We start from the raw sequence: 57,671 nt of genomic DNA on the forward strand, positions 1-57,671 counted from the left end.
ATATAATAGTCTTGCTTATAAGTTTTAAGTAAATTTTTATTATAGTAATATACCTTTAATGTCAGGAATAATTTTTAAAAATAAATTATATTAATAGATTTATACATTTTTGGTAATTTAAATAGTTTGTAAAAGGCTGTTTTATTCTTTTATTAAATAATTTTATTCATAGCATTAACTTTGTTTCTGAGTTGCAAGAGGGTTTCTGAGTTGCAAGAGGTATAGTTATGAGGACGTGATATAAAAAGGGTCGAAATGAAAAAATCTTATGGTATTTTGGTTTCTCAATTGAAATAAAAAATGATAAAAACATTACAAATCAATATGTTATTGAAGTAATATTGTCGGTCATAGAAAATATTCGATGGCTGTCCATTATTGAGAGTAAGATAATGAAATGGGTTTCATAAATAAAAATTAAGTTTTTGTGTAAATAATTAAAAAAAGCCTACTTTCTTAGGCTTTTTTATCCGAAAAATAAGTTTAATGAAATTTATCGTCTTTATCGAGATATCCTCCTTTATCTATATCGGGCATAAGGAGAATAGAGATGAGTGCAATGATCATCATACCAACTATGTAAGAAAAGAAAACAGATTCGTATCCCATATTTTTTAATCCAAGCGCTACATATTCAGCAGAACCGCCAAATAGTGCATTCCCAATGGCAAAAGCAAATCCAACACCAATTGCGCGGATTGAGGCTGGGAACAATTCTGCTTTTATGATACCAGCAATGGACGTATAAAAACTCATAACACAGAGTATTCCAATGATGATTAAAAGTGCTGCCCATGCATTATGGGCATTCCCAATCATTTTAAGTACAGGAATGGTGCAGATAATGGATAAGGTACTCCAACTAATGAGTGAAGCTCTTGCTCCAATTTTATCAGCTATAGAACCAAAAAGGGGTTGGAGTAGTACAAAAATAAAGAGGGCGGCAGTCATTATCGTTGTTGCGGTTTGTTTATCAAAACCAGTGGTTGTGATCAGATATTTTTGCATATAAGTGGTGTATGTATAAAATGTGAGTGATCCACCAGCTGTAAAGCCAACAACCAAAAAGAAAGCTTTTTTATGATTGCGAAAAAGTTCTCTAAGACTACCAGCATGTTGTTCAGAGCGGCTTTTGTGGGTTGTTGTTTCATGAAGTAGACTACGCAGATAAATTGCAACAATTGCTCCAAAGCCACCAATGACAAAAGGAATACGCCATCCCCACGCTTTTAACTGATCTTCAGTAAGGTAAAGGGATAAAATAAATATTATAAAACTTGCGAGAAGTTGACCTGTGATCGTTGTTGCATATTGAAAAGAAGCAAAGAGCCCACGACGATTTTTGGGTGCAACTTCGCTCATATAAGTTGCTGCTGTACCATATTCACCGCCAACGGAAAGTCCTTGAAACATGCGAACTAAGAGGAGGAGAAATGCTGCTGTTATTCCCAAGGTTTTATAAGTGGGAAGTATGGCAATGAGAAAAGAGCCCCCACACATCATAAAAACAGAAATAAGCATTGAGCGTTTACGTCCATAACGATCCGCAATGAATCCAAAGAGCCATGCTCCAATTGGACGCATAAGAAAGCCAATAAAAAAGATTCCTGCAGTTTTTAAAAGTTGTGTAACAATATCTTCATCTTCAGGAAAAAATTGTGATGCAAAATAAACCGATGCAAAGGAGTAAGCATAAAAGTCGTACCATTCTACCAGATTTCCTGATGCACTGGATATGATAGCAAAAATACGTTTCCTTGTATCATGTGGATCTAAAGTTGTTTGATTATTCATGAAGTATTCCCCTTTTAGATTTATAACTTTTCTTCTCTTTAAAGTTGTTTACAGTTTAAGCCATAAAAATTCAATTATATTGCGATGTTTCTAAAAAAAGGGGGGGGGTGGAAGCCGCTTATTTCCATGATGTTTGCAATTTTTATTTTTGTCATAGAACAAAAACGGTGCTCATATTTATAGGAAGGTATGTTTTGATTTTTATTGCATCTTTAACGGTGGTATTGATCATTCAGATCAGAAAGGGTTGTTGAGAAAGGATTAATTGGTGATAATAGATGCGGTTTAATTTCTATTATTAGACAAATAAGGAAACGATGTTTTGCTTATTTTTGATAAAGAAAAGAGGACTTTAATTAAAACAGATCTGATGTTTTAAAGCTAAGTATACTGGATTTATTGGTATCATGAAAAATATACGGTCATGACATAGGATAATTTATTCATCATGGTTCATATCAAAGAAGAGGATATCGCTCCTTTATGATACGAGAGATGTTTATGATATGAAAGGCGTGTCTATAATAGGTTGTAAATATTGATTTTACAATATTATCATAATCAAGAAGCCCGAAAAATCGGGATTCTTGATTTAGTTTAGAAAATTTAATGGATACTATCACCTTGAAGATAGCCCTTTTTCCGGGCATCGGGCATTAAGAGAACAGAAATGAATGCAATAATCATCATGCCGGTTATATAAAAATAGAAGACAGATTCATATCCAAGATCTTTTAATCCAAGCGCAATATATTCAGCAGAACCGCCAAACAGTGCGTTGGCAATAGCATAAGAGAGCCCAACTCCTATTGCTCGTACTGAAGCGGGAAACATTTCTGATTTTACAATGCCAGAGATGGATGTGTAAAAGCTCATAATGCAGAGCATTCCAATAATAACTGATAAAGCAATCCATGTATTATCAGTACGACCAATCACATTAAGTCCAGGAATGGTAAAGATAATAGATAAGACACTCCAAATAAGGAGTGAAGTTCTTGTTCCAATTTTATCAGCCATAAAACCAAATGCAGGTTGAAGTAACATGAAAACAAAGAGTGCAGCAGTCATCACAGTTGTGGCTGTATGTTTATCAAAGCCGGTGGTTGTGATCAGATATTTTTGCATGTAAGTTGTATAGGTGTAGAAGGTGAGCGATCCTCCAGCGGTAAATCCGATAACTAGAAAAAAAGCTTTTCGGTGGTTGCTCAGAAGTCCCCTAATACTACCAGCTTGTGTACTAGAACGACTTTCTTTGGTTGTTGTCTCATGGAGTGTGCGGCGTAGATAAATCGCAACAATTGCTCCTAGTCCACCAATGGCAAATGGAATACGCCAGCCCCATGCTTTTAGCTGATCTTCAGTGAGATAAAGCGCTAAAATGAATATAACGAGACTAGCTAGAAGTTGACCACCAATCAGTGTGGTGTATTGGAAAGAGCTAAAAAATCCTCGGCGATTTTTGAGGGCGATTTCGCTCATATAAGTTGCTGTTGTACCATATTCACCACCGACAGAAAGCCCCTGAAGCATTCTGAGTAAAAGTAAAAGAATTCCTGCTGCTACTCCAATGGTTTCATAGGTAGGAAGTAGGGCGATTAAGAACGAACCACCACACATCATAAAAACAGAGATAAGCATTGAGCGTTTGCGTCCGTAACGATCGGCAATGAAGCCAAAAAGCCATCCGCCGATTGGGCGCATAAGAAAACCAATAGCAAAGACACCAGCAGCCATTAAAAGTTGTGTAACGACATTACCTTCTGAGGGAAAAAACTGTGATGCAAAGTAAATGGACGTAAAGGAATAAACGTAAAAGTCATACCATTCTACTAGATTACCTGACGCACTGGACACGATAGCCCAGATACGTTTTCTTGTATCATGTAGTGCCAGAGTTGCTTCATTCTCCATAAGTTTATCCCTTTTTATTTCCGTTCACGTATTATTTCCCCCTGTATTCATTCCTCTTGGGATTGTCTTATAGTATTTTATCTTTTGCGTCAAAAATTTAATCAGAACATAATAATTTCTTGTGCAAAATGTTTTAGGAGAGAGATTTAAATTGTATTTTTATGCGTTTTACAGTTTTAATTTTCTCTAATCAGTAGAATCGGCCATAATATTTGCATGAAAACTTATCTTGATCTTTTATCTCATGTTTTAAATCAGGGCATTGATCGTGCAGATCGAACCGGTGTTGGGACACGATCAGTTTTTGGTTATCAGATGCGGTTTGATTTACAGGATGGATTTCCATTACTGACAACGAAGAAATTGCATTTGCGTTCAATCATTTATGAGCTTTTGTGGTTTCTTAGAGGTGATACAAATATTGCGTGGTTGAAGGAGAACGGTGTATCAATTTGGGATGAATGGGCTGATAAAGAAGGAAATCTTGGTCCTATTTATGGTTATCAATGGCGTTCTTGGCCTGCTCCTGATGGACGACATATTGATCAAATCAGTAATCTTTTGACTATGATTAAGGAAACACCAGATTCTCGTCGCTTAATTGTCTCTGCGTGGAACCCTGCATTGATAGAGGAAATGGCTCTTCCTCCTTGTCATTGTCTTTTTCAATTTTATGTTGCTGATGGTAAATTATCCTGCCAACTTTATCAGCGTTCAGCCGATATTTTCTTAGGTGTTCCATTCAATATTGCTTCTTATGCGCTGTTAACAATGATGATCGCACAAGTATGCGGTCTTAAAGTAGGTGATTTTATTCATACTCTTGGGGATGCTCACCTTTATTCTAATCATTTTGAACAGGCTCGATGTCAATTGTCTCGTATACCAAATGCTTTACCATCTATGCATATGAATCCAGCGGTAACGGATCTTTTTTCTTTTAAATTTGAGGATTTTGAATTGCTTAATTATGAAGCACACTCACATATCAAGGCATCGGTAGCAATATGACTGTTCCAATTTGTTTAATTGCAGCTGTTGCAGAAAATGGTGTTATCGGTCGTGAAGGTGCGATGCCTTGGCGCTTGTCAACGGATTTGCAACGCTTTAAGGCTTTGACTTTTGGTAAACCCATTATTATGGGGCGGAAAACTTGGGATTCTCTTGGGAAGCCTTTGCCAGGACGCTTGAATATTGTCATTACGCGCAATCATGACTTTAACGCTAAAGGGGCTATTATTACCCACTCTTTATCTCAGGCTTGTTCTGTTGCAAAAAGGGAAGTTTCTCAAAATGGTGCAGATGCGATTTTTATTATTGGTGGTGGTGAAATTTTTCAACAAGGTTTCAGTATTGCTGATAAAATCTTCCTCACAGAAGTCTTAGCTTCCATTAACGGTGATAGTTTTTTTCCTGTTTTTGACAAAGAAAAGTGGACTATTGTGCAAACACAATATATTCCAGAAGGAGATAAAGACAGTCATCCAACACGTTTTGTGGTTTATGAACGAAAATAATCATTTGTATGGAAGTAGAATCAGATAAGAACCATCTTATGAGATTTAAGTGAATGGTTGGTATTTGATGAATGGTATTCAGTAAAAGAGGTAAAAATGCCCTGGACAAATCAAAATGGTGGCGGCCCTTGGAGTGGCGATCACAATAAACCTAGTGGTGACAAAAAAACACCAACGAAGAACTTTTTTGGTTCTGGTAGTAATAATGGTGGTGATAATGGTCCCCATCTTGATGATATTTTGCGTAAAGGGCAGGAGCAACTTAAACAATTTGGTGGGGGTGGACTTTGGGGACTTTTGTTTTTGCTCGCCGTATTTTTTTGGCTTTATCAGTCTCTTTACATTGTTCAACAAAATGAACAAGCAGTGGAGTTACGTTTTGGGGTGCCTAAGGGAGAAGCTATCGGTGATGGCTTGCATTTTCACTTTTGGCCAATTGAGACTTATATGAAAGTGCCTTTAACGGAAAAAACAATAGCGATTGGTGGCCAGTCCGGACAAACACAACAAAGTGACGGCTTGATGCTTTCGAGTGATCAGAATATTGTGAACGTTAATTTTTCTGTTTACTATCGGATTTCGCATCCTAGTCAGTTTTTGTTTAATGTAAATGATCAAGAAGGGACAGTGCGTCAGGTTGCGGAGAGTGCAATGCGTGAAGTCATTGGTTCGAGGCCCGTTGATGATGTTTTACGTGATAAGAAAGAAGAAGTTGCTGATGATGTCAGAAAAATTATCCAGTTGACTGTGGATAAATATCAACTGGGTGTTGAGATAAATCGTGTATCGATTAGTGAGGCTGCTCCTCCTACAAAAGTTGCGGCGGCGTTTAATTCCGTTCAACAGGCAGAGCAGGAACGTGGGCGAATGGTTGAAGAAGGAAATCGTGTGCGTTTTACTAAGATTGGTTTAGCGAATGGTGAAGCTTCACGTACACGGGAAATCGCAAAAGGTGAAAAGGCACAAATGGTTGAAGAAGCAAGAGGACGTGCTGAGCGTTTTCAGGCTATAGCGCATGAGGCTAAAATTTCACCAGAGGCTACACGGTATCGTCTTTATATGGAGACGATGGGGCGTATTCTTTCTTCACCAAACAAGTTGGTTCTTGATCAAATCAATTCTCCGGTGGTGCCTTATTTACCTCTGAATGAATTGCTACGCAGCAATTCTTCAGAAAGTGCGAAAAAAACATCAGCACGTTCTGTATCGCTATTGAATTCTCGCATTTCTGGAGGACGCTAATTATGCAGCAATCTCGTTTTTTGTTTATATTGAGTCCTATAGTGCTTCTTTTGATGGCTTTATGGATGTCTCTTTTTATTGTCTATCCGCGTCAACAAGTAGCAATTAAGCGTTTTGGACAAATTGTTAAGGTAGAATCTGATCCTGGGATCTATTTGAAAGTGCCCTTTGTGGATAAGATGATTGTGGTTGATAATCGATTATTACGTTACGATGTTCCTACACAATCTGTACAGGTGAGGGGTGGTGCTTATTATGAAGTGGATGCGTTTTTTATTTATCGTATCATGGATCCTAAGTTGTTTTTACAGCGTATTGCTTCGGGGCGTCCACAAGTTGCTGCGCGTGAAAATCTTGCACCGCGTTTTATTGATGCTTTGCGAGCTGTTTATGGTAAGCGGGAATTTAGAGCAGCTTTATCAGATGAACGGGGGGCAATGATGGCTGAGGTGCAGCGGCAGTTTTCTGTAGATGCAGGTTCGTTGGGTATTAAAATTGTTGATGTGCGTATTCGCAAAACTGATTTAACAGATGCTGTTTCAGAAGATGTTTATCGGCAAATGGCAGCTGAACGTGAGGCTGTAGCGGAAAATATTCGTGCTCGTGGTCAGCAGGAGAAAGATCGTATTGTGGCGGAAGCTAATCGTGAATATGAAGAAATTGTAGCAGCTGCAAAACGTGATGCGGAAATTACCCGGGGTGAAGGTCAGGCTGAAAGTATTCGCCTTTTATTGAATGCGAGGAAGGTTAATCCGTCTTTCTACGATTTTTGGTTAGCGATGGAACAGTATAAGAATTTGGAGCCTGTACCGATGGTGATTTCACCAAACGAAGATTTCTTTTTCTATTTTCGCAATCCGCAGCTGGAAAAGAGAAAATTTCCATCAACAATGAATACTGGGTCCAGTAAAGCTGATACAAAACTTGGAGAAGAGTAGAGATAAAAATGGACTGTGGACACAATTTTTTGCATGGGAAGTGTGTTCTGTAGTTGCTTTCTTTTGTGATGAAGATGGTAGAGTGTTAAGCCATACTCATTTTGCATAGATAAATTTAGTTTGCATAGATAAATTTAGTCAGTTTTTTGCAGTATTTTGTTAAAGGCATGTCATGGTTAGAAATGTCGTAGGTGGGATTACATCTTTGAAGTTCTTTGTCACAAAAGTTGTTGTCTGTGTGATTTTGTTTTTATCAGGATCAATCAGTTTGTCTTGGGGAGACGAGACAGAAAATACACTACCTTCTGTTCCTGATTTGGCTGCTGAACTTTTAGAGACAGTTGTAAATATTTCCACAGCACAGACCGTTGATGGTACAGAACAAGACGAAAATACTTCTGTGCCCATTATACCGAAAGATTCATTGCTGCAAGAATATTTTGATGATTTTTTTACACCTAAAGATGGTCAAAAAGGGAGTCCGTTTCAAAAGGTGCGTTCTTTGGGATCTGGTTTTGTGATTGATGCGGAAAGGGGGCTTATCGTTACAAATTACCACGTTATTGTTGATGCCGATGATATTGAAGTGAATTTTACGGATGGTACAAAACTAAAAGCAAAGTTGCTTGGAAAGGATAGCAAGACGGATTTAGCGCTGCTTCAAGTTAATGCAGGAAGCAAAAAATTAAAAGCTGTACGTTTTGGTGATTCAGAAAAGGCGCGCATTGGTGATTGGGTTATGGCGATCGGCAATCCCTATGGTTTTGGTGGAAGTGTAACGGTTGGTATTATTTCTGCACGTAATCGTGATCTTAATGCGGGTCCTTATGATAATTTTATTCAGACAGATGCGGCGATTAATCGAGGCAATTCTGGGGGGCCATTATTTGATAGAAATGGTGAGGTGATTGGAATTAATACAGCAATTATTTCGCCTTCCGGTGGATCTATTGGTATTGGTTTTGCTATACCATCAGATATGGCACTTTCTGTTATCAATCAGTTGCGTGATTTTGGAGAAATAAGGCGTGGCTGGTTGGCTATTCGTATTCAGCCAATAACGGAAGATATTGCAAAAAGTTTGAAATTAGAAAGCGCTGTAGGAGCGTTGGTTGCAGGTAAAATAGAAGATTCCAATGTAGATAATAGCCAGCTTCAAACAGGGGATATCATTCTTTATTTTGGGAATGCAAAAATTAAACATGCGCGCGATTTGCCGCGTTTGGTGGCGGAAAGCCCAGAAGGAAAAGTGATGGATGTTACTGTTTTGCGGAACGGACAGAAAAAAACAGTAAAGGTTAAACTTGGCCGTTTGATTGAAACAGATGCGAATGAAAATACAGCGGAAGAATCTGGTGATGAAAAGGGCAATGCTATATCGAAAAGTGTGACAATGCACTTTATGGGAATGACATTATCTGAGCTTACAGCAGATTTGCGTCATCGCTATTCAATTACGGATAAACTTCGGGGGGTGGTGGTGACATCTGTTGCACAAAATAGCACGGCGGATAAAAAGCGTATTCGCATTGGTGAAGTCATCGTTGATATCAATCAAAGTTCTATCACAACGATTGATGAGGTCAAAAAACGTCTTCATAAATTACGTGAGGCAGGGCGTAAAAATGCTCTGTTCATCGTTGCACGTCCAGATGGAGAGTTGCGGGTCGTAACAATTCCAATGGATTAATGCTTGGGGGCTAATGTTTGGGAGATTGATGTTTTAAAGGCTGTGTTTTGTTATTGAATAATGATAACAGGAAGAAATCCCGTGAGGCTTTTTTTGTATTGTTCTTGGGTTCATTTTTTTCAAGGAAGTAGAACATCATAGTATTTTCATTGTGTTCGTTATAATAAAGTTCTGCTTGTATTTTTGTTTAAAGAGTTCACTGTATGACAATGAAGATGAAATACAAGTTTTGCGTGGCTGGTTATGCGTGTTGCAAGAGATTGTTGTTTGATGGAAGTAGAGATTTCCATTTATGAAACAGAGAACGATTACATTGATAGCGGGACCAACTGCAAGTGGAAAATCAGCGCTTGCCTTACAGATGGCACAAGAAAAAAATGCTTTCATCATTAATACGGATTCAATGCAAGTTTATGATGTTTTAAATATTTTAACGGCACGTCCGACAGAGGCTGATACTACAATTGTTCCACATTATCTCTATGGTTATGTAAGCCCTACGGTGAATTATTCAGTAGGGCATTGGTTGCGCGATGTTGAGAAGTTATTGACGGTATTTTCGTCTCAATCACTTATTTTTGTTGGTGGAACAGGGCTTTATTTTCGTACTCTTTTAGAAGGAATTTCAAAAATTCCTCATGTTCCAGATGTTGTACGCCAGAAATGGCGACTTCGGCTTGATCAGGAAGGCTCTGAAAGCCTTTATCGCCAGTTGTTGCAGGTTGATGCTGTTCTTGCTGAGAAAATTTCTTCACAAGATGGACAGCGTATTGTACGGGCTTTAGAAGTTTATGATGCAACTGATAAAAAACTCAGTTGGTGGCAGGAGCAAAAAACAGCACCTCTCATTACTTCAAATTGTTTAGAAAAAATTCTTCTTCTTCCACCACGTCAATTGCTTTATGAGCGTATTCATAAAAGGTTAGATTCTATGATTGAAAGAGGAGCTTTAGAAGAAGTACTTGCAGTGAGAAAACTTATGCTTTCCCCTTCGTTATCCGTGATGAAGGCTATTGGTGTCTCTGAATTTATAGCTTATTTGGATGGATATAGAAGCTTTGAGAATGCTCTTGAAGCGGTGAAAACACAAACGAGGCGGTATGCAAAAAGGCAAATGACATGGTTTCGTAATCAATTTGATAAAGAATGGATGCTTATTTCTTGATAAAAGAGCAGAGAATCTTGAAGAGCAATGTAAGAAAGAATTGTAAATTGATTTTGGGGGGGGGGCGTATAATTTTTTATTGACGAATGGTGTTAATGGAATTAGAAATCTTTTTATAAGAATTTTTTTCTTATTATATTTGTGCATTGAAAGAAGGAGGGGGATCATACAATAGGTGTTTTTGTGTGTCATGGGCTCCCCCTCGGAGCCTTTTTTTATGCGCTCCTCTAGGAGCTTTTTTATTGTGCCATCAAGTAGGCGAGTGGGAAAAATGACAAATCATCCAAGAATGCAAGAGAGTGCGGACGGAAAAAGAATGTCGGGCGCTGAAATGGTGGTTCAAGCTCTTATTGATCAAGGGGTTGAACATCTCTTTGGTTATCCTGGTGGGGCTGTTCTTCCTATTTTTGATGTTATTTATCAACAAGATGTCGTTCGACATATTTTGGTGCGTCATGAACAAGCTGCGGGGCATGCTGCTGAAGGTTATGCACGCAGTACTGGAAAGGTAGGCGTTATGCTTGTGACTTCTGGTCCAGGTGCAACGAATGCTGTGACACCTTTGCAAGATGCATTAATGGATTCTATACCTCTTGTTTGTTTTTCTGGTCAGGTAGCGACAACGATCATTGGAACAAATGGCTTTCAAGAAGCTGATACGGTTGGTATTACAAAGCCCTGTACGAAGCGTAATTGGCTGGTTAAAAACGTCAATGATCTTGCGGCTATTATTCATGAAGCTTTTTCTCTTGCTCAATCAGGTCGCCCTGGACCGGTTTTGATTGATATTCCTAAGGATGTTCAATTTGCTTCAGGAATTTATAGAGCACCTCAAGCGCCGACATTTATGCGTTCTTATTCAAAGCTGAAAGGGAATGCGCAGGCTATTGAAGAGGCTGTTTCTCTCTTAGTAGAAGCAAAGCGTCCTGTTATTTATTCTGGTGGTGGTGTTATTTCATCGGGACCAAAAGCTGTACAGCTTTTGCGTGAGTTGGTTCAATTAGGAGATTTTCCAATTACTTCAACACTTATGGGGCTTGGTGCTTATCCTGCTTCTGGAAAAAATTGGCTTGGAATGCTTGGAATGCATGGAACCTATGAAGCTAATATGGCCATGCATGATTGTGATGTTATGCTCGCTGTTGGTGCACGCTTTGATGATCGTATCACTGGGCGGCTTGATGCTTTTGCACCTCATGCGCGCATTATCCATATTGATATTGACCCTTCTTCTATCAATAAGATCGTAAAAGTGAAAGTTCCACTTATTGGTGATGTCGCGCATATTTTAGGAGATATCAATCGACGTTTACATATGCAGCAACCAATCTTTAAAAGTGAAAGTCGTGAGGCGTGGTGGGCGCAAATTAATTGCTGGAAAGCACGTAATTCTTTAGCATATGCCGAGAGAAAAGATGCCATTATGCCACAATATGCTCTTGAACGGCTTTATGTGCTTACCAAAGATGCGTGTGCTTATATCACAACGGATGTTGGACAGCATCAAATGTGGGCTGCGCAGTATTATCGTTTTGATGAGCCAAAACATTGGATGACATCTGGTGGTCTTGGAACGATGGGGTATGGTCTTCCTGCTGCTATTGGTGTTCAAATTGCACATCCTGATGCACTTGTTTTATGTATTTCTGGTGATGCTTCAATTCAGATGAATATACAAGAACTTGCAACAGCAATACAGCATAATACGCCAGTGAAAGTTTTTATTTTAAATAATCAGTATATGGGTATGGTCCGACAGTGGCAGCAGTTGTTGCATGGCAATCGGCTTTCTCACTCTTATACGGAAGCGATGCCTGATTTCGTGAAATTAGCAGAATCTTATGGTGCCGTCGGTATTCGTTGTTCAAAACCGGATGAACTTGATGATAAAATTCAACAAATGATTGATTGTGACAAACCAGTTCTCTTTGATTGTCGTGTTCATAATTTAGAAAATTGTTTTCCCATGATTCCATCGGGATGTGCCCATAATGAGATGTTATTACCCGATGAGGCAAGCGAGGAAGCTGTTGCAAATGCTGTTTCTTCCGAGGGAAAGATTCTTGTATAAAATGAATATATTAACAAAATAGTGAAGGATGGTGCTGATGAAGTTTTTGGAGACTTCATCTCTGTCTCTTCTTTGTAGAGAATTCCTATTATCCTTAGAGCGCATTTTATGATTTTCATTCTTTGTTTAAAGATATGGGGTGTATTATTATTTGTTCATCTAAAAAATGTTATAAGTCGTGTGCCCAATTATGTTTGAATTTATTTGTACGCGATGTTCGTTTTTTAAATTCATATTTTAGATAATACATTGAATTATCTGTTATAAATTAATTATGTTGTTTCATATATGAAAGATTCCATCGGGTAAGAAAAAAAGCTACCGTGCTTGAAGGGGGCAACCATGCAAACCGTCATGCCTATGAAAACAATAGAAAAGTTTGTCACTATGTTTTGGTTTCGCATTATGAAATTGCTCCAAATCGCTCTTCCAAGGGCTTGATAGGAGAATCCCCCTAGCGGTTTGAAAGGAAAGGGCAAAAATAACAAAGCTCAAATGCAGCTATAGAAAATTAATTGACCACTATAGCTTAAATCAGGTAGTAATCTCACCTGATTATGCGGGAGAAATCTATATATATGAGATGTGTAGTCAATATATATAAACCAGAATAGTACTCTCAACATCATATCATTATCAGGACATTAGCATTGAAAATCAAATACTCTTTCTTTTATTTGTTCTACATATCTATGATTCCATAAATCTGCAGACACAAACACTCTTTGAATCCACCGCATTGGATTTTCATAACTATTAAATGATCCAGAAAATTTATCTCTAGAGTGTAGAGCCATTTTGTTATCGATGTATAATAATCTTCCTGGTTGTACATCAATTCCAAAAGATACAGCCTTAATAGCTTCATAAAAATGATCTAAAGCTTTCTTGGCTTTTTTTGACTGTGGTTCTAACATGCCTGGATAAAAAACAGCGCTGATATCTGGGAATTCACCGTCCCCTTGAACTAGGGGCACTTTACTTGTAGAGGTTACCCCGTTTTTCTCCATCTATAGGGAACATTAATTATATATAAATTATCCTTTAAGCTACTCAAATCTTCCTCACTTAAAAGTTTTAAAGCTAGACGTGCATCAGATATTCTCGTTAACGGGCCATCAACATCATTGCAAACACCAGTTAAAAGTATCCCTTTAGGAGATAAATTTAAACCCCTTATAAATTTTAGTGCAGAATTTTCTATATGAAAATCTAACTCAACTTCAGATCCTAACCCTGTATAATCTTTTTTATTATCCTCTAAAGGAACCAGGTTATTTACTATATGTTCGCCTTCAAACTTAATTGAATAAGGTTCTTCGATTAATAAAGAAAACATCATAATTAAATTTTCGCTAATATAGCCACTTTTACAAGACGCATCTAAATTATAAGGATTAGGTGACGTATTAATTTTTCTATCAATTGGAAGGTTTTCAAAGATTAAATATGGTCTAGGGGTAATAGACATCTTTTGATTCATAAGAATTGTCAATATTCTATGTGGTAGCAGTGAAAATGCTATTTTTTTAGCTTAATCGAATATTCAATACCACCGTATGGATCATAAATAACATGGTCTAAAGCCTCCCGAACTTTGTCTCTTTCGCCATTGCTCAATTTAAAAGTATTTTCATTTATCATTATAATTTTCTCCCCAATTATATTTTCCTACTTTTTTATTAAGAAAAGTGAAAAAACAATCATTAAAATTAAAATCAGCCATGTTAATAAATAAGTGTCTGTAAAATCTTGGATTAATCCAAATAATGGTGGAGCAGTAATAATTGCGATTTGATTTACAGACATTGCTAAACCCAGAGAAAATCCAATGTTTTCTTTCGGCGAAGAGTCTACAATATAAGCAACCCAAGGGCCATACCATCCTAATCCAAAAAAAACTAACCAAGCAGATAAAATAGTTAAATAAATTATGGATCCACTCATGCCCAAAATTAATGTTAAAAATCCAAAAACTACTGCAATCATGCAAACCAAGACAGGAAAAAATCGTCCTTTTCTACAATGATCACTCCACGCTGCTAAAATAATTCTTCCTAAGGCACCAGAAGCCTGTAAAACAAAAAACAAATAAGCACTTTCATCTAGAGACAGGTGATAGATTCTATGAAAATAAATCGTTATAAAAATGGTTAAAACATATTGAACTATCACAAGTGAAACGCCTGAAAAAATAATATTCTTCATATGCGGCGCAGCCAACATCGCAAGACGAGATCTTACATTTGCGTAGAACGAAATTCTTGCCTTGCTTTTGGGAACGATAGCTACAACTTTTGCTGGTGAGTGATAAAAAATAATAAATATACATCCCCCTAAAAAGGAAACTATGGCACTAACCAAAAACGCACCTTGTATGCCATAGACAAACGCACTAGCAGGAAGAACTATTCCAGCCAATGCCCCACCTAATGGTAGCCCCGCCTGCCTTATTCCCATTGCAAATCCGCGCTGCGATTGTGGAAACCATGAAGAAACAGATTTAGCGCCACCGGGTTGAGCAGAACTGTAAAATCCTCCTACAATTAGCAAACAAACCAAAAGGGAAATATAGTTATCTGCGATTGCTCCCAACAAAAGAGCGACAGAAACGCCGACCGCGCCAACTCCAACAATATAGCGCTCGTTAAACTTGTCTAGTAATTCGCCAGCTACAAGTAACCCAATAATAGGTAGGAACTGCGCTGCTGAAGACAGCAAACCTATCTGAGAGTTACTAAGCGAGAAATCCTTCTTAAAAATTCAGCTAAAGGACCAATTCCTTGAACAAAGAAGCAGGCTGATGCTTGAGCGATAGTGGCAACAAGCAATACAATCCATTTATAATAATTTTTTTCTATAAATTTATTATTGCTCACCATGCCCCCTCCAATGAAAGTATATTCCAATGGAGTAGCCTTTTTTAAATAATGATTACAACAATAAATGAGGCATTTTATGCTGATTACATAAAAATCTGTCGATACGCTTGATATTAATATGAACGCTAAAGAATATGCTTAATTTAAGGAAATAAGCTATTATGTGTCGTGCAAATTTGATACGCTAGCGGTATAAGATAAATTTTACAAACATTGGCTCAGTCGTCATTAAGCGCTCTTCATAAAAGACGCTATATTTTGGCAAGCTTTTTCAATATAATTCTCAAAGCTTTCTCCAGTCACATAGCCCAGATGCGGTGTGCAAAGAACTCTATCTGATTGCAATAATTTGCTCTCATATACTGGCTCGTTGTCATAAACATCCAGTGCAAAGTAAATTGAATTTTCCAAATTTAGTATTTTTTCTATCGCCCCTTTTTCAACCAAAGCTGAACGCGCTGTGTTGACAAAAATAGCATGAGGTTTCATGCGCAATAGATCATCTAATTGAATGATTTCTCTGGTTTTATCACTTAAACGTAAATGTACGGATATAATGTCAGGACGTGTAAAAAATTCATCTTTTGAATGCGTAAAATGATAACCTAAATTTTTTGCTTCTTGCGTTGAACGCTCACTCCCATAAACCAAAATGGACATGCCAAAAGCTTGAGCATATTGAGCAACTATTTTACCAATACGTCCAAACCCGAATATTCCAAGAGTAGCCCCTTTCATTTGGTTGCCAAATGTTGTTTGCCATCGCCCTTTTTTCATATCAGACACAGATTTACAGAGTTTTCTACGCGCAGACATCATTAAGAGCCACGCAAATTCAGCTGCAGAAGTTGGATCTCCACCACCGTCTAATATTTCAATCCCTAAGTCTCTGCAAGCTTCTATATCAATATGTGAACCTATAGGGCCTGTTTGACAGATCAATTTTAAATTTGGCAGTTTCAGGAGAAGATTTCTATCAACTATAGTCCGCTCTCTGATTAAGATAAGAATATCTATCTCTTTGAGCTTATCTTCTAAATCACATTCTTTAGCTAAATTATTTATAACCAGCACTTCATGCGATTTCATTAATTTTGTAATAGACTGTAATGTTAGGGTGGCTTTTTGATAGTCATCTGGAATTAATATTTTCAATTTAAATCTCCCGTTTCATTTATCAATATTTGAGCCCATTATTTCATTTCTAAAACAACCAAAAAGCAATTTCCCGTTGATATTTTGACATAACGCCAAGCCTATTAACAAATTATACCCCTTGATTTCATTATTATTTCTAGCAATAAGAATAGCATTAATCAGTTAGTTTTTATAAACTTTAAAACATTGTGACAAAAAGAAAAAGTTTGATTCAGTATATGGGGAGTTGCGCTTTTCTCATATTCTAGAGGACGAACCTGAAGTGCTACGCTGGATTGAAACCCATGTCCCAGTTTTCTTATAATAGACTACCAAGAAGACCATACTTACGAACCAGATTTTATTGTCGGAACAGAAAAAGCTACATATTTGTGCGAGATAAAGCGTGCCTCATATAAGCGTGATGTCTCTCTTTATTCGTTGATATATAACTTATTTGTAGCATGAAGAGTAAATTGATTAAAATCATGCTGAGAGGGAGATAGGAACTTTATAGGTGTATCATCGTAAGGTTAAGTAGTTTTGTTGAGAGCTATTTCTATTTCTGCCAAAAGGTTTTTGATATATTTAATTATTATTTCGTGGATGTAATTTATTTTTATATACAAGAAAGCTGATTGATTGTGTAAAATAGTATTCATAAAATTACATTATTTTTATCCTGTTAAGGACATTTTTTCTAGCGAGGGTTTTGCAATTGCAATGCTCTTTTTCTCATTCTAAATTTTGGTTAGAAAAAGCGTATATAGGTGTTATTTTGAATTTAAGATATGTATATTCCATTGTTGGTGTTACTGTTGTAAAAAATGATATTTTATTTGATAAGTATAAGGTGTTACCGAGAAGACCGGTGTATAGATAAAATTTAGATTGTTACAGTATCTTGAAAAAGTAATGGGTAAATAATTGGTAAATTTTGCTACGAAAGTTGTTAGATGGGCGTGTGTCAGCAATTCTTAATAAAAAAGTTTTTCTTGATAGTTGGTTTTTTTCAAAATACTGCTCTTTTTATACAAATCTTATGTTGGTAAGCTATGCAATTTTCACCGGAACAGGATAATGCATTGAAGGCTGTTGCTGCTTGGTTGAAAGAGGGGCGTTCTCCACTTTTTCGCCTCTTTGGCTATGCGGGAACAGGGAAAACAACGCTTGCGCGCTATTTTGCAGAGACAGTTGATGGGGCTGTTCAGTTTGCTGCTTTTACAGGGAAGGCGGCGCAGGTTTTACGTTCTAAAGGTGCCAGTAATGCTTGTACTATTCACTCACTGATTTATTGCCCGCGTGGAGAAGAAGAAGTTTCCGATGAAGTTACGGGAAAGAAGTCTATTGCGCCGACATTTGCCTTAAATCGAAGAAGTGCTGCTGCACAAGCTAAGCTTATTATTGTTGATGAATGTTCGATGGTAGACGAACAATTAGCGCGTGATTTAATGAGCTTTCGGACGCCAATTCTTGTTCTGGGTGATCCAGGTCAATTGCCTCCTATATCAGGTGGAGGATTTTTTTCTAATGCTGCACCAGATTTTCTTCTCTCTGAAATTCACCGACAAGCGCGTGATAATCCAATTGTTCGTTTAGCTATGGATGTGCGTGAAGGACGAGACATTGTTTATGGTGATTATGGAGCGGCGCGCGTTATTCCACGTAAAGAGGTGGATCAGAAATTGGTTTTAGATGCTGATCAGGTGCTGGTAGGGGTGAATCGAACTCGGCATCTTTATAATAGGCGGTTGCGTGCTTTGAAGGAGTTTACAGCAGATTATCCACAAGCGGGAGATAAACTGGTGTGTTTGCGCAATGATCCTCCTAAAGGTTTGTTAAATGGCTCTTTATGGAAAGTGATGACTTCACAGAAGGAAACTGTTAAACCAGCTATTAATCTTCTCGTTAAACCAGAAGAAAGCGAACGTGGGGTGACGAAGATTAAGCTTTTAAAAACAGTGTTTGAAAACCCTGATCAAGAAATTTCATGGCAATTGAAAAAAAGATACGATGATTTTGACTATGGGTATGCATTGACTGTCCATAAAGCACAAGGATCTCAATGGGATAATGTGGTTTTGTTTGATGAAAGTTTTGCATTTCGTGATATGTATGCACGCTGGCTTTATACAGGTATTACACGTGCAGCAGAGCGTTTAACAATTGTTCGATAGGAAAACCATTTTTATTTTCTATGATTATATTGGCAAATGTATTTTTTGTCTTTAAAATTACATACGAAAATGGGAGCGTGCATGGCAATAAAACTTTCGGTTAATCTTAATGCTGTTGCCGTTTTGCGCAATCGGCGTAATCTTCCTTGGCCAGATATAAAGCATGTTGGGCATATCGCACTTACAGCTGGTGCCGCGGGTTTGACAGTTCATCCGCGCCCAGATGAGCGACATATTCGTTTTTCTGATTTGCCAGATATACACTGTTTAATTAAAAACACATTTCCTACAGCTGAATTTAATATTGAAGGTTATCCAAGCAATACATTTTTAGATATAGCAGAGAATTACGCTGATCAGATTACTCTTGTTCCTGATGATCCAGCTCAGTCAACGTCTGATCATGGTTGGAATTTTGCTTGTCATGCAGAATTTTTAGCACCTATTATTCAGCGTCTAAAAGCAAAAAAAATTCGTGTATCGTTATTTGCGGACCCTGTTGTTGATGGTCTTGATATTGCTAAAGCGATTGGTGCTGATCGTGTAGAATTTTATACTGGGCCTTATGGGGGGGCGTTTCAGGATAAGATAAAACAAGGTCAAGAGCTCAATAAACTTGTTTTAGCAGCTAGAAGGGCTAGAGAATTGCAGTTAGGTGTTCATGCAGGCCATGATCTGACAGTTACAAACCTTCCCGCTCTTGTCAATCGTATTCCTTGGATTGATGAAGTTTCTATTGGTCATGGGCTTATTGCTGATGCGTTAGAGTATGGAATGCATGACACAGTTCAGCGTTTCATTCGGCTCTTGGTATAACACTTTTTTCTCCCTATAATTGGGAGGATGCACTTTTAGAAAGCTTTGTTCATTTATCTCTAAAAAAAAATTAGCTTTGTGGTGGAAGCGGAGTGATCAGGATAATTATGATGAGAATGCAGATCTTTATGGTTTTTAAGCAGAGATTATTCGGAAATTTTTAAAAAGAGGAATATTTTATAGGATTGTACTAGATTGAATTTTATGGAAATTTTGCTGTGTTCTTCAATTGTAAATTCATCCAATTAAAATATGAGATATCATCGGTGCTGTTGAAATTGAGTTTTCGCGTTCCAGTATAAAAATGATAATTTTCTTGCTATCGATTTTGATTTGCGTCATGTTAAAATCTGCATAGTATATAATGTTTCATTATACAGTAGCGAATAAAATATCGGTAGATGTATTTCTTTTCAAAAATATTATTTTTTTAGAGTATAAGTTGAACTTTATTTGGGATCCGGATATGTTTTTTGAAGGTTGGGGGAATGTCGTTTTCTGTATAAAAGATGTAAATTAACAAAAGATTATTCAATTGCTTTGTTATTCATAATATGTGAAGCACTTGAGATAATTTTTTACTTATTTGTTCAATGTAAATAAGCAGAAATTCAGTTTAAATAGAGAGAAAAGGAAGTTTTTTATGCGTGTTTATTATGATCGTGATGCAGATGTTAATCTTATTAAAGGGAAAAAAGTAGCCATTGTTGGTTATGGTTCACAAGGGCGTGCCCATGCTTTAAATCTAAAAGATTCTGGTGTTCAAAATGTGAAAATTGCTTTGCGTGCAGGGTCGGCAACAGTTAAGAAGGCTATGGCCGATGGTTTTGAGGTTATAAGTGTTGCGGAAGCAGCAAACTGGGCAGACCTTATTATGATGGCAACACCGGATGAATTGCAAGCTGATATTTATAAAGAGCATATTCATGATCATTTACGTGACGGAGCAGTGATTGCTTTCGCGCATGGTTTGAGTATTCATTTTGGCTTAATTGAACCTAAAAAAACAGTTGATGTTGTGATGATTGCTCCTAAAGGTCCAGGTCATACGGTACGCAACGAATATCAACGTGGTCGTGGTGTTCCTTGCTTAATTGCGATTGCACAAGATGCTTCAGGGCATGCCCATGATGTAGCATTGTCTTATGCGTGCGGTCTTGGTGGTGGACGTGCTGGGGTGATTGAAACAACGTTTAAAGAAGAGTGCGAAACTGATCTTTTTGGTGAACAAGCGGTTCTCTGTGGTGGCCTTGTTGAGCTTATTCGAGCAGGTTATGAAACACTAACGGATGCAGGTTATGCGCCGGAGATGGCTTATTTTGAGTGTTTACATGAGGTTAAATTGATCGTGGATCTCATGTATGAGGGGGGTATTGCAAATATGAATTATTCTATTTCCAATACAGCTGAATGGGGTGAATATATGTCTGGTCCACGTGTGATTACGGATGAAACGAGAGCCGAAATGAAACGTATTTTGAAGGATATTCAGACTGGTAAATTTACGTCGAATTGGATTCAGGAATATAAAGCTGGTGCAGCTCATTTTAAAGGGATGCGCCGTTTGAATGATAACCACCCTATCGAAGAAGTTGGAAAAAAACTTCGCTCTATGATGCCTTGGATAAAATCTAACGCTTTGGTTGATAAAGAGCGTAATTGAAGTTCAATATCAGACACTCTGTAAAAAGCTTTTATGCTTTATATACGGATATCAAAAAGGGTAACTTTAGTTACCCTTTTATGTTTTTTATGTACAGATTTTATTGATTTTCTTTAACTGATTTTTTTCTTACAAACATAAAATACATTATACCTAAGAAAATAAACCACACTAGACTATATTGTAAGGCTATGAAGGTATCGGTTTCTAATGTCAATAAATAGAGCATGAAAGCAAAAAAAACTAAAATAATTCCGCACATGATAACACCTCCCGGCATTTTGTAGACAGATTCAGCATGCAGGTGAGGGTGATTGCGACGATATACGATATAACTAATTAAAATTACAGACCATACAAATAAAAATGCAATAGCTGAAATGCTGGTTACAATTGTAAAAGCACTTATGATGCTTGGAGAGAGCGATGTAATTGCATATCCTAATAAAATACATAAGCAAGAAAAGAATAGGGCATTGGCTGGAACATGATATTTGGAAAGTTTCCCTAAAATGCGAGGAGCACCTTTTTGTGTTGCAAGTCCATATATCATACGGCTAGTAGAAAAAATACCACTATTTGCTGAAGAGGCAGCCGAGGTGAGAACGACAAAATTTACCAAACCAGCAGCTATTGGAATGCCAGCAAGCCAAAACATTGAGACAAAGGGGCTTTTGTCTGGAACAACTTGATCCCATGGTGTGACTGACATAATCACAGCGAGAGAAAAGATATAAAAGAATACAATACGAACCGGTATTGCATTAATTGCTTTGGGAAGAACTTTTTTAGGGTTTTTGACTTCAGCTGCAGTTGTACCAGCAATTTCTATACCAACAAAAGAAAAAATGGCAATTTGAAATCCAGCAAAAAAACCTGCCATCCCTCGAGGAAAGATATCTCCATTGTTCCATACGTGACTGAGAGAGGCAACAGTACCATTTGGAGAGGTAAAGCCTGTCGCGACCATATAAAATCCAACCACGATTAATGCCAAAATTGCTACAACCTTGATAAGACCAAACCAGAATTCAAGTTCACCGAACATCTTTACGGCAAAGAGATTAAAGATGAGAAAAAAACCAATGCAAGCAAAAACGGTAATCCATGGATTAAGTGTGGGCCACCAAAAGTGCATATAAGTGATAATCGCAATAATATCAGCGGCTCCAGTTACAACCCAGCTCAACCAGTAGCTCCAGCCAACAAAAAAGGCAATTCCTGGTCCTAGCATATCTGTCGAAAAATCAATGAGAGAGCGGTATTGTGAATTAGAAAGTAACAATTCTCCCATAGCGCGCATTACAAAGTATAAGGCACAACCGATAATGGCATAAACCAGTATGATGGAAGGGCCTGCTACGCTAATTGTTTTTCCTGATCCCATGAAGAGACCTGTTCCAATAGCACCACCGAGGGCTATAAGTTGTACATGACGGTTATCTAATCCACGTTGCAATTTCTGCTGAGGATTATCTTCTAAATTTTGTGTATAGCTCATTTTTTAGGGGTTCCCTTTTAATTATTTAAGATTCTTACACTGAAAAAGGTAATGTTTGATATCTAAGCATGATATAAATGAGGAGTAAAGGGAAAAAACATTTTTTCTGTTTTCATGTGGATAAAAGCATATGAAACCAACAAAGATAGGCTATTTTACTCTAAATAACGTAACAGATATTTGCGGATAGAGTTTTAGTTGTCGTTTAGATGACTGATAAATAGTTCATAAAAAGACTTCATATTGGTAGTCGTTTTTAAGCCGTCTCAAACAGTTATAAGGAACCATTATGGGATACAAGAACCCCATAAATGAATGTTGTGGTTGTTTTAGATATCATAATGAAGAGATTTTTTATTTTCAGTCGCATAGGGTATAGAGTTGTTATCTCGGTTTAAGAGAAAATGTAAATGTTAAATGATTTCCTCATCACTTTATTGGATATCATAAATAAAAGGTTATTACTTTAGTTTGTACAAAGAAAGTCAGAAATCTATATTTTTTTCATTCTAAATCAGTATTGGAGACAGCTATGAGCAGTCGACTTTTTATAGACGTATGAGTGATAACACTCTGCAATTTATAGCACCTCTTGGTGATCGTGAGGCAAATGGGATAGCTAAAATTATTTCTCAAGAGACTATCCTTAATTTTAATTATTAAAATTCGAAGAGTTCGTTAGATTAATGTAATCGTTGCGCTATACAAAGAAAACGCGGAAGAACCGGTAGGGGTATAAGTTCTAACAGGGGGGACATTGCTGTTAAGAATGGTGAAAAAAACAAAATTATGAGAGAGATGAATTTATCCAAAGAAAATGAAAAAAGAAAACAGGGATAAAACTGTTCCCGTTGCTATATTCATATATCCTTTTACTCGTTGCTTTTTAAAAATTGCATGAGCAAATGATATAAAAATGGTCATCAAAGTAAACCATACAAATATGTTGAAGGAATGTATTGTCACAAGTTCAAATCCTTTTTTAATGCCACCGCCTGAAGACAAGAATTTCGGGAAAGCAGCTATGTAGAATATTGATACTTTAGGGTTTAGTATTTGTGTCATAAAACCGTCTATGTAACTGGTTAAAATCTTTACTTGACTTACAGAACTTACAGAATGATTTTCATATCTTTGATATTATTTCTTTTGAGTTTAAGCTGTTAATTCCAGATTTAAGAGATTTAATTCCCATGTATAATAAATAGCATCCTCCCATTAGTTTTACTAAAAAAAGAGTGTTTTGTTGTTGAGAAGGATTGCTGATACACCTAGTATGGAAAATACCCCATGCACATATGTTGCTGTACAAAGTCCTGCAACGTTAGCAAATCCGTTCTTTTTTCCCAGTCTCGTTGCATTATCGATTATAAGGGACATATTCAGCCCAAGTGATATGGCCCCAAAAATGAAACTATAAAAAAGGTCAGTATTTGATGATTCATTTTACCTTTATTTCTGAAATTAATTTATCTTCGATATATAATTCTATTTTATCAAACTGAGAAAGTTTACCTACTCCCTGTGGAGTACCTGTATATATTATATCACCATTCTTTAGCTGAATGTAGCTACTCAAGAATGATATTATTTTTCTAAAGCTAAAGATCATATTTTTCGTATTACCAAGTTGTCTGGTTTCTCCATTGAGCTTCATTTCAAAGGTTATTGGATCTTTTATTTTTTCCTTGTTTATGAAATCAGAGACATATGCGGCTCCTTTGAATCCTTTAGACAAAAGCCAAGGAAGCTTTTTGTTTTTCAGTTTTGTTTGTAAATCCCTCGCTGTGAGATCAAGACCTATCGCTATGGCATCATAGCATTCTTCAGCTTCCACCTCAGTAACCATAAAAGTGTCCTTTGAGATCTGTAGCACAATTTCAGTTTCGAAATGTATTTCTTTAGAAAAATCGGGAAGATAAATTTCATTTTCTAAAACGAGTGAACTGTTCGGCTTGCTAAATATAACGGGTTCATCTTCAACAACATTGCCCAGTTCATGGGCATGTTCAACATAATTGCGTCCAATACAGTAAATATTATTAATCATAGGAAAGCCCTTAAGTTTTTCATTTTCTTTTTGTATAGAAAAAATATAATTACGGAAACAACATCTTTTCTCATATGATAAAGGAGTTTTGAAAAATACGCATTGTGTGGGGTGCATTCTCAATCTTAATGATAGCCATTTAGCATTTTATCCCTTTCTGTGTCCACTAAGATACCGTTCTTCTTCATTTTTTTGAGGACTTTTGAATTAATCATTCCCGCTGTTTTTTTCGTAAGAGGGTAGTGTAATGATACCACATCAGATTCTTCTAAAAGGTAATGAAAAACTTTTAGAAGATGAAAAATACATTTTTTAATATTATTATTTAACGGCTGAAGAAGAGCCGTAGCTAAAAGTAGGCTCTGATGGCATTATCATATGTTCTATAATGGCATTTTTATCTCACCAGATAATGTGGTGCGCTATAAGGTTTAGGTTGCTGATAATAAAAATTCTTCTCCTTCTTTTACAATCTTCTCACAAGCTGAAACAGGAGAAGTAGAATTTGGGATAGAAATTTATCAGAAATAGAAGGCAAGTGATTTAATAGAGTGAAAGTGATTTTGGTGACTGAAGTAATTTGACAAAGGAGATACAAGATTTGGTGTAAATATTGATGCACAACCCCCTGGTAACATGACAGGGGGCGGTCGTTTTTTGGATTTTTAAAAAACATGGTATTCATGGGATAGCAGATAAAACAGGGATTCGTTTTTATGGGTCAGATTCTAATGCACGAACCGTGGAAAATACATTAACTGAGTTGAGTAAAGACAAGAAAAACTATATTAATTTGGAAATTCATAAGAATACGATATTGTTAGTGTAAATATTGATAAAAATTCTTATATTTTCTATAAGATCCGCTCTGATAGTAATGTAAATACAGAGGAATAGAAAAATATTGAAGGATTCTTCCCGTGTCTATATTGCTTACGGACATGGGGATGAAATTTGTAGAATGTGTATGATCACTTCATCATTTAGCAATTTATTCAAATGATTCAGGAAGAAAAAAATGAAACAAATCTTAAAATTGTTATTCACTGGGGTAGTTTTGTTCACTATGACTGGATGTGGCTCAGATCAGGCTCCTCTAACGGCTGTAGATGTGTGGGAAAAGCCTGGTGCAGATAGCCTTGAGATAAAAAAAGCATTACTAGAATGTGGAATGCCGACCCCTTCTGGTATTTCCTCAGAAAGTGACTTGAATATCCCAGAGAGTGATTCTGATATCCATGAAAAAATCAACGCGGATGCATCCATTGATGCTTGCTTGATACAAGCAGGTTTCCATCATAGATTGGGGGCAATGAAGTGGTGTGAGAAGTATAAAGATGTTAAACTTCCCATTTGTCAACCTGATGCAGTCATTCCTCAGCGAAGTGTAGAAAAACGTTTGAATAGTCCTTATTGTAAAGAAAATGCAGATCAGCCGGAATGCCAACCTTAGATTTTTCTGCTGATATAAAAAACAATCCCGATATTCTTGTTTTTGATTGGAATGGCGGGATTGTTTCCTCATTCTACCATCAAAATACTGTATTTTTTGTTCCCCAACATAAGTAGAAAAATATCAACAAGCTTTTGAACCGTTTTATTGTAGACACATCTCTTCAAAAGAAAATCATAAAATTATTTGAGTGCAAGCTTTATTAAGTGTGGTGGAATGCACTCCATCAGCTTTTTCCATATAACATTGTGGGAAAAGCTTTAAATGTTGATAAGTTTGTAATTGAAAGCAGTCTTAAAATGTAGCTGGATATCATTTTAGCTTTTTTCTGAAGATATGCGCTTACGTGTGCATGAACATGTTTTAGTTTATGAATGCATGAGTAAAGCAGGATTCCAGTATAAATTACAAAATTCAAAGCGGCTTTATTTTAAGATATAAAGGCTTGGAGATTGAAATGAGATATATGTATTGCGTATGGGCATTTTTGTAGTTTTTATCATTATAAGTTTATGAAGGCTATTTCATGCTGATTTGCATTATTGCCCATGAATATGAGTAATGATGATTTTTTTATTCTAACTTTACATAAAATACGAAACGCATTATACGTAACATACGTAGTGAGGTGAGCTGTAAATATTCTTTTTGCCTGCATTTTTGTTTTTGTTGAGAAGAAAGAAAGTTTGAAAAAGAATGATGATCAAAGTATCTAAAAATCATTTATATTCATGTGTTTTTATAGGGGCTGTTTTTTCTTTTTTATCAAACATAGAAAATGTTGAGGCACGTTCTCATTCGTCCATATCACTTTCGTGTGATGAAAGCAAATTACCTTATAGATGCAGTGATGGCACAGAGCATATAATTGCTGATAAAACATATCAGTTTATGATACCCTCTGAAAAAGGGGATGATAATTCTTTTCTATCATCAGCTGCCATAGTTGCACAGCAACAAAATACGCTTATTCGCGCAATGCGTGTAAAAGTTGAAGCTACCGGTAATATAGAAGATAGCTATGGTGTAGTTGTCTCACAAAGCGGAAGGGTTGTTTTAGGCGATTCAACTTTAAAGGGTTTTTCTACAGGGCTCAAGGCTGAGAGTGGAACGATTGAAATCAATCGTGGATCGGTAGAGGTTACTCAACTAGGTGTTCATGCGGACAAACAAGGGGCATCTATTATTTTAACGGATACAAAAATTAAAGTCGAAAGTCAAAACATCGAACAGAAGGCGGCTCTTTTCAGTGGTGTTGATGCAAATATTAAGATGTCAGGTGGAGCGATTGATGTGACAGATGCTGCTGCGGCTTATGTAGGAATAAGGGGGCAGGTGACTTTAGATAATGTTACCATTACTTCAAAAATTAAAAAAGTAAATGAAGAAGATAGCGATATTCATGCAGTTTTAAATGTAAATCAGAACGGTTCTCTTTCTCTAAAGGATAGCAATGTCGTTGCGACCGATGTTCGCGGTTTGTGGATTGGATTAGATGTTAACGCGCGATCAAATGCTGGAGAGGAAGGGACTATTTTAGTTTCTCGGGTTAAGTTTGAGGATTCAAAAATTACCCTGACAGGTAACAAGCATGGTATGCATTTTGATATGGACAAGGGAGACAATGGCTACCAACAAGGAATTGTCTTTTTAAAAAAGACGACTTTTGAGGTTCCAGATGGTACGGCTATTCATAGTCATAAGAGTAGTGGTTATATTGGCGTCACAGAAGGTACAAAGATCTCTGGAGATTTGTTGTTAACAGCTGAAAAGAGATCTTCTATGGCGGTGTTAGTTGAATCTTCTTCACTGATAGGAGGGACCCGTGTTGCTGATGATTCTACTGCTGAGCTTTATTTGACAGGGGATTCAAAATGGTTGTTAACGAAGAGAAAAGCGATAAATTTGCAGGACTCGAACCGTGTCATTTCCTCTCTTTCTTTTGTAAAACTTTCTGATAGTATTATTGCTTTCGACCTTCCAACGGGCGAAGAGTATCAGACACTTCGTATTGGAAACGGAAAGGAAGAAGTTTACAGTGCGCAGGGGAATGCACATCTTTATCTTAATACATTTCTCAATAGCGATGGTTCACTCAATGATCAGAAGACTGACAGGCTTTTAATTCATGGTGATGTTTCTGGAAAAACGACAGTCCATGTGCAGTTTATTTTAGGAAATCAAGGGAAAGCAGCAGATAATGAAAATACGCACAGTATTTCATTGATTCAAGTTTCTGGAAAAGCAGAAGAGGGTTCTTTTCAGCTAAGTAGCCCTTATATCACATGGGGAGGTTTACCTTACCAATACTATCTCCATGCGTATGGTCCAAGTTCTTCTCTTGGGAATGCACGTATTGCTCAAAGATTAGTTAAAGGTGATGCAGATTTTTGGGATTTTCGCCTCGAAGCTAAGTATATACAACCTCATTTTGTGTCAAAAGTAAGGGATGTTGTTCCACAAGTTTCAACATATCTTCTCTTGCCGAATGCCTTATTTCATACTGGATTGGTGGATATCAGCAACCAAAACAAGAGGTTGGAAATTATGCGATCTTCTTCTAATGGACTGTTAGAAAGTGATAAGGCTTTTGCTTTATCAGTTCGTGGTTATGGTGGAAATTATCACTATATCTCAGATCTTTCCACGCTTGAATATGGCTATGGAGGTGATCTTGATTATCATGCCATAGAAGCGGGTATTTCATTGAAACAAATTGAGAGTGCATCTAGTACAACGTTTTTTGGAATTATGGGGACTTATGGGAAAATGTCTGTGCGCCCTCGAGATGTTGAACATAGTCAAAAAAGCCCATTTCATAAATGGTTAGTTACAGCATATGGTAGTGTGGAACATGATGCTGGTTTTTATGTGGATGGATTTTTATCTTATGGTCTGTTTAAAGGTGATGTTCTCACCTCTACAAGAGGCAAGACGGCAATATTAAAAGGGAAACCTCTGAATGTTTCTTTGTCTACGGGTAAAGCATTTATAACAGGGTATAAAGGTCTTGTTTTTGATCCGCAGGTTCAGCTTATTTATCAACATCTCCGGTTTGATAATGTCCGTGATGTTGATAACTTTGATATTGAGATAGGAACATCTAGTCAATGGGTGATGCGTGTTGGTGGTCGTTTAACTAAAACACTTACAACCTCTAAAGAGGATCGCAGCATTTCTTTCTATGGAAAGCTTCATTTTGCACATAGTTTTGAAAAAAAACAATTTGTGCATTTTAAAGATGCTTTTCAGTTGGGTACTTTCGGTTCTTCTTTAGAAACGGGATTTGGTATTCATTCGCAACTCTCTTCACAGATTACGCTTCACAGTAATCTGATCTATCAGCATAAGCTTACCAAGGCGGGTTTTTCTGGAATTCGTTTTTCTGGTGGGGTGCGCTATCGTTTTTAAAATTAATTTGGAAAAGCTAGAATCCTTCGTCAGAAATGAGATAGATATATAAGTAAATCTTATTTTACAGAACGCATGCTTAAGCAATAAAGCAAAGGATTCATTGATGTCATTTATTTTGTCTTTGAAGACAGTTGTATTTTGAAATATTTTTTTACCTTTGGTAATGCAATGTTATCATGATCCTATGAAGTATATATTCATGGCAATGACTATATGAGATTTTGAGTTTACAGTTATTGCTAAAAAAGAATTAAAGAATGTTTTTATTTTGTAAGGTTATATATTATTTTTAGATATAATATTATATAATTAAAATATATAACTTAAATTTTATTGTTATTTATTAAAAATATATTAGATATTAATATGTAATGCGTAATAGTAAGTTATTTATATTATAATGATACGTTTTTAGTAGATAATAAGGGCAATTAAAATAGGCAGTTCAAGCTCATCGCGTGTTTTACAGGCTTCATATCGTCCTTTGGGTTATTGGGATGAGATAAAATTAACAGACAGTTAAGGGCAGACATAGGAGGGCCTATTGGTGGAGTTGCAACAGATGGGGCAGCTGCACGGCTTGTCATGTCGTCGGCTGCGGAAGGTATGGAGATTAGGTGCAGCGGAGATGGCACTATAAACGGCGCTTTAATGGGGGCAGTGCATCATGCTTATTTTTGTATGAAGTAGTAATTATAAAATATTTATAAATATATCTCTAAATTTATAGTAATGTTGTGTTAATATTATTAATAAATATGGTCAATATGTATTGCTAAAAATAGCCTTCAGTAATACATATAATTTATAATATTATATTTTAAATATTTATTAATGAGTTGTTTTCATTATTATCAAACTTAATTGTATTTATATATTTATTTTAAAATATTTTATGAAAAAAAACATTAATAAGAGTAATTTCATTATTTTTTATATTTTTTTTATCGTAGAATTTTTTACGTTCAATAATTATCTTTATTACTTGTACAGTTTGTTTTTTTATACTTTAAATCTAAATTTTACAGTAAAAAATAAATTAAGAAAAATTTATTACAATATTTTTTTACAACACTTTTTATTTTATAATTTATTAGTATAGTATTATTTAATAATATATAAAATATATTTGTTTTTTCAATTTTGGCTAAAAAGACAAAGAGCAAACTTAATCCAGTAAATGCTGAGAAAAAAGTGAGCATTTATAATGAGATTTTTTTACTTTACAGTGCTTCTACCGCTTTTGCATTTTACAATGCATTAATCGCGTTGTGTGATCTATTCGAAACTTTCGTTAAAATATATCAATAATTTTTATCTAATTTGTTATTGAATAGTTATATTCACATATAATAGAAACGTCTGAAATAACAGAATATCATAATAGTGCTCTCATTTAATAGAGAAAACACTGATTACTGAGAAACCAAGCAGTCTATGCGGTTCAACGTTACTTACTTTTTTCTTTTCAAAAGCTGTCATTTGAATTTATTTGCATATTTGAGATTTTTTCTAAAAAAGGCTTATGTGTTGATTTTGATATTGATAGCTTTGGTTAATTGAAAAAAATAATGCCAATTCAAAAAATATGCGACAATAAAATCTGAGGGCTATTGGCTTCCTTCTTATAAATTGAAGAAGCATCGCACTTAGCATTACAAATATGTGCGAAAAAATGTTTTTATCGAGAGTTATTTCGTTTCTTTCTGGTTTACAATTTTTTTTATCATTTTATCTTAAGCTAGAGGTGAGGTGTATTAGTCTCTATTTTATCTAAAAAGGGTGGAATTATACCAATGTCAAAAAAAGTTATGATCGTGGAAGATAATGAACTGAATATGAAGTTATTCCGTGATCTTGTAGAGGCGAGTGGCTATGAAACAGTTGAAACGCGTAATGGTCTTATCGCATTGGATTTAGCGCGTTCATCAATGCCTTCTCTTATCCTTGTAGACATCCAGTTACCGGAGGTATCGGGAATTGATGTTATTAAACAATTAAAGGAGGATGAGGAACTTAGATCTATCCCCGTTGTTGCTGTAACCGCTTTTGCTATGAAAGGGGATGAAGAACGAATTCGTGCAAGTGGATGTGAAGAATATATGTCGAAGCCTATTTCTGTTCCTCATTTTATCACAATGGTGAAGCACTTCTTGGACTAAAACTTTGTTAAATGATGATGGAAAAAGATATTGAAAAGCTCTTGATATAATTAAAGTTACGTTGCAGAGGGCTTTTTGAACAAGCGCATGGATATCTCTGAATGAGTAAAGTACAGATTCTAAAAATTGAAATCGAGGATACAAAGCTTTTTAGAACAATTTCCTTTTAGTTCTTATCGAAGAAAATTGTCGTTTTATATTTTTATTTTCTCCTCACAGATATAGGTTGATCACGACGTTTTCTTAAAAAATCTGGTTTGGTAAGCAAAAAAAAGCCCCGTCAAACGGGGCTTTTTGTATTGCATAAAAATTGAAATTAGCGCTTTGAGAATTGGAAAGAACGACGCGCTTTTGCTTTACCGTATTTTTTACGCTCAACAACACGGCTATCACGGGTGAGAAAGCCTCCCTTTTTCAAGATTGTGCGAAGTTCTGGTTCGTAATAAGTTAAAGCTTTAGAAATACCATGGCGTACTGCACCGGCTTGTCCAGAAAGACCTCCACCTGCAACAGTTGCAACAATATCAAATTGCGTAACCCTATTTGTTGCAACGATTGGCTGACGAAGAATCATTCTTAGAACAGGACGAGCAAAATACTGATCAAATTCTTTATTGTTAATGGTAATTTTTCCAGAGCCAGGTTTGATCCACACGCGAGCAACGGCATCTTTACGTTTTCCTGTTGCATAGGCACGTCCTTGTGAATCAAGTTTTTGCACATGGACAGGGGCAGAATTTTCATGAACTTCTGTAATATTTGTTACAACACTAAGCTCAGAAAGAGAATTAATTTCAGCCATAATCAAGCAATCCTTTTGTTTTTGCGGTTTAAAGCACCAACGTCAAGAGCTTCGGGCTGTTGTGCTGCATGCGGGTGTTGGCTCCCAGCATAAACACGTAGATTCTTCAATTGGCGACGACCAAGTGGTCCACGAGGAATCATGCGCTCCACAGCTTTTTCAACAACACGTTCAGGAAAACGGCCCTCAAGAATCTGACGTGCTGTACGTTCTTTGATTCCACCAATATAGCCGGTATGCCAATAATATTTTTTATCTGTATATTTCTTGCCGGTGAGAGATATTTTGTCTGCATTGATCACAATAACATTGTCACCGTCATCGACATGTGGAGTAAATGTAGCTTTATGTTTGCCCCGTAAGCGGTTAGCAACAAACGTAGCAAGACGACCTAAAACAAGGTTCTCTGCATCAATAATAACCCATTTTTTCACCACTTCAGTTGGCTTTTGTGAAAAAGTTGCCATAGAAGTATCCTTTATTGAGGCCCTTTAATATGAGGGCGTTTTTGTTGTTTTGCGTTGAAAATTGTTATCATAGCGAAATATTTAACGCGTACTGTTCGCTCTGATATAATGTCTTTTGATTTACGTCAAGAGAAAATAAAAACTTATAAAACAGTGCTTTATAATTGAGGTATTATGATACCATCTATCGGGAAGTACTAATGCATAGTTTAAGCTGAATGGATGTTGTGAAAGAGTGTTTGATTTTTAACTCTCGATTGTATTTTATGAGCTTCCATTATAGAATAGATAGTAATGCAGCAGTCCCGTTATTTTCTCAATGTTGAATCTTCTGCCTGTGGTCAGGCGTGGTTAGATGCTCTTGATGTTCAAGGGATGAACAATGCATGTGCTATTTCTCAAAAATTTGGTTTTCCAGATGCGTTAGCTCGTGTTCTCTCGGCAAGAGATGTGGACGAATCTGAAGCGGTTGCTTTTATCAATCCAACGTTGCGCACGCTCATGCCTGATCCAGAAAGTTTTGCTGATATGCCATGCGCAGCAGAGCGTATTGTGAAGGCTATTTTGAATAAAGAGAAAGTTGCAGTTTTTGGGGATTATGACGTTGATGGTGCTTGTTCATCGGCACTCGTAGCACGCTTTCTTCGCCATTTTGGTGCTGAAGTAACAATTTATATTCCTGATCGTATTGTTGAAGGATATGGTCCTAATGAACAAGCAATGAAGATGCTTGTGCAAGAAGGGGCCCGTTTAATTATTACAGTTGATTGTGGGGCAAACAGCCCAGATGCAGTAAAAGCAGTAAGGCTTGCAGGTGCCGATGTGGTCGTTTTAGACCATCATCAAATGTCTGAGGTCCATCAAGAAGCTGTTGCCCTTGTCAATCCTAATCGCCCTGATGATTTTTCTGGACAAGGGCATTTATGTGCTGCTGGCGTTGTTTTTGTCACGTTAGCATGGGTTAATCATTTATTGAAAAAGAAGAAGTTTGAAGGGACACTTCCTGATCTTCTCAGTATGCTTGATCTTGTTGCATTGGCTACCATCTGTGATGTTGTGCCTCTACAAGGTATTAATCGTGCCTTTGTGGTTAAAGGACTCCAAGTTGCGCGTTCCATGCATAATCACGGAATGGTAGCTTTAACAAAGGTTGCGCGTATCGGTGAGCCACTTAATAGTTTTCATTTAGGTTTTTTGTTAGGTCCTAGAATTAATGCGGGAGGGCGTATTGGTGACCAAGCTTTGGGAGCACGTTTGCTTAGCTGTGAGGATAAAGATGAAGCTGACAGAATAGCAGAACAATTGGATCAGCTTAATCAAGAACGCCAAGAAATGGAGAGTATTCAATTAGCACAAGCAGAATCTTATATTGATTCTCTTTATCAAAATCGAGAAACACCGCTATCCTTTGTGATTGCTCATCCAGAATGGCATCCGGGAATTATTGGAATTCTTGCATCCCGCTTAAAAGAGCGTTTTTTTTGTCCTGTTTTTGCAATCGCTTTGAAAGAAGATGGAAGTGGTGTAGGGTCGGGGCGTTCAATTAACGGCATAGATTTAGGTGCACTTGTTCGTGAGGCTGTTACATTAAATCTATTAGAAAAAGGGGGAGGGCATAGTATGGCAGCAGGGATCACAATCCAATCGTCAAAAATTGAAGTTTTTCGAGAATGGCTAGAAGAAAAAGTCTCTTTAATGGTTTCGCAGTTGCGTGCTGAAAAGTCTCTGAGGATAGATGGTTGCCTTTCTGCTTCTGGTGCTAATCAAGCGCTTTTTGAGATGATCGAAAAAGCAGGGCCATTTGGTTCAGGAAATGCTACCCCTGTTTTTGTTCTTCCCTCTCACCGATTAATTAATTTGTGTGAGGTTGGTAAAGGGCATCTGCGTCTTGTTGTCTCTAATCTTGAAGGAAAAAAACTGCAAGGAATAGCTTTTCGTGCTGTGGGGACATCACTTGGTCTTTTTCTTTCTGAAAATATTGGTGAAATGATCCATTTGGCCGGTAATCTGAGTTTGAATTATTGGAATGGAATGATCACCCCGCAATTGCGCGTGATTGACGCAGCAGCAGTGGTTTGAGGAAGAATATTTTTTGAAAAATTAAATGTCTAGATTGGAAGCAAACGTAGAATTTTCTTGAATAAAACGAAACCGTGCTTCTGGTTTTGTTCCCATGAGGCTTTCTACAGTATCTTTAGTGTCTTGCATTTCCATTGCATCAATAGAAACGCGTAACAGTGTACGTTTTTGAGGATGCATAGTTGTTTCTTTAAGTTGTTCAGCACGCATTTCACCAAGCCCTTTAAAACGCCCAATTTCGATTTTAGCTTTTCCAGTGAATTCAGTCTTGAGCAATTCATCTTTATGGGTATCGTCACGTGCATAAGCGACCTTTCCTCCTTGCGATATTCGGTAAAGGGGAGGCACGGCAAGGTATAAGTGTCCTTGACGAATAAGATCGGGCATTTCTTGAAAAAAGAAGGTAATGAGGAGTGAGGCAATATGAGCACCATCAACATCTGCATCCGTCATAATAATAATACGTTCATATCTGAGATCTTTTTCGCGATATTTAGAGCGTGTCCCACATCCAAGGGCAAGTATGAGGTCACTAATTGTTTGGCTTGCGTTCATTTTTTCATGCGCAGCACTGGCTACATTTAAGATTTTTCCACGAAGAGGCAAAATTGCTTGGTTTGCTCTGTTTCGCGCTTGTTTAGCGGAACCACCAGCTGAATCACCTTCAACAATGAATAATTCAGCACCAGTAGCACTGTTTTGGCTACAATCTGCGAGTTTGCCAGGCAGACGTAATTTACGGACAGCAGTTTTACGATTTATTTCTCTATCTTGGCGCCGTCTTACACGTTCTTCAGCACGTTCAATAACCCAATCAAGAAGTTTTGTTGATTCTTGTGGAGAATTTGTTAGCCAGTGATCGAAAGGATCGCGTATTGCATTTTCAACGATACGTTGTGCTTCAATTGTTGCTAATCTGTCCTTGGTTTGTCCAACAAATTCAGGATTTCTGATGAAAACTGAAAGTATTGCAGCTGTTGAAATCATGACATCATCAGAGGTGATGATAGCAGCGCGTTTGTTTCCTATTAACTCACCATAGGATTTCAATCCGCGCAAAAGAGCTTGCCGTAGTCCTATTTCGTGTGTTCCACCTTCTCCGGTAGGAATGGTATTACAGTAAGACTGTACACAGGCATCGCCACCATGCCAAGCAATAGCCCATTCAACGGAGCCATGGCCGTTACATTGTTTTATTTTGCCAGAAAAAATTTCTGATGTTACCCGATATTCATCTTTCAATGATGAGAGCAAATAGTCTTTAAGTCCATCGGGGAAATGGAAAACAGCTTTTTCAGGAATATTTTTTGCGCCTTCAAGAATGATAGGATCACAATTCCATCGAATTTTTACGCCGCCAAAAAGATAGGCCTTGGAGCGCGCCATCTTATAAATTTTTTCTGGATCAAAAGCTGCTTTTTCACCAAAAATTTTACTATCAGGGTGGAAACGAACGCGTGTGCCACGACGATTATAAACATCACCCAAATTTTCCAGTTCAGACTGGGGAATACCACGTGAGAAGCGTTGTCGATAAAGTTTTCTATCGCGTGCTACTTCGACTTCCATATCATCAGAAAGAGCATTGACGACAGAAATTCCTACTCCATGTAGCCCACCAGCAGTTTGATAGGCTTTTCCATCGAATTTTCCACCTGAATGGAGTTGTGTCATGATGACTTCAAGAGTAGATTTGTTAGGCATTTGAGGATGGTTTTCAACAGGAATACCGCGCCCATTATCTGTAACCGTTAAATAACCATTTTTATCTAACGATACATCAATGAAATCTGCATAACCAGCAACAGCTTCATCCATAGCATTGTCAATGATTTCGGCAAATAAATGATGTAGCGCTTTGCTATCGGTTCCACCAATATACATTCCAGGGCGTAAACGTACAGGCTCTAAGCCTTCAAGAACTCGAATAGAGAGAGCATTATAATTATCTTCTTGCGTTTCTTTCGTGTTTTTTTTCGAATTCATCGCTTCTGAGTTCACAGGGGATGGCAGATTTTTTTCTTTTGTGTTTATCCGAGATTCGGCATTATTTAAAATACTGAAAAGATCCTTACTGTTATCGCTCATGCCGTTTGATTATCCACCTCATAAAATAAATCTTTATTAGATAAATTTTATGCCTGTTTTTTATTTAAAAATCAATGCACTTAGGAAACATCAATTGTTGGACCAAAAATTTGTTCAAATGTTTGTTTCAGAGCAATATCAATGTCATGCATTGTGACAGGGAAACCTAGATCAAGAAAACTGGTTATACCATGCTTTGTGATTCCACAGGGAACAATCCCTGAATAATGCGCTAAATTAGGATTTACATTGATGGCAACTCCATGAAAGCTTACCCATTTGCGCACTCGAATGCCAATTGCTGCAATTTTATCTTCTGAAGAGAGATTGTTTTGTGTTGATGGGCAATTGGATCGTTGAACCCAGACGCCAACGCGCTCTTCACGGCGTTCACCTCTGATATTAAATTTTGCAAGGGTTTGTATGATCCATTCTTCTAATGCACTAATAAAAGCACGGATATCTTGTTTGCGGCGTTTCAGATCAAGCATAATATAGGCAATACGTTGTCCTGGACCATGGTATGTAAATTCCCCGCCACGTCCTGCCTCATAAACAGGAAATAAGTGAGGTGCTAAAAGATCTTTTTTATTTGCACTTGTACCAGCTGTATAAAGGGAAGGATGTTCAAGAAGCCAAACTTGTTCATGCGCGTTTTTTGCAAGAATGTTCTCTACATGCTCTTGCATATAATGCAGTGCTTCAGGATATTCGACCAAGTTATGACTTACTTTCCATTCAACTGGGGGATTTCCGCCGATTGTTTTAAAATGGTGTGGTAAGTGATTACGATCAGTATGTTTCAATTCATATGTCATGAGAAATATCTACGCTGGTATTCGAGTTCGTATGGTGAACAGAAAAAATTACAGAGAAAGATGTGAAGTTATTTATTAAAATTAAGATAATAGAATAATAGATTTTATTTAAAAAAAATTATTATGTCCACAAAACTACCCGCATTTTACCATCTTCCTGTTGCACCACCACCGCCTGATGAGCCACCTCCGCCCCTGAACCCTCCTCCACCTGAAGGACCACCAAATCTTCCACTAGGATATCTGCTGCCCGCTCTTAAGTTAAGAAACCAAGGTGTGAAAATGATACCCATCCAGAGATATTTCTGTGGGCCTACTTTTTTTCCAAAAATCATTGCAAGAATGGGCAGGCCAAATATTATAAAAAAAACTAAAGCCATAATTGCATTGATGATCATTTGTTCTTTTTCAGCTTGTTTACGTTGTTCTTCAACAATTTTAGCCTTTTCTCTGATTCTAAAAGAAAATTCAGAATCACTTTCTGTAATAACGTTGATAATTGCCTGAACTGCTTCAAGAACGCCTTTTTGATAATTTCCTTTACGGAAACTGGGAAGAATAAAAGTATTAATGATAACTGAAGAAATCGCATCTGTTAGTTGTCCTTCCAAACCATATCCTACTTCAATACGCACTTCCCGCTCGTTCGGTGCAACGACAAGCAATACACCGTTATTGAGCTGTTTTTGACCTAATCTCCATGTGCGGAAAAGAGAATTGCTATATGTCTCTATATCATGCCCTGAAAGGGTAGGGAGAGTTACAATAACAATTTGATCTCCAGTTTTCTCTTCGAGTTCAGTTAGTTTCTCTGTGAGATTTTGCTTTGTTGTATTATCAAGCAAATGAGCCACATCGTTAACATAGCCAGTTAAGGGAGGAAACTTGGTTTGTGCGTAAGTCACACACCCCAATGCAACAAGCAAACATAGAGCGCTCAAAAAAGCCTGTAAGCTTAGAAAAATGCTGCGTTGCATAGAATGTCGAAACGATTTCATTAATTAAAATGGACCTTTGGTGCTTGCTGGCTATTGGTATCAATCGTAAATGTTGGCATAGGTTTAGCATCACGAAACCATAGTTTTGCCCAAATCAGTGTTGGCATTGTTTTGAGAGCAGTGTTGTAGGCACGTACGGTTTCGATATAATCACGGCGTGCAACAGAAATCCGATTTTCAGTTCCTTCTAATTGCGATTGCAGAGCAAGAAAATTTTGATTTGCTTTAAGATCAGGATAGTTTTCGACAACAGCCATAAGACGTGACAGTGCGCTTGATAAATTTGCTTGATTGTTGAGATATTGCTTCATGAGTTCTGGGTTATTTAACATATCGGCATTAATATTTACTTGCGTTGCTTTGGCACGTGCTTCAATAACATTTGTAAAAACAGCTTGTTCATGAGCTGCATAAGCTTTGACAGTTTCTACAAGATTAGGAATGAGATCTGCACGACGCTGGTACTGGTTCAGAACTTCACTCCATGCCGCGTGTGCTTTTTCTTCATTTGTTGGTATCGTATTAAATCCACAGCCACTTAAAAATGGTATTAAAAATACTAAAAAAAGAGCGATTGAAAATCGTCTTAACATTTTAACCATAGAATAATTAGGTATCATTGAAGCAGTTTGTAAATTTAACATAAAAATATCTCCACAGTTATTTTATGTATATATAGGATATATCTTTTTTGTGAAAAGTATTTTTGATTTCATAAAAAAGAATTCTTCAAAAATTGAGCATTTACAAGCGATGTTTGTTTATTCTTTTAAGGTATGTGTTGTAGATTTAGGTATCTCTCGCTCTAAGGGTAATGCTGCTGGAAGTTTCTGAAAATCTTTTTTGCAAGAAATCGTTGACGATGAATTGCGTACTGTTTATCCAGAATTATACGTATAAGCCGATGAAGGCTTAGAATTGGATTATCCATGCCTTTATGCCACACATAATACAATTAACCGGTTTTGATAAATGTCAAATTATGACAAGGCATTATTCATTCATTTTTCCGGCATTTTTCCGGATATCAAATTGATAGGACTGGAGATCCGTATAGCGGCTGTTGCCATATTTGTAATAAAAGATAAATTTTTATATTAAAGTGATATATTGATTACTTTATCGGCGTTATTGGGGAATAAATGACGAGTATATTAGCGTTTGGATTTTTATTTAACGGTATAAGGATTTTAACAGGCGCCTTTATTGTATTTTATATGTTTGAAAAAGGGTTAACGCTTATCGATATAGGTATCATTAAGTCATTTCAAGCTTTTATTATGATGGTGACAGATATTCCTCTTGGATATTTTGCAGATAGAAAAAGTTATAAGTTATCTATCATTTTAGCAGCGGCTTTTGCAACTACATGGCTATTCCTCATGGGAGTTTCTACAAGCTTTAGTGGTTTGCTTTTGGCAGAATTTTTTAATGCATTATCACTTACATTGATTGCTGGTGCCTATAATGCTTTACTTGTTCAATATGCGAAAACAAAACTTACCTCTACTAAAAAAGTACTCGGTTCAAGCTCTCAATATAATTACATTGGCATGTTTATATTTAGTTTGATAGGTGCATATTTTGCCGATTACTCTCGTCAATATATATGGTATATCTCTGCATTTTTAATGATGATGACAACAATATTTGGTTTATTTTTTTTGGATGATCTCAAAGGAGAGCAAAAGTTAAGAAAAGCCAATTCTTTAATTTCTGACGCAAGAGAGATGTTATCTCTTTTTGTTAAAGTTCCTTATATCTCTCTATGTTTTTATTTTTCACTTATTTTTTTCAATATATTTTCGCAGTATTGGCAGTGGATATTTAAAGATTATGATATTCATGTGACTTATTTTTATCTTGGTGTGATATTTTCTCTTATATTGTTTTCCCAGCTATTGGCGAGTTTTCTCTTCACAAAACTGAGTGAGAGGATGAATTTTGTTTTATTGCTGTTTCTTTCAGTTTCTATGATTTTTACAGTTGCTTTTTTTGATCCAGGAAAAGAAATTGCTGTTCTTTTAGTCTGTATGATTTTTTATTTAATTAAGTATACATCTCTTCGTGTAGAAGTTGTTTTGCACGATAGCATTAGCGATAATCTCAGGGCTACATATGAATCTTTCTTGTCAACTGTTGGAAGGCTTAGTCTATTGCTATTCTTTTACTTTAGTGCGTATATGGTAAATATATTTGGCTTTTTGTCATTAGTTTATATTTTGGGTATTTATTTATCTATTTATTTGTTTGCAGTGTGTTTTTTAGAAGGAACTCTCAAAAAATCTCAGTGAGAATATTCATATATCATTATAATGAGTATTTCATGTGGTTTCAGAGGGAGATGTTTTGTTGTCAAGTTTATTGTCAGTTTGGGAGACAGTGAGGGAAAGATTTTGCGGCTTTGTGGTAAAAGTGCTTCGATGGATAAGCAAATCATCGTTGGCAAGATTGTTGAAATCTTAGACAAGCGCTATGGTTATCAGGAAAAATTAGTCAACAGTTCATTAAAAAACTTTACCTTATATTGTTCGCACGGATTAATCGACGGTTGTTTTTTTAACACATCTTGCTGAGTGTATGCAGGCGTGTTTTTTAATCAAGGACAATAAGTTTTTATTTTTAAGCGGGAACAATTTACCGGCATTCGAACTTCATAAACATGACTTTTCTAGCTGGGAGTTTACCCTCGAGCTATGAACCCAATATGGCACCATTAAAACCTCTTATTTCCTAATGATGTATTCAAGATGCGAGAAGACTTCAGTCAATTTAGGCAAAAAGGTGTTACTCCATTTTATTCGTGCGGTTTTAATAATGAGATTCCCGCTAAGGAGTTGATCATCTGCAAATTACGCGTTTTGAAAAAGATTCATTAAAGAGGCTTTAAATAACCTTTGAAAGGTCTTTGAAGATCCTGTGAGATCCCCCTTTAAAACCCTTTAAAAAAAATAAATTGGTACAAAATCTTATGTCCAAGTTATACAAAATTTACCGACAATCTACAAAGAGAAAAGAAAAAATGCCCCGTTGTAGAAGCATGATTTGAAATCCTATTCCCTCACTTTTATTCACACATCTCTCACCTTAAAAACATGTGGGAAATCAATAAGTTATATGAAGCTTAAAAGCGTATGGTGGGTGATGAGGGGATCGAACCCACGACCCGCTGATTAAGAGTCAGCTGCTCTACCGACTGAGCTAATCACCCAAGGCTTCTTGAAAGATAAGAATGGACGATTCTATAACGTTCCTAAGAAAGGAAGTCTAGATGATTTTCTTGTTTTTTATCTAAAAATGCTAAAGTCTATAGCGAGATTGGTTATACAGTTAAAAATATGATACAAACCTCTTGATCTTATATAAAAATAGACCCATTATAAAAAGCTCTGTAAATAAATGTTCTGATTATTATGGGACTATAGTTGGAGGATCGTCGAGCGTAATGCCCGAGAAAAATTCAGAAGAGCCTTCTTGTGATTGTAAGAAGTTTAGGCTGTTGTACTGTTTTGTAAATTTTATCAATAATTGTGCGCGTCTAGGAAGTACTTTTCTTTCTGCTAATGCAATTTTTTTGCACTCAATTTTCTTGATCAATTGTGCGAATGAAAGCTCATGAATCTGTTTTATCAATTGCGCACTTTTAGGTTTTTAAAGGGTGAACTATGATGGATTGGATCACTGATCCCCATGCGTGGTTTGGCTTGGTCACGTTGGTTTTTCTTGAAATTGTTTTAGGAATAGATAACCTCATCTTTATTGCGATTTTAGCTGAAAAATTGCCACTGCATTTGCGTGATCGTGCACGCTTGATAGGCCTCACTTTAGCATTAGTTATGCGGCTTTTTCTTCTTACGGTTATTGGATGGGTGATGAATTTTGATACGATCATTTTTTCATTCTCGTCTTTTGTATTTAGTTGGCATAGTCTTATTTTAATCGGTGGTGGGATTTTTTTACTGGCAAAGGCAACGCTAGAATTACATGAAAGATTAGAAGGCGTGTCGCATGAAAGAAAAACAGGCATTGCTTATGCGGTTTTTTGGCAGGTCATTGTGCAAATCGTGGTGCTGGATGCTGTTTTTTCTCTAGATAGTATTATTACTGCAACAGGTATGATTGCCAAAGAACAGGCAGTGGTTATGTATATAGCAGTTATTGCTGCTATGGGGGTGATGATGTGTGGATCTGGCGTGCTTATGCGTTTTATTAATCGTCATTCCACTATCGTAATTCTTTGTCTTGGCTTTTTGATGATGATAGGCTTTACCCTCATTGTTGAAGGATTTGGCTTTCATATTCCAAAAGGATATTTGTATGCTGCTATTGGTTTTTCCGTTCTCATTGAAGCCTTTAATCAAATTGGGCGTCGTAATCGTGAGAAGATGATTACAACAAATGATCTACGTGGTCGAACAGCTGATGCTGTTTTAAGACTCTTAGGTGGGGGCAACAAAGACGGTAATCTTGGTGAGACTGTAGATGTTATTGCTGAACAGGCGGCAGCTTCTGAGTTATTTAGACCGGAAGAAAAAGAAATGATTCGGGGTGTTCTCGATTTGGCGGATCGTCCTGTTCGCTCTATTATGTCGCCGCGCAATGAGATTGAGTGGTTGGATTTAAATGGTGACGAGAATGAAATGCGTGAAGAATTACAACAGGTTAAACATAGTCGCTTAATTCTTGCACGTGAAAAAGTGGACGAATTTGTTGGTGTTGCTTTGACAAAAGATCTTCTTTTAAATTTGGCTGAGGGAAAAAAGATCAATTGGAAAAAAGCCATGAGAGAGCCACTCGTCGTTCACGAAAATACCAGCGTTTTACGGTTGATGGAGCAATTACGCCATTCTTCGATTCAGCTGGCAATTATTGTTGATGAACATGGGTCTTTTGAAGGAATTGCAACACCAACGGATATTCTTGAAGCCATTGCAGGTGACTTTCCTGATGATGATGAAGAACCTATGATAGCTGAACAACTTGAAAATGGAAGCCTTCTTGTTGAAGGATATGCGGATATCCGTCGTTTAAGTAGTTATCTGGGGCGTAATCTTGTTGATGAAGCAGATCGTTATACTACTTTGGCAGGATTTATGCTTTGGCGGTTTGGTCATTTACCGAATGAGGGGGAAAGCTTTGAAGCTGATGGTTTGTGTTTTAAAGTTATCGAAATGGATCGCCGGAATTTATCTAAAATCCTTATTTCTCCACTTGTGTAACTAGAAAAAAGCACATTACTTTTAAGTAAGGTGATAGAAAAACACACTCTCTTATAAAATAGTCATCTTGATCACTATTGAACAGTTACAGAAGCAGTTGTTTTTCTATACAGGAATTCGGTTGATGGGTTTATGAATGATTTTTTGAAGAAGAATGATAATATCAAGTATCCTTGTGTATTTTGTACCATGTAGATTGGTGTGAAAAGGCTCTCTAAGAGTTAATATAAAAAAGATAACGGTTTGATTGATATACAGGATTTAATTCTGTGCAGTTGTTATTGTTTACACGTGCACGAAAAGAGAAAGCTATAATTTCCCTTTATTTATTCAGGTGGTGTTTTGGGGCTCTGTTTCCAATATTGTTGCGTTTCAAAAATTGCTACGACAAATAATGAAATGATGAGTGGTATAATCAAATAAAGCATTCTAAATACAATAAGTGCTGCAACAACATCAGTTGGATTTACACTGGGCATGCCTGTTATGAATAAAGCTTCCAAAACACCAATCCCTCCGGCAGGGGCATTGGAAAGAAGAGTTATCGTGAAAGATGCAAGAAAAACACCGAGCACAGAAATAAAATGAATATCTGTATTATGCGGGAGGACAGCGTATATAATTCCTGCTGCTCCTAAAAGCTCTAGAGGGCTAATGAGAAGTTGTTGAATGACAATTTTTAGCTGCGGGTAGGAAAGCTGAATTTTTTTTCCTAAGTGTAAGGGTTTTAATTGAAGCCAGCTGCCAAAAGTATAAAGTGCTATACAGCTGAGCAGAATTGCCCCCATTGTTGTTCCAAGCCATTTAGGAAGTTCATCATGAATGAGAGTAATGATTTCGGGTTTCAGAATCAAAACAATTCCGAAAAGTAAGATTGTACCTATCACAAAAGTAAAAGAACAAAAACCTACCAATATTGCGATTTCTGTTCCATTCAATCCTTTCATTTTATAGGCGCGATAGCGTACGACTGCGCCAGAAAAAACAGAAGCACCAATATTATGCGAAAGTGCATAAGTAGTAAACGAACATATAGCGATAAAAATCCAAGAAATTTTATGGCCCAGATGTTGCAAGGCAATTCGGTCATATCCAGCAAGAGCAGCATAAGCTAGAAGAGAGCACAAACAGGCTAACAACCAGTCTTGTGCATTTAAATTACTCAAGCGTTCCAGTACATCACCAAAAGAAATGGCCGAAAGCTTTACATAAAGAATGCGGATAGAAATCAGCATTGCTAGGATGCCAATAAATGGCCATATAAATTGCTTTATTTTCACGCGTCTTTATCCATTTTATGTTTTCTTCAATTTAATTCATGATTGTGCATATTTTTGACAGATCTTTGTCCTTCTATATGCTCGATAATACCATTGGCAATTTCCTCATCATCCGTTACTACAACATTTGCACCTAAATCAATCAGATAAGTTGTTTCTACATCGGATAATGCATGCGTGATTATCTGAATGTCCTTCTTCATATCACGTATATTCACTATACATTCTCCTACTTCAATAGTACTTCGCATTGTAATAACGACTTTATATGCAGCACTCATATTTGCTGCGTTCATTATTTCTTGTTGAATAATATTCCCGCAAATGACCTCGAACCCGTCTGCAATTGCTTTATCAGCGAGGCGTTTTGATTCTTCGACAATCACTATAGGTTCACCTCTGTTTATTAAGGATAATGCAACACATTTACCAATATGTCCGTAGCCAATAATCACGATATGGTTTGTTAAAGTTGTTGGTAAAAAATCTTGGTCCGAATCTTGCAGATTAACATCATTGATTTTTTGTGTATCTTGTAAATTTGTAGGAAAATTTTCTAGACGTTTTTTAATTTTATCACAGGCAATAAAAACAAGAGGATTGAGCAAAATAGAAAGAATTGCACCTCCAAGGATTAAATCATGGGCGTCGTTGTTTAAAAGTCCTAAACTCAAACTTAAACCCGCAAGGATAAAAGAAAATTCTCCGATTTGGGCAAGGCTTGCAGAAATGGTCAAGGCTGTTGCGTTAGAATAGCGAAAAGCTTTAACGATGAAAAATGCAACAACAGATTTTCCTAATATAATAATGGAGAGTGTTGCTAAGAGAGGAAAAAAATGGGTGAATAGTTTTCCTGGATCAAATAACATGCCTACAGAAACAAAGAAGAGAACAGAAAATGCGTCTCGTAGTGGTAAGGATTCTTCCGCTGCACGATGACTTAATTCTGATTCACTCATAACCATGCCTGCAAAAAAAGCACCAAGAGAAAGAGAAACACCAAATAAATGGGCTGCTCCAAATGCTACGCCTAGTGCAATCGCAAAAACGCTAAGACGAAATAACTCTCGTGATCCCGATTGTGCACTCACCTTTAAAAACCATGGGATAACACGCCGTCCAATAACAAGCATAAGGGCGATAAAGATGAAAACTTTCAAGATGGTGAGACCAAAAATTCCCCCAATACTTAAATCTAACCATTGAACAAGAGGATCAACCGCTTCTTTTTTTGTATTGCCAAGGATATTTGCTAGTGATGGTATGAGAACGAGTATAAGAACCATCGCTAAATCTTCAATAATCAACCAACCAACCGCAATGCGTCCTTTTTCTGTTTCAATAAGATGGCGTTCTTGCAAAGCACGCAAGAGGATAACAGTACTTGCTATTGATAAAGCTAGACCGAAGACTAGACTACCGCTAAATCCCCATCCCATGATCAGACCAAGACACAAGCCTAGAAAAGTAGAAAATGCCATCTGTGCAATGGCAGCAGGGATAGCAATAGCTTTTACAGATAAAAGATCTTTTAATGAAAAATGGAGCCCTACACCAAACATCAGCAAAATCACACCAATTTCAGCAAGTTGGTTGATAATAACAGAATCTATTTTAAAGCCGCCTGTGTTGGGCCCTACAATAACACCTGCTAACAAGTACCCCACGAGTGGTGAAATACGCAAACGGCTAGCAACCATTCCTAAAAGAAATGCTAAACATAAACCTGAGACGATAGTTGTAATGAGTGGTGTGTCATGGAGCATGGATTATTTACGACTTTTTATCAAAAAATGAGTGAGTTGAAATGACGGTAATTTTTTATGAAAAGAGAGAGAATAGTCTGTGAATGAGCATGGCATTTTTATTTTCATTGAGTGTTTTTACGATTATTCCGTTCTTGCCACCAATTTCCTAGCAGGAGTAAAATAGGAGCGGCAATAAAGATAGAGGACGATGTTGCAATAATAATTCCAAAGACCATGGGGACCGCAAAATTATGGACTGCACTTCCACCCCATATCGCCATCGGTAACATCGCAAGAACTGTGGTCGCTGATGTAAAGAGGCAGCGAACAAGAACTTGGTTAATGGAGAGATCAATGAGTTCACGCAACTGCATTTTTTTATAAAGACGCATATTTTCGCGCATTCGGTCATAGACAACAACCTTATCATTTATCGAATAACCAACAATTGTTAAAAGAGCGGCGATAGCCGTTAAATTGAAATCAAATTGAAATAAAGCAAAAAAACCAATCATTTTTGTGGTGTCTAAAATGAGTGTTACAATTGCCCCAACGGCAAAGAACCATTCGAAGCGCAACCATATATAGAGGGACATAGCAATTGCAGCGAGAATAACAGCAGTAAAGGCAGCTGTGGCAAGCTCCCCTGAAATTTTGGGACCAACAACCTCTATTTGATCGAATGTGGCATCTGGATAGATGGTGTGTACTGCTGCTTTGACCTTATCAATGGCAACGCTTTGTTGTGCTTCACTGCCACTTTGTTTTTGCATACGAATCAGAACAGTGTTTGCATTGTCAATATTTTGTAGTGTAATTTCACCAATGTTAAGGGTAGAAAGCTTAGAACGCAAGGTTGCTAAGTTTGCTGGGGCTTTTGTGGTAATACTCATTTGACTTCCACCAATGAAATCAATTCCAAAGTTTAAGCCAGGCTTAAAAAATAGAAAAACTGAAGCAAGTGATAAAACAATTGAAACGCCAATACCGACGAAGCGCGCTTTCATAAAGTGAAAAGATGTACTTTGTGGGATGATATTGAAAACAGAGTGAAGATGCAGAGTTTTAATTTTCCATTTACGGATTGCCCAAATCATCATGATGCGCACGATAGTGATATTTGTGAACATGGAGATGATAATACCAAGCAACATTGTGACAGCAAAACCGCGAACAGGACCGGTACCAAACCAAAACAGTAAAATAGTTGCAATAATTGCAGTAACATTGGCATCAACAATGGTGGCAAAAGCGTGTTTAAATCCACGATCTAAGGCTGCAAAGGCGCTGACACCCTTTCGGCTTTCTTCACGAATACGCTCATTGATGAGAATATTGGCATCAACGGCAATACCGATGCCTAAAATAATACCAGCAATACCTGGAAGTGTGAGTGTTGCACCCAAGAGGCTGAGTGCAGCAAATGTTAAAATCGTGTGGAGAGCTAATGCTATATTCGCAATGATACCCCAAACTCTGTAGAGAAGAAAAATGAAAATCGTAACAAGAACGAAGCCAACTATGCCGGTGTAAAGTCCCATTCGGATTGCGTCAGCACCAAGATTTGGACCTACAGTTCTCTCTTCAATCACAGTAAGTGGTGCAGGTAAGGAACCAGCGCGGAGGAGAGCCGCCAAAGTCGAGGCTTCTTTGGGATCAAAGTTCCCTGTAATTTGACCTTGCCCATTGGGAATAACACTATTGATAGTAGGGGCAGTCAAAACTTTATTGTCAAGAACGATTGCAAAAGGACGGTTAATATTTTGTCGTGTTATTTCCGCAAATATTTTTGCACCAGCAGAATTCATGGTGAATGAAATAATAGAACGTCCTGGCATTTGCGGGTCAAAACCTGCACGGGCATCTTTCAGGACATTTCCATCTAAGGCGATTTGATCATAAATTGCGTAACGTTGTGTTTCATCTGTATATCCAGGAAGAATTGAAACACCTGGAGGGGGGGTATTAATATCTACATTAGAGGGTACCAGATGAAAGGACATTTTAGCCGTTGTTCCTAAAAGATCACGCAGCTGCTTTGGATCTTGTAATCCTGGCAATTGAACCATAATACGATCAGTTCCTACCTTTTGGATAGCCGGCTCCGTAACACCAACTTGATCTATACGGCGACGAATGATTTCTAAGCTTTGTTCAATAGCATTGCTTATACGATCTTTCATACCAGCTTCGGTTAATATGACACGGATAGTCTCATTTTGAGAACTGATAGCGATATCATGAGTTGTGGTACCAAAGCTGTTGTGTATAGGGGTTATTAATGTCTTTAAAGCAGAGAGTGCTTTTTCAGTTTGTAGTGGATCAGAAATAACTGCAACGACGCTATTTTCGATAATACGAACACTCGACGTAGGGATTTGTTTTTCGCGGAGTGTATTACGTACATTTGCTAAAACTATGTGTAATTGATCGCGCTTTAGCGTTTTGCTATCGACCTCGAGGAGGAGAGAAGAGCCTCCTTGAAGGTCGAGCCCAAGTGTTACACGGGTATTGGGTAAGAATTGTGCGTTTTTAACCTGTTCTGGCGAAAATAAATTGGGTAAGGCAACGTAAATGCTGCTTAAAAGGATGAAACAATAAAGAGTAGTTAACCAACTGGGTGTACGCATGATATATTCCGCTATAGGCAATCTCTAAGAGTATTAAAGTTAAATGCTGAGATAAGATGATAGTTTTATAATTCAAGCAAGAGGAGGAGCGCGTTTATTTGAAAAATATTGCGTTTGAAGGTTTTTAAGTTGTGTGTAAATAACTGTGGTAATTATGAGAAAGAGACTTAATGTGAGAGGGTTTTGAAAAGTACCGATAGGTAAAACAGGATTTGTATGGAGTGTTATAAACTTTGTGTTTTCAGTTATTGTAGCATTCATTTGTTCGCGCTTGTTTTGTGGATAAAGCGTCTCTGTTTTCACTATATTATTTTCTTGTGATCTTTTGATTAGATAAGGACGCGTCCCTAGGTCGCTCGTCAATAACACACCAAAACTTGACAGAAGAAGCCAAATTGTAAGAGGGAGAAAATTTTCTTTTTTGCAAGAGAGGTGCAAAAAAAACATGCTAGAGGCGCCTTCTTTGATTTGTTGAGTTCACAGCTTACAGATATCCATTCTCTTATTATCAGTATTATAGGATAAGGGGAAGCTTTTATAAGATTATTTTATAAAAGTTGAAAATATTTTTTCCATACCATATTTTCTAAGAGGGGGGATAGATTCCTCTTTATAGATTTAAGGCAGATATGTATTCATTTTTGGAAAAAAAATTACGCATAGTTTTCTTTATTTCTGGGATTATCGTTGTATTTAGCTTTTGTGCTTTGGGGCAGCTTGGGGCACAAAATACAGTCGTCGAACAAGCAATCACTTCTCAGTCAATTGATGAAATTATTCAACAACAACAGCTTATTATTAAGAATCTTGAACAAAATACGGAAACTTTAAAAAGAGACTTTGAAAATAAAATAGAAATAGAAGATGAACGTGCTTTGACAGAACTGCGCTTGCGTGCACAAGATATTAGTGAACGTGCTTTAGAAGCAGCGTTTGTTTTGCGTGCTCCTCTTAATGATATTAATGCACTTCTTGATCAATTGACAGAGCTCCATAGTGACTCGGAAAATGTACAAAAAATAGGTGAGGAGCGTTCTCACTTGATAGAGAAAAAAGCTAAGATTAATAGTCTCGTGCTTCGGTTTGAAGTAATCTTTTTGGCTACAAATAGAATATCCGAACTTGCTATTTCTCAATCTCGAGAGCTTTTTAAACGTACACTTACGCACAAGCTTGAGTTTTCAATCCCAATGGTTAAACATATCATTGAGAAAACAAAAGAGGCTTCATCTGATTTTCTTTTTCTGTTGAGTTCTTGGTGGAATTTTATATTTTATTTCAAGCTTTTACAATTATTTCTTTCCTTTTTTATTCCACTTTTTATTGCTTTGGGACTTTCTTATTTTTCTCGTAAAGTTCTTGCATATATGCACACCCATTTGACCAAGAACCATGAGGAAATATCTTATCTACAACGTTTATTCGTTGCTTTTATTTCAGTTCTTCTTCCTTCGCTGATATGTGTTGTTTGCGTTTATCTTGTATTATTTTTGTTTCGTAGTTTTAGTTTGGATCCAGGAAAGCTCACAACAGTATTTGATACGATAGGATATCAAATTATTTTAGTCTTTTTGATTAATCGTTTAGCAGTTGTTCTTTTATCATCGGATACGCCACATCTTTTCAATATTGCACCGTCAGCGTCATATCAGTTAGTGATTTTACTCACTGTTTTAGGTGGAATCTTGGCACTTGATGCTGTCTTCGATAGTATTTATCAAATAATTTCAGCTTCTCTATCTCTGACAATTGCAAAAAGTTTTATTGCTGTTTTTCTTGTAGCGATACTGCTTTTTGTCATTGCATTTGTCCCTTGGCGTTTCAGACGTGGGCGTTTGCAGGATGAAGAAAGAAAACCACACTTTTGGCCATTTTATATACGCATTTCCTTCATTCTATTAGGATTATTGCTCATTGTGATGAATTTTTGGGGTTATGTTGGTTTGGCGCGTTTTATTATGCAGCAAATTATCATTGGTGGTGCATTTTTAGTTTTAATGTATTTGGGGATAAAAAGTGCACAAGCACTTGGAACTAAAGACCAATTTATGAAAACGATCGTTGGCCATAGTTTGATGCAATGGTTGCATTTAGAAGAGAAAACGATGAATCAATTAGGGGGTGTTCTGAGTATTTTTTTCAATTTGTTTGTTATTGTATTTTGCGCAATGCCAATAGCTGTGCAGTTTGGTTTTTCGTACTCTGACTTGCGAGCCGTGTTGTGGCAGTTGATGACTGGTTTTCAAATTGGAAATGTATCTATTTCTTTGATTTCTCTCTTCACAGGAATTGTTATTTTTTGCGCCTGTTTTTTTGTTATTCGTCGATTTATTGGTTGGTTGGATGGCACAATATTGGCGCATGGAGAATTCGATATCGGTGTGCGTAATTCTATCAAAACGGTTATAAGTTATGCTGGTGTTGTTGTGTCTGCTTTGATAGCATTGTCAATGGCAGGTTTGGATCTTAGAAATTTTGCTCTCATTGCTGGTGGGCTTTCGCTTGGTATAGGTTTTGGTTTACAGAATATTGTTCAAAATTTTGTATCTGGACTTATTATTTTGGTTGGGAGACCCTTTAAATTAGGAGACTATGTAGAATCTGGATCAGTAGGTGGTATTGTCAAACGTATCAGTGTCCGTGCAACGGAATTGGAAACATTTCAGCGCAAGACAATTATTATTCCTAATTCATGTCTTATCAATAATAATGTCAGTAATTGGACTCGACGGAGTAAAATGGGGCGGATTGATATCCCTCTTACTGTTTCTTCTCATCTTGCTCCAGAGCGTGTTGTTGAAATTTTGTTAGAAATTGCATCTGCAACAGAAGGAATATTAAAAAATCCTGCACCGCAGGTGAGTTTTACTGCATTTGATAGTAAAAAATTTTCATTTAATCTGGCTATTTATGTACCTAACATTACTTCACCTTCTAAGGTGACCAATGCTCTTCGTTTTGTATTATATAAACGTTTTGTTGAGGAAGGAATCTTGGAATGCTAAGATATGTGTATGTTTTTATTGCGGTTGTTTTGTTTGATATTTTAACTCTAACAACTTTTGCAGCAACTGTGAAAAACTCTGATTTAAAGGTACAGTCTCTTATCGTTGTTGAAGGGAGTATCCCCTTAAATATTTCGTTAGATACGCATCAAACAGTTACGATTTGTATGAAGGGGTGTTTTATCACTTTTCCTAATAAAGATCGTTTTGCAATCAAGGCAGAAGATAATATAGAAATCAGTGAGGGTAGAGCAATTTTTAAATAAAATTGTTTAAGGTTTTGATTGCGCAACAAGATTTGGAAAGGCAAAGATATTATTCTTGGACTCGGTGAGAAATGTTATGATGAGGAGCTAGTAGAAAAGTATGGTTTTCGTGTCAGATTTCACATTGGGAAAGTAAGAGTGTTAGCCTTTTCTATGTGTGGTGTTTGCAATATGTGTTTTCAGTGTAAGAATCTTTAAACGTTTCTAAAAGCAAAGAACTGAAATGTAATCAGTTATTTCTTATCCTTCGATAATATTTGTTGAAATATTTTTCATATAAAATGATTTTATGATTATACGATAAATGATTTTATTATTCATTTTTTATTACAACTTATTTTTATAATTTCATTAAGTTATACTTACAAAAAGGTAAGTTGTTTTTTTAATATGTTTATGGAAGATATTATCTTAGATAATAATGCAATAAAAGCCATTGCTATTATTTAATTATAATTTTTTTAAAATAAATATAAATTATGTTTTCGATAAAAGTTTAGATTTATAAGTATTGATTTTTATTAAATTTAAAATTTATTTACTAAACTTAATTTTTAGTGTAAAGATAAAGAAATATGTGTAAATTTTAAGCATAGAATTTTGTAGAACTTTGTTTTTGTTAGATATAAGTTTTCGTTATATTTAAATAATAGCAGTGGGGTATAATTTTATGAATACAAAATTTATAACAGTATCCGTTTTTGCTTTTGTTTCAGCTTCTATGGTACAGGCAGCAGATGTGGTGATTTCTGAACCGTCAGAACATGTTGCTGCATCGGTTATTGTTGCTTCACCTTTTTCTTGGACAGGTTTTTATTTCGGAGGCCAAATTGGTGGTTTTTCGAGTAAAACCTCTGCACTTACACCTGATGTTAATATTCCTCTTTATCCTGATAAGGATGCTCGAAAGAAAGAGTGGATACCCGTCGAGAAAAAGTATATGCCTGAACCTTCTGGTTTTACAGGTGGTTTTTATGCAGGTATCAATTTTGATCTTGGTAATCATTTTATTGGGGGAATTGATACGGATCTCCTTTTAATTGGCCAAAAAGATACAAAAACTCTTTTTAAGAGTGAAGAATCTGAGAAAAGTGAAGTTGCAGGAAGTGTGGAAAAGAAAGCTCTGAGTTATGTAATGAGAGCTAAGACAGGAACAAGTGAAAGTGCAAAGAAAAGTAGTATAACTTTTACTCATACTTTAAAACAAAAATGGAATGGTGCTACACGGGTGCGTGTTGGTTATTCTGCTGGTCGTATTATGCCTTATATCTCTGGTGGTGTCACTTATGGAAAGTTTCAAGATATTTTGTCGACGTCAACTACAGAAGCAGAGCCCTTTAATGCTACTTCAGATGTTACAAGAGCAATGATTGGTTATACTCTTGGTGGTGGTGTTGATTTTGCATTGACAGACAAAGTTATTGCGCGTGCAGAATATCGTTATTCAGATTTTGGTAAAAAGAAATTTAAAGATGAGATTGAAGTTAATTATAAAACGAATGATTTACGTATTGGTTTAGCTTACAAATTCTAATTTTTGTGAGATAATTGCTTTAAAAGGTCCTATCTTTTGATAGGGCCTTTTTTGCTGTCCTATAAAATATTATCCTTTGGGTAGAAAGGAGGGCATTAATTTTTAATTGCTTGTGTTGAGAAGCGAAAGAGCTGTGAGATTATTGCTACTCCTAAAACGCATGTTCAAAAGAAATTATGATTCATAATTGAAATTGTTATTATGGAGCTATTTGGTAACCTAAAATGCGTTATAGAGACTGCTGAAGCAGCCCATTCAACAGCTCTTAAAAGCGAAATCGGATTGTGGGTGGTGCGGACGGCGGGACTTGAACCCGCAAGGTCTTAGACCGGCAGATTTTAAGTCTGCTATGTTTACCGATTTCATCACGTCCGCGATAAGAGCTCTCTCATAAGCTATATCTTTTGTTGAATCAAGAATTAATGATTAAGAGTAGAACTTTTCGTATTTTATTCAATTTTTGACTGACAATGTTTGCCTTTAGAGCTAGAAGAAGCCTGTGTAATATTAACGAAGCATGAAATGACAGGTGTTATGAGTAAATTTATTCGAGACGTCAATAAAGCTATGGTGGCTTTGCATAATGTATTTGCTGAAACACCACTTCAGAGAAATGATTTTCTGAGTCAAAAATATGATGCAGAGATTTATTTGAAACGTGAAGATTTAACACCAGTGCGATCATATAAGATTCGCGGTGCCTTTAATTTTGTTTCAGAAATGCTTGAGAAGATATCTCAAGATTCTGCATTCGTTTGTGCATCGGCGGGGAATCATGCGCAAGGCGTTTCTTTTGTTTGTCGCTATTTTAAACGTAAAGGCGTGATTTTTATGCCTGTGACGACTCCGCAACAGAAAATTGATAAGACACGCATTTTTGGTGAAGAGTTTGTTGATATCCGTTTAGTTGGTGAAACATTTGATCAATGTTATGCGGCAGCACAGTCTTTTGTCTCACAAGGTGGTGGTATCATGGCTCCGCCCTTTGACGATGTTCGCATTATTACAGGACAAGCGACAATTCTTAATGAGGCTGTTTTGCAATGGAAAAAACTCAAGGGCGAGAGCGCGCCAGATTTAATTATTGTCCCCGTAGGTGGTGGTGGTTTGGCTAGTGGAGTAAGTAAGTTTTTACATGAATATGGTTGGAAAACAGAGATTCGTTTTGTTGAACCGAAAGGAGCCGCAAGTTTACTTGCTTGTTTGAAGAGTGGAAAACGTGTTAAACTTGAGAATATCGATACATTTGTAGATGGTGCTGCTGTGGCGGAAATTGGTGCGTTAAATTATACAATGCTCAAGCAATTTTCAGCTGATTCTGTTATTACAGTTCCTGAAAATCGTGTTTGTTCTACAATGGTTGAGATGCTTAATGTTGAAGGTGTAGTCTTAGAACCAGCAGGGGCTTTATCAATCGATGCTCTTAAGAGTCTTCCCCCTCAAGAGTTGAAAGGCAAAAAAATCCTTCTCGTTATTTCGGGTGGTAATTTAGATTTTGAGCGTTTGCCGGATATTAAAGAGCGCTCTCTACGTTTTCAGGGCTTGAGAAAATATTTTATTTTTAGTTTTCCGCAACATCCTGGTGCATTGCGTCATTTTCTTGCTCAACTCTCTCCTGATGATGATATTGTGCGCTTTGAATATCTTAAAAAATCATCGAGGAGCTTTGGTTCTGTATTGATCGCAATTGAAACAAAAAAATACGATAATTTTTGTCTCTTAGAGAAAAAGTTTCAAGCTTTAGGTTGGCGCTATCGTGATATTACCGATGATCAAACATTGTTCGATTTTGTCATTTGAGAAGCTAATGAAAAGCTAAAATTTTGCAAAAATGAGAGATATTGAGAATGAAGTCTGTTTTTTATTTTTTACTGGGACTGTTTTTGTTTTTAAGTGTGGATAAACAGAGTGCAGCATCTGAGCTAGAAACAATACAAAAAGCTGAACTTTCAAGATTAGTTGTTGATGTCAATAATGCTGTAAGAAATGGGAATTTTGCACTTCTTTCTGCTTATATGCCCGATCGGCTTTACAAAGAAATGGCGCGCCGATTAAATAAGACAGAGGATCATTTACGTCACGGATTTCTTAAACAGTTGCGTGCTCAATTTGAGAATTTTCCTACTGGTGCTTATCATTTAGATGAAAAAAATATAGATTATTTGCAAACGGACAAAGGGACTTTTTATGCTTTGATTCCGACAATGCTTGAGACGAACGATCGTGTTATTCAATATAAAACTTTGGCGATTTTTGATAAGATGCAATGGTATTTGATCTATGGTGGTCAGAAAACTGTACAGAATCCTGTTTTTCTAGAAATTTATCCTGACTTTAGTAGAGTACATTTGCCAAAGGAAATCATAATAAGGAAATAAACGATTCAGATATTGTTTTCTTGTTTATGAGAAATAACTTTCTCAAACTTCTTGCTTTTTTATCATATTCCAACGATAATACCCATGAAGGTGTTTAAGCTGGTTCACTAGCTCTTTATAAATTAAGGTTTATATAAGTAAGATTTATGTGCCTTTACCTTGATTTCAGGGTGTTCACAGGTTGCGCAAATCGCTCTTTCAAGCGTTGCTTCACAAATTGGAAATATCAAGGTCTCTTTTGCGCGGATTCTTGAGGAACAGAGTTCAGCTTGTTACTCGTTTAGAGTTGTTGAGCTGAGGAAAGATTTTATTTTGACTAATGAAGAAAATATTTTCACAAAGATGGGTTTATCTACTCTTTTGATTAAGAACTTGCTCATTGCTGGTATGAGTAAACCTAAACCTATTCAGGAACAAGCGATTCCCGTGATGCTAAAAGGGCATGATGTGTTAGGGATTGCACAGACAGGTTCGGGGAAAACCTTGGCATTTGGTTTACCTATTTTAAGTCAGATTTTGGCTTTGGGTGATAAACGCTCCCCTAAAACTGCGCGTGCTTTGATTTTGGTTCCGACACGTGAACTTGCTGTTCAAGTTGATGAAACAATTCGTGCTGTTGCGAAAGGAACGCATCTTTCGACCTGTCTTGTTTTTGGTGGGGTATCACGTTTAAAACAAATTAAGCGCATGAGTGCTGGGGTGGATATTTTGATAGCAACACCAGGGCGTTTAAGAGATCTTGTACGTGAAAAATGCGTTAATCTTTCTCAATC

General features: G+C 36.7%; 43 protein-coding genes, 2 tRNA genes and 1 pseudogene (1 of these 46 running past the window's edge). 23 read left to right on the plus strand and 23 right to left on the minus strand.

The genetic code is table 11. The annotated features are described in order from the left end of the window. Positions 1–483: 483 nt before the first annotated feature. On the minus strand, positions 484–1,794 hold the full coding sequence (locus tag J7R12_RS06930; RefSeq protein ID WP_126603555.1) for an MFS family transporter: 1,311 nt from the start codon (positions 1,792–1,794) through the stop codon (positions 484–486). Positions 1,795–2,400: 606 nt separating this feature from the next. Next, positions 2,401–3,708 carry an MFS family transporter gene (locus J7R12_RS06935; protein ID WP_126603554.1) on the minus strand — a complete coding sequence of 436 codons (1,308 nt, stop codon included), beginning with the start codon at positions 3,706–3,708 and terminating at the stop codon, positions 2,401–2,403. Between the two features lie 216 nt (positions 3,709–3,924). Here J7R12_RS06935 and J7R12_RS06940 point away from each other — a divergent pair, with 216 nt between their 5' ends. From J7R12_RS06940 to J7R12_RS06970, 7 genes are all read left to right on the plus strand, one after another. Next, a complete protein-coding gene (locus J7R12_RS06940; protein ID WP_126603553.1) occupies positions 3,925–4,719 on the plus strand; it encodes a thymidylate synthase in 795 nt (264 codons plus the stop codon). Then, positions 4,716–5,225, plus strand: a complete 510-nt coding sequence (locus J7R12_RS06945) for a dihydrofolate reductase (protein WP_126603552.1) — start codon at positions 4,716–4,718, stop codon at positions 5,223–5,225. Before J7R12_RS06940 ends, J7R12_RS06945 begins: the two co-directional genes overlap by 4 nt. Positions 5,226–5,321: 96 nt before the next feature. After that, on the plus strand, positions 5,322–6,467 hold the full coding sequence (gene hflK / locus J7R12_RS06950; RefSeq protein ID WP_126603551.1) for an FtsH protease activity modulator HflK: 1,146 nt from the start codon (positions 5,322–5,324) through the stop codon (positions 6,465–6,467). 2 nt (positions 6,468–6,469) lie between these two features. After that, the gene (hflC, locus tag J7R12_RS06955; protein WP_126603550.1) at positions 6,470–7,405 is read left to right on the plus strand and encodes a protease modulator HflC; all 936 of its coding nucleotides are present in this window, start codon (positions 6,470–6,472) and stop codon (positions 7,403–7,405) included. 172 nt (positions 7,406–7,577) lie between these two features. After that, entirely contained in the window at positions 7,578–9,095 is a 1,518-nt protein-coding gene (locus J7R12_RS06960) for a Do family serine endopeptidase (RefSeq protein WP_126603549.1), read from the plus strand. Positions 9,096–9,387: 292 nt separating this feature from the next. Then, positions 9,388–10,260: a tRNA (adenosine(37)-N6)-dimethylallyltransferase MiaA gene (gene miaA / locus J7R12_RS06965; protein WP_126603548.1), complete on the plus strand. Its 873-nt coding sequence runs from the start codon at positions 9,388–9,390 to the stop codon at positions 10,258–10,260. A 271-nt stretch (positions 10,261–10,531) separates the two neighbouring features. Further along, positions 10,532–12,331, plus strand: coding sequence for an acetolactate synthase 3 large subunit (locus J7R12_RS06970; RefSeq protein ID WP_126603547.1), 1,800 nt, complete (start codon positions 10,532–10,534; stop codon positions 12,329–12,331). A 644-nt stretch (positions 12,332–12,975) separates the two neighbouring features. Here the strand turns inward: J7R12_RS06970 and J7R12_RS09035 are convergent. The 5 genes from J7R12_RS09035 to J7R12_RS06985 all read right to left on the minus strand — a co-directional run bounded on the left by J7R12_RS09035 (position 12,976) and on the right by J7R12_RS06985 (position 16,368). Then, on the minus strand, positions 12,976–13,341 hold the full coding sequence (locus J7R12_RS09035; RefSeq protein ID WP_234924847.1) for a Fe(II)-2OG oxygenase family protein: 366 nt from the start codon (positions 13,339–13,341) through the stop codon (positions 12,976–12,978). Then, entirely contained in the window at positions 13,323–13,802 is a 480-nt protein-coding gene (locus J7R12_RS09040; protein WP_234924848.1) for a hypothetical protein, read from the minus strand. The genes J7R12_RS09035 and J7R12_RS09040 overlap by 19 nt, the downstream gene beginning before the upstream one ends. A gap of 200 nt (positions 13,803–14,002) precedes the next feature. Continuing rightward, a complete protein-coding gene (locus J7R12_RS06980) occupies positions 14,003–15,052 on the minus strand; it encodes an MFS transporter (protein ID WP_234924849.1) in 1,050 nt (349 codons plus the stop codon). A 2-nt stretch (positions 15,053–15,054) separates the two neighbouring features. Further along, positions 15,055–15,213, minus strand: coding sequence for a hypothetical protein (locus J7R12_RS09045; protein ID WP_234924850.1), 159 nt, complete (start codon positions 15,211–15,213; stop codon positions 15,055–15,057). 228 nt (positions 15,214–15,441) lie between these two features. Beyond that, positions 15,442–16,368, minus strand: coding sequence for a D-2-hydroxyacid dehydrogenase family protein (locus tag J7R12_RS06985; RefSeq protein WP_126603546.1), 927 nt, complete (start codon positions 16,366–16,368; stop codon positions 15,442–15,444). 1,037 nt (positions 16,369–17,405) lie between these two features. On the opposite strand from J7R12_RS06985, the gene J7R12_RS06990 reads away from it, so the two are divergent. From J7R12_RS06990 to ilvC, 3 genes are all read left to right on the plus strand, one after another. Then, complete coding sequence (locus J7R12_RS06990; protein ID WP_126603545.1) at positions 17,406–18,527, plus strand: ATP-dependent DNA helicase; 1,122 nt, start codon at positions 17,406–17,408, stop codon at positions 18,525–18,527. 81 nt (positions 18,528–18,608) lie between these two features. Next, positions 18,609–19,343, plus strand: coding sequence for a pyridoxine 5'-phosphate synthase (locus J7R12_RS06995; protein WP_126603544.1), 735 nt, complete (start codon positions 18,609–18,611; stop codon positions 19,341–19,343). 643 nt (positions 19,344–19,986) lie between these two features. Continuing rightward, positions 19,987–21,006, plus strand: a complete 1,020-nt coding sequence (ilvC, locus tag J7R12_RS07000; protein ID WP_126603543.1) for a ketol-acid reductoisomerase — start codon at positions 19,987–19,989, stop codon at positions 21,004–21,006. A gap of 100 nt (positions 21,007–21,106) precedes the next feature. On the opposite strand, the gene J7R12_RS07005 is transcribed toward ilvC, so the two are convergent. The 4 genes from J7R12_RS07005 to J7R12_RS09205 form a co-directional block, all read right to left on the minus strand. Beyond that, positions 21,107–22,507 carry an amino acid permease gene (locus J7R12_RS07005; protein WP_126603542.1) on the minus strand — a complete coding sequence of 467 codons (1,401 nt, stop codon included), beginning with the start codon at positions 22,505–22,507 and terminating at the stop codon, positions 21,107–21,109. Between the two features lie 804 nt (positions 22,508–23,311). Then, complete coding sequence (locus J7R12_RS09050; RefSeq protein ID WP_234924851.1) at positions 23,312–23,572, minus strand: LysE family transporter; 261 nt, start codon at positions 23,570–23,572, stop codon at positions 23,312–23,314. A 376-nt stretch (positions 23,573–23,948) separates the two neighbouring features. After that, positions 23,949–24,557 (minus strand): fumarylacetoacetate hydrolase family protein, encoded by a 609-nt coding sequence (locus tag J7R12_RS07015; protein ID WP_126603541.1) that lies wholly within the window; start codon positions 24,555–24,557, stop codon positions 23,949–23,951. A gap of 125 nt (positions 24,558–24,682) precedes the next feature. Then, a complete protein-coding gene (locus J7R12_RS09205; RefSeq protein ID WP_126604045.1) occupies positions 24,683–24,874 on the minus strand; it encodes an NAD(P)-dependent oxidoreductase in 192 nt (63 codons plus the stop codon). A gap of 701 nt (positions 24,875–25,575) precedes the next feature. Between J7R12_RS09205 and J7R12_RS07025 the strand changes: the two genes are divergently transcribed. The 3 genes from J7R12_RS07025 (at position 25,576) to J7R12_RS07035 (ending at position 31,586) form a co-directional block, all read left to right on the plus strand. Continuing rightward, entirely contained in the window at positions 25,576–26,010 is a 435-nt protein-coding gene (locus J7R12_RS07025) for a hypothetical protein (RefSeq protein ID WP_126603540.1), read from the plus strand. Positions 26,011–26,706: 696 nt separating this feature from the next. Continuing rightward, a complete protein-coding gene (locus J7R12_RS07030) occupies positions 26,707–29,421 on the plus strand; it encodes an autotransporter family protein (RefSeq protein ID WP_126603539.1) in 2,715 nt (904 codons plus the stop codon). Positions 29,422–31,220: 1,799 nt separating this feature from the next. Then, positions 31,221–31,586, plus strand: a complete 366-nt coding sequence (locus tag J7R12_RS07035) for a response regulator (RefSeq protein WP_004861740.1) — start codon at positions 31,221–31,223, stop codon at positions 31,584–31,586. Positions 31,587–31,902: 316 nt separating this feature from the next. Here the strand turns inward: J7R12_RS07035 and rpsI are convergent, their stop codons facing one another. Together rpsI and rplM are read right to left on the minus strand one after the other, a co-directional pair. Then, the gene (gene rpsI, locus J7R12_RS07040) at positions 31,903–32,388 is read right to left on the minus strand and encodes a 30S ribosomal protein S9 (RefSeq protein ID WP_126603538.1); all 486 of its coding nucleotides are present in this window, start codon (positions 32,386–32,388) and stop codon (positions 31,903–31,905) included. Positions 32,389–32,390: 2 nt separating this feature from the next. Beyond that, positions 32,391–32,855, minus strand: a complete 465-nt coding sequence (rplM, locus tag J7R12_RS07045) for a 50S ribosomal protein L13 (protein WP_004861744.1) — start codon at positions 32,853–32,855, stop codon at positions 32,391–32,393. 294 nt (positions 32,856–33,149) lie between these two features. Between rplM and recJ the strand changes: the two genes are divergently transcribed. Continuing rightward, on the plus strand, positions 33,150–34,934 hold the full coding sequence (gene recJ / locus J7R12_RS07050) for a single-stranded-DNA-specific exonuclease RecJ (RefSeq protein WP_126603537.1): 1,785 nt from the start codon (positions 33,150–33,152) through the stop codon (positions 34,932–34,934). A 21-nt stretch (positions 34,935–34,955) separates the two neighbouring features. On the opposite strand, the gene parE is transcribed toward recJ, so the two are convergent. The 4 genes from parE to J7R12_RS07070 all read right to left on the minus strand — a co-directional run bounded on the left by parE (position 34,956) and on the right by J7R12_RS07070 (position 39,482). Next, positions 34,956–37,022, minus strand: coding sequence for a DNA topoisomerase IV subunit B (gene parE / locus J7R12_RS07055; RefSeq protein WP_126603536.1), 2,067 nt, complete (start codon positions 37,020–37,022; stop codon positions 34,956–34,958). A gap of 80 nt (positions 37,023–37,102) precedes the next feature. Next, on the minus strand, positions 37,103–37,840 hold the full coding sequence (gene lipB / locus J7R12_RS07060) for a lipoyl(octanoyl) transferase LipB (RefSeq protein WP_126603535.1): 738 nt from the start codon (positions 37,838–37,840) through the stop codon (positions 37,103–37,105). Between the two features lie 146 nt (positions 37,841–37,986). After that, positions 37,987–38,838, minus strand: a complete 852-nt coding sequence (locus J7R12_RS07065; protein ID WP_126603534.1) for a TPM domain-containing protein — start codon at positions 38,836–38,838, stop codon at positions 37,987–37,989. After that, complete coding sequence (locus tag J7R12_RS07070) at positions 38,838–39,482, minus strand: LemA family protein (RefSeq protein WP_126603533.1); 645 nt, start codon at positions 39,480–39,482, stop codon at positions 38,838–38,840. The genes J7R12_RS07065 and J7R12_RS07070 overlap by 1 nt, the downstream gene beginning before the upstream one ends. 498 nt (positions 39,483–39,980) lie before the next feature. Between J7R12_RS07070 and J7R12_RS07075 the strand changes: the two genes are divergently transcribed. Together J7R12_RS07075 and J7R12_RS09055 are read left to right on the plus strand one after the other, a co-directional pair. After that, a complete protein-coding gene (locus J7R12_RS07075; RefSeq protein ID WP_126603532.1) occupies positions 39,981–41,132 on the plus strand; it encodes an MFS transporter in 1,152 nt (383 codons plus the stop codon). Positions 41,133–41,186: 54 nt separating this feature from the next. Next, positions 41,187–41,535: pseudogene (locus J7R12_RS09055) on the plus strand (late control protein); the annotation flags it as partial. Between the two features lie 438 nt (positions 41,536–41,973). Here the strand turns inward: J7R12_RS09055 and J7R12_RS07080 are convergent. Further along, positions 41,974–42,049 (minus strand) — tRNA-Lys (locus tag J7R12_RS07080). 454 nt (positions 42,050–42,503) lie between these two features. On the opposite strand from J7R12_RS07080, the gene J7R12_RS07085 reads away from it, so the two are divergent. After that, positions 42,504–44,057: a TerC family protein gene (locus tag J7R12_RS07085; RefSeq protein ID WP_126603531.1), complete on the plus strand. Its 1,554-nt coding sequence runs from the start codon at positions 42,504–42,506 to the stop codon at positions 44,055–44,057. Positions 44,058–44,383: 326 nt separating this feature from the next. Here J7R12_RS07085 and J7R12_RS07090 read toward each other — a convergent pair whose 3' ends face one another. From J7R12_RS07090 to J7R12_RS07105, 4 genes are all read right to left on the minus strand, one after another. After that, positions 44,384–45,337 (minus strand): lysylphosphatidylglycerol synthase transmembrane domain-containing protein, encoded by a 954-nt coding sequence (locus J7R12_RS07090; RefSeq protein WP_126603530.1) that lies wholly within the window; start codon positions 45,335–45,337, stop codon positions 44,384–44,386. A gap of 26 nt (positions 45,338–45,363) precedes the next feature. Continuing rightward, the gene (gene ybaL / locus J7R12_RS07095; RefSeq protein ID WP_126603529.1) at positions 45,364–47,103 is read right to left on the minus strand and encodes a YbaL family putative K(+) efflux transporter; all 1,740 of its coding nucleotides are present in this window, start codon (positions 47,101–47,103) and stop codon (positions 45,364–45,366) included. A gap of 104 nt (positions 47,104–47,207) precedes the next feature. Next, a complete protein-coding gene (gene secD / locus J7R12_RS07100) occupies positions 47,208–49,715 on the minus strand; it encodes a protein translocase subunit SecD (protein ID WP_126603528.1) in 2,508 nt (835 codons plus the stop codon). 72 nt (positions 49,716–49,787) lie between these two features. Beyond that, positions 49,788–50,162 carry a hypothetical protein gene (locus J7R12_RS07105; protein ID WP_126603527.1) on the minus strand — a complete coding sequence of 125 codons (375 nt, stop codon included), beginning with the start codon at positions 50,160–50,162 and terminating at the stop codon, positions 49,788–49,790. Positions 50,163–50,344: 182 nt separating this feature from the next. Here J7R12_RS07105 and J7R12_RS07110 point away from each other — a divergent pair, with 182 nt between their 5' ends. The 3 genes from J7R12_RS07110 (at position 50,345) to J7R12_RS07120 (ending at position 54,520) form a co-directional block, all read left to right on the plus strand. Beyond that, positions 50,345–52,720 (plus strand): mechanosensitive ion channel domain-containing protein, encoded by a 2,376-nt coding sequence (locus J7R12_RS07110; protein ID WP_126603526.1) that lies wholly within the window; start codon positions 50,345–50,347, stop codon positions 52,718–52,720. Then, entirely contained in the window at positions 52,714–52,986 is a 273-nt protein-coding gene (locus J7R12_RS07115) for a hypothetical protein (protein ID WP_126603525.1), read from the plus strand. The genes J7R12_RS07110 and J7R12_RS07115 overlap by 7 nt, the downstream gene beginning before the upstream one ends. 670 nt (positions 52,987–53,656) lie before the next feature. Further along, the gene (locus J7R12_RS07120; protein WP_126603524.1) at positions 53,657–54,520 is read left to right on the plus strand and encodes an outer membrane protein; all 864 of its coding nucleotides are present in this window, start codon (positions 53,657–53,659) and stop codon (positions 54,518–54,520) included. Positions 54,521–54,809: 289 nt separating this feature from the next. Here J7R12_RS07120 and J7R12_RS07125 read toward each other — a convergent pair. Beyond that, a tRNA-Leu gene (locus J7R12_RS07125) sits at positions 54,810–54,895 on the minus strand. 147 nt (positions 54,896–55,042) lie between these two features. On the opposite strand from J7R12_RS07125, the gene ilvA reads away from it, so the two are divergent. The 3 genes from ilvA to J7R12_RS07140 all read left to right on the plus strand — a co-directional run. Further along, entirely contained in the window at positions 55,043–56,320 is a 1,278-nt protein-coding gene (ilvA, locus tag J7R12_RS07130) for a threonine ammonia-lyase IlvA (RefSeq protein WP_126603523.1), read from the plus strand. Positions 56,321–56,367: 47 nt separating this feature from the next. Continuing rightward, a complete protein-coding gene (locus J7R12_RS07135) occupies positions 56,368–56,898 on the plus strand; it encodes a hypothetical protein (protein ID WP_126603522.1) in 531 nt (176 codons plus the stop codon). Positions 56,899–57,240: 342 nt separating this feature from the next. Beyond that, positions 57,241–57,671, plus strand: partial view of a DEAD/DEAH box helicase gene (locus J7R12_RS07140; protein ID WP_234924852.1) — the 5' portion only. Its footprint extends 919 nt past the window's final position; only the first 431 of its 1,350 coding nucleotides appear in the window; its start codon is at positions 57,241–57,243; its stop codon lies beyond the right edge, outside the window.

Origin of the sequence: Bartonella vinsonii subsp. vinsonii, assembly GCF_902825235.1 — a bacterium.
GTDB lineage: Bacteria > Pseudomonadota > Alphaproteobacteria > Rhizobiales > Rhizobiaceae > Bartonella > Bartonella vinsonii.

Bases quoted from the DNA above. Each gene is read 5' to 3' on its own strand.
- J7R12_RS06930 (WP_126603555.1), bottom strand. From the start codon at position 1,794: ATGAATAATCAAACAACTTTAGATCCACATGATACAAGGAAACGTATT.
- J7R12_RS06935 (WP_126603554.1), bottom strand. From the start codon at position 3,708: ATGGAGAATGAAGCAACTCTGGCACTACATGATACAAGAAAACGTATC.
- J7R12_RS06940 (WP_126603553.1), top strand. From the start codon at position 3,925: ATGAAAACTTATCTTGATCTTTTATCTCATGTTTTAAATCAGGGCATT.
- J7R12_RS06945 (WP_126603552.1), top strand. From the start codon at position 4,716: ATGACTGTTCCAATTTGTTTAATTGCAGCTGTTGCAGAAAATGGTGTT.
- hflK (WP_126603551.1), top strand. From the start codon at position 5,322: ATGCCCTGGACAAATCAAAATGGTGGCGGCCCTTGGAGTGGCGATCAC.
- hflC (WP_126603550.1), top strand. From the start codon at position 6,470: ATGCAGCAATCTCGTTTTTTGTTTATATTGAGTCCTATAGTGCTTCTT.
- J7R12_RS06960 (WP_126603549.1), top strand. From the start codon at position 7,578: ATGGTTAGAAATGTCGTAGGTGGGATTACATCTTTGAAGTTCTTTGTC.
- miaA (WP_126603548.1), top strand. From the start codon at position 9,388: ATGAAACAGAGAACGATTACATTGATAGCGGGACCAACTGCAAGTGGA.
- J7R12_RS06970 (WP_126603547.1), top strand. From the start codon at position 10,532: ATGACAAATCATCCAAGAATGCAAGAGAGTGCGGACGGAAAAAGAATG.
- J7R12_RS09035 (WP_234924847.1), bottom strand. From the start codon at position 13,341: ATGGAGAAAAACGGGGTAACCTCTACAAGTAAAGTGCCCCTAGTTCAA.
- J7R12_RS09040 (WP_234924848.1), bottom strand. From the start codon at position 13,802: ATGTCTATTACCCCTAGACCATATTTAATCTTTGAAAACCTTCCAATT.
- J7R12_RS09045 (WP_234924850.1), bottom strand. From the start codon at position 15,213: ATGGTGAGCAATAATAAATTTATAGAAAAAAATTATTATAAATGGATT.
- J7R12_RS06990 (WP_126603545.1), top strand. From the start codon at position 17,406: ATGCAATTTTCACCGGAACAGGATAATGCATTGAAGGCTGTTGCTGCT.
- J7R12_RS06995 (WP_126603544.1), top strand. From the start codon at position 18,609: ATGGCAATAAAACTTTCGGTTAATCTTAATGCTGTTGCCGTTTTGCGC.
- ilvC (WP_126603543.1), top strand. From the start codon at position 19,987: ATGCGTGTTTATTATGATCGTGATGCAGATGTTAATCTTATTAAAGGG.
- J7R12_RS07005 (WP_126603542.1), bottom strand. From the start codon at position 22,507: ATGAGCTATACACAAAATTTAGAAGATAATCCTCAGCAGAAATTGCAA.
- J7R12_RS09050 (WP_234924851.1), bottom strand. From the start codon at position 23,572: ATGACACAAATACTAAACCCTAAAGTATCAATATTCTACATAGCTGCT.
- J7R12_RS07015 (WP_126603541.1), bottom strand. From the start codon at position 24,557: ATGATTAATAATATTTACTGTATTGGACGCAATTATGTTGAACATGCC.
- J7R12_RS07025 (WP_126603540.1), top strand. From the start codon at position 25,576: ATGAAACAAATCTTAAAATTGTTATTCACTGGGGTAGTTTTGTTCACT.
- J7R12_RS07030 (WP_126603539.1), top strand. From the start codon at position 26,707: ATGATGATCAAAGTATCTAAAAATCATTTATATTCATGTGTTTTTATA.
- J7R12_RS07035 (WP_004861740.1), top strand. From the start codon at position 31,221: ATGTCAAAAAAAGTTATGATCGTGGAAGATAATGAACTGAATATGAAG.
- rpsI (WP_126603538.1), bottom strand. From the start codon at position 32,388: ATGGCTGAAATTAATTCTCTTTCTGAGCTTAGTGTTGTAACAAATATT.
- rplM (WP_004861744.1), bottom strand. From the start codon at position 32,855: ATGGCAACTTTTTCACAAAAGCCAACTGAAGTGGTGAAAAAATGGGTT.
- recJ (WP_126603537.1), top strand. From the start codon at position 33,150: ATGCAGCAGTCCCGTTATTTTCTCAATGTTGAATCTTCTGCCTGTGGT.
- parE (WP_126603536.1), bottom strand. From the start codon at position 37,022: ATGAGCGATAACAGTAAGGATCTTTTCAGTATTTTAAATAATGCCGAA.
- lipB (WP_126603535.1), bottom strand. From the start codon at position 37,840: ATGACATATGAATTGAAACATACTGATCGTAATCACTTACCACACCAT.
- J7R12_RS07065 (WP_126603534.1), bottom strand. From the start codon at position 38,838: ATGAAATCGTTTCGACATTCTATGCAACGCAGCATTTTTCTAAGCTTA.
- J7R12_RS07070 (WP_126603533.1), bottom strand. From the start codon at position 39,482: ATGTTAAATTTACAAACTGCTTCAATGATACCTAATTATTCTATGGTT.
- J7R12_RS07075 (WP_126603532.1), top strand. From the start codon at position 39,981: ATGACGAGTATATTAGCGTTTGGATTTTTATTTAACGGTATAAGGATT.
- J7R12_RS07085 (WP_126603531.1), top strand. From the start codon at position 42,504: ATGATGGATTGGATCACTGATCCCCATGCGTGGTTTGGCTTGGTCACG.
- ybaL (WP_126603529.1), bottom strand. From the start codon at position 47,103: ATGCTCCATGACACACCACTCATTACAACTATCGTCTCAGGTTTATGT.
- secD (WP_126603528.1), bottom strand. From the start codon at position 49,715: ATGCGTACACCCAGTTGGTTAACTACTCTTTATTGTTTCATCCTTTTA.
- J7R12_RS07105 (WP_126603527.1), bottom strand. From the start codon at position 50,162: ATGTTTTTTTTGCACCTCTCTTGCAAAAAAGAAAATTTTCTCCCTCTT.
- J7R12_RS07110 (WP_126603526.1), top strand. From the start codon at position 50,345: ATGTATTCATTTTTGGAAAAAAAATTACGCATAGTTTTCTTTATTTCT.
- J7R12_RS07115 (WP_126603525.1), top strand. From the start codon at position 52,714: ATGCTAAGATATGTGTATGTTTTTATTGCGGTTGTTTTGTTTGATATT.
- J7R12_RS07120 (WP_126603524.1), top strand. From the start codon at position 53,657: ATGAATACAAAATTTATAACAGTATCCGTTTTTGCTTTTGTTTCAGCT.
- ilvA (WP_126603523.1), top strand. From the start codon at position 55,043: ATGACAGGTGTTATGAGTAAATTTATTCGAGACGTCAATAAAGCTATG.
- J7R12_RS07135 (WP_126603522.1), top strand. From the start codon at position 56,368: ATGAAGTCTGTTTTTTATTTTTTACTGGGACTGTTTTTGTTTTTAAGT.